At 73.8% G+C, this 57,671-nt stretch carries 44 protein-coding genes (2 of these 44 cut by a window edge); 20 read left to right on the top strand and 24 right to left on the bottom strand.

The genetic code is table 11. The features are described from left to right. The 10 genes from ACIP37_RS18075 to ACIP37_RS18030 all read right to left on the bottom strand — a co-directional run. Positions 1 to 384, bottom strand: the start of a protein-coding gene (locus ACIP37_RS18075; protein ID WP_363586025.1) for a thioesterase domain-containing protein. It extends 414 nt beyond the left edge of the window; the window shows 384 of its 798 coding nt (coding positions 1–384); it begins with the start codon at positions 382 to 384; its stop codon lies beyond the left edge, outside the window. Further along, positions 381 to 2,138 carry a non-ribosomal peptide synthetase gene (locus tag ACIP37_RS18070; protein ID WP_400807752.1) on the bottom strand — a complete coding sequence of 586 codons (1,758 nt, stop codon included), beginning with the start codon at positions 2,136 to 2,138 and terminating at the stop codon, positions 381 to 383. Before ACIP37_RS18070 ends, ACIP37_RS18075 begins: the two co-directional genes overlap by 4 nt. A gap of 9 nt (positions 2,139 to 2,147) precedes the next feature. Further along, positions 2,148 to 6,629, bottom strand: coding sequence for an amino acid adenylation domain-containing protein (locus ACIP37_RS18065; protein ID WP_400807750.1), 4,482 nt, complete (start codon positions 6,627 to 6,629; stop codon positions 2,148 to 2,150). A gap of 32 nt (positions 6,630 to 6,661) precedes the next feature. Continuing rightward, positions 6,662 to 11,395: an amino acid adenylation domain-containing protein gene (locus tag ACIP37_RS18060; protein WP_400807748.1), complete on the bottom strand. Its 4,734-nt coding sequence runs from the start codon at positions 11,393 to 11,395 to the stop codon at positions 6,662 to 6,664. Between the two features lie 213 nt (positions 11,396 to 11,608). Next, positions 11,609 to 12,880 (bottom strand): glutamate synthase-related protein, encoded by a 1,272-nt coding sequence (locus ACIP37_RS18055; protein ID WP_400807745.1) that lies wholly within the window; start codon positions 12,878 to 12,880, stop codon positions 11,609 to 11,611. Continuing rightward, a complete protein-coding gene (locus ACIP37_RS18050; protein ID WP_400807742.1) occupies positions 12,877 to 13,869 on the bottom strand; it encodes an asparagine synthetase A in 993 nt (330 codons plus the stop codon). Before ACIP37_RS18050 ends, ACIP37_RS18055 begins: the two co-directional genes overlap by 4 nt. A gap of 85 nt (positions 13,870 to 13,954) precedes the next feature. Further along, entirely contained in the window at positions 13,955 to 15,244 is a 1,290-nt protein-coding gene (locus tag ACIP37_RS18045) for a methylaspartate mutase (RefSeq protein ID WP_400807739.1), read from the bottom strand. Next, positions 15,241 to 15,642 carry a cobalamin B12-binding domain-containing protein gene (locus ACIP37_RS18040; RefSeq protein ID WP_400807736.1) on the bottom strand — a complete coding sequence of 134 codons (402 nt, stop codon included), beginning with the start codon at positions 15,640 to 15,642 and terminating at the stop codon, positions 15,241 to 15,243. The genes ACIP37_RS18045 and ACIP37_RS18040 overlap by 4 nt, the downstream gene beginning before the upstream one ends. Positions 15,643 to 15,888: 246 nt before the next feature. Further along, positions 15,889 to 17,184, bottom strand: coding sequence for a helix-turn-helix domain-containing protein (locus tag ACIP37_RS18035; protein WP_400807733.1), 1,296 nt, complete (start codon positions 17,182 to 17,184; stop codon positions 15,889 to 15,891). Positions 17,185 to 17,404: 220 nt separating this feature from the next. Further along, complete coding sequence (locus ACIP37_RS18030) at positions 17,405 to 17,779, bottom strand: MerR family transcriptional regulator (protein WP_363621023.1); 375 nt, start codon at positions 17,777 to 17,779, stop codon at positions 17,405 to 17,407. Positions 17,780 to 17,899: 120 nt separating this feature from the next. Between ACIP37_RS18030 and ACIP37_RS18025 the strand changes: the two genes are divergently transcribed. Next, positions 17,900 to 19,012, top strand: coding sequence for an alkene reductase (locus tag ACIP37_RS18025; RefSeq protein ID WP_400807730.1), 1,113 nt, complete (start codon positions 17,900 to 17,902; stop codon positions 19,010 to 19,012). A 47-nt stretch (positions 19,013 to 19,059) separates the two neighbouring features. Here ACIP37_RS18025 and ACIP37_RS18020 read toward each other — a convergent pair whose 3' ends face one another. The 3 genes from ACIP37_RS18020 to ACIP37_RS18010 form a co-directional block, all read right to left on the bottom strand. Next, positions 19,060 to 19,512 carry a MarR family transcriptional regulator gene (locus tag ACIP37_RS18020; RefSeq protein ID WP_363586013.1) on the bottom strand — a complete coding sequence of 151 codons (453 nt, stop codon included), beginning with the start codon at positions 19,510 to 19,512 and terminating at the stop codon, positions 19,060 to 19,062. Continuing rightward, positions 19,512 to 20,990 (bottom strand): MFS transporter, encoded by a 1,479-nt coding sequence (locus tag ACIP37_RS18015; protein WP_363629451.1) that lies wholly within the window; start codon positions 20,988 to 20,990, stop codon positions 19,512 to 19,514. Before ACIP37_RS18015 ends, ACIP37_RS18020 begins: the two co-directional genes overlap by 1 nt. 148 nt (positions 20,991 to 21,138) lie before the next feature. Continuing rightward, positions 21,139 to 21,804: a LuxR C-terminal-related transcriptional regulator gene (locus tag ACIP37_RS18010; protein WP_400807725.1), complete on the bottom strand. Its 666-nt coding sequence runs from the start codon at positions 21,802 to 21,804 to the stop codon at positions 21,139 to 21,141. A 174-nt stretch (positions 21,805 to 21,978) separates the two neighbouring features. Between ACIP37_RS18010 and ACIP37_RS18005 the strand changes: the two genes are divergently transcribed. Together ACIP37_RS18005 and ACIP37_RS18000 are read left to right on the top strand one after the other, a co-directional pair. Continuing rightward, positions 21,979 to 25,302 carry a cytochrome P450 gene (locus ACIP37_RS18005; protein WP_400807722.1) on the top strand — a complete coding sequence of 1,108 codons (3,324 nt, stop codon included), beginning with the start codon at positions 21,979 to 21,981 and terminating at the stop codon, positions 25,300 to 25,302. 204 nt (positions 25,303 to 25,506) lie between these two features. Then, on the top strand, positions 25,507 to 26,763 hold the full coding sequence (locus ACIP37_RS18000) for a hypothetical protein (protein WP_400807719.1): 1,257 nt from the start codon (positions 25,507 to 25,509) through the stop codon (positions 26,761 to 26,763). A gap of 53 nt (positions 26,764 to 26,816) precedes the next feature. On the opposite strand, the gene ACIP37_RS17995 is transcribed toward ACIP37_RS18000, so the two are convergent. Continuing rightward, complete coding sequence (locus tag ACIP37_RS17995) at positions 26,817 to 28,835, bottom strand: transglycosylase domain-containing protein (RefSeq protein ID WP_400807716.1); 2,019 nt, start codon at positions 28,833 to 28,835, stop codon at positions 26,817 to 26,819. A 302-nt stretch (positions 28,836 to 29,137) separates the two neighbouring features. Further along, the gene (locus ACIP37_RS17990; protein WP_400807713.1) at positions 29,138 to 31,318 is read right to left on the bottom strand and encodes a hypothetical protein; all 2,181 of its coding nucleotides are present in this window, start codon (positions 31,316 to 31,318) and stop codon (positions 29,138 to 29,140) included. A 200-nt stretch (positions 31,319 to 31,518) separates the two neighbouring features. On the opposite strand from ACIP37_RS17990, the gene ACIP37_RS17985 reads away from it, so the two are divergent. Then, positions 31,519 to 33,630: a phosphocholine-specific phospholipase C gene (locus ACIP37_RS17985; protein WP_363586006.1), complete on the top strand. Its 2,112-nt coding sequence runs from the start codon at positions 31,519 to 31,521 to the stop codon at positions 33,628 to 33,630. Positions 33,631 to 33,713: 83 nt separating this feature from the next. Here ACIP37_RS17985 and ACIP37_RS17980 read toward each other — a convergent pair whose 3' ends face one another. Beyond that, a complete protein-coding gene (locus ACIP37_RS17980) occupies positions 33,714 to 34,688 on the bottom strand; it encodes an NAD(P)-dependent oxidoreductase (protein ID WP_363586005.1) in 975 nt (324 codons plus the stop codon). 248 nt (positions 34,689 to 34,936) lie between these two features. Here ACIP37_RS17980 and ACIP37_RS17975 point away from each other — a divergent pair, with 248 nt between their 5' ends. Then, the gene (locus ACIP37_RS17975) at positions 34,937 to 35,950 is read left to right on the top strand and encodes a cytochrome c oxidase assembly protein (protein WP_363586004.1); all 1,014 of its coding nucleotides are present in this window, start codon (positions 34,937 to 34,939) and stop codon (positions 35,948 to 35,950) included. 67 nt (positions 35,951 to 36,017) lie between these two features. Continuing rightward, on the top strand, positions 36,018 to 36,650 hold the full coding sequence (locus ACIP37_RS17970) for a YdcF family protein (RefSeq protein ID WP_363586003.1): 633 nt from the start codon (positions 36,018 to 36,020) through the stop codon (positions 36,648 to 36,650). Between the two features lie 29 nt (positions 36,651 to 36,679). Here the strand turns inward: ACIP37_RS17970 and ACIP37_RS17965 are convergent, their stop codons facing one another. The 4 genes from ACIP37_RS17965 to ACIP37_RS17950 all read right to left on the bottom strand — a co-directional run bounded on the left by ACIP37_RS17965 (position 36,680) and on the right by ACIP37_RS17950 (position 41,478). Next, positions 36,680 to 37,966 (bottom strand): RICIN domain-containing protein, encoded by a 1,287-nt coding sequence (locus tag ACIP37_RS17965; RefSeq protein WP_363586002.1) that lies wholly within the window; start codon positions 37,964 to 37,966, stop codon positions 36,680 to 36,682. Positions 37,967 to 38,210: 244 nt separating this feature from the next. Next, a complete protein-coding gene (locus tag ACIP37_RS17960) occupies positions 38,211 to 40,433 on the bottom strand; it encodes an NADP-dependent isocitrate dehydrogenase (protein WP_363586001.1) in 2,223 nt (740 codons plus the stop codon). A gap of 165 nt (positions 40,434 to 40,598) precedes the next feature. After that, a complete protein-coding gene (locus ACIP37_RS17955; RefSeq protein WP_363586000.1) occupies positions 40,599 to 40,955 on the bottom strand; it encodes a DUF4180 domain-containing protein in 357 nt (118 codons plus the stop codon). Between the two features lie 94 nt (positions 40,956 to 41,049). Beyond that, positions 41,050 to 41,478 carry a helix-turn-helix domain-containing protein gene (locus tag ACIP37_RS17950; protein ID WP_400807707.1) on the bottom strand — a complete coding sequence of 143 codons (429 nt, stop codon included), beginning with the start codon at positions 41,476 to 41,478 and terminating at the stop codon, positions 41,050 to 41,052. Positions 41,479 to 41,714: 236 nt separating this feature from the next. Here ACIP37_RS17950 and ACIP37_RS17945 point away from each other — a divergent pair, with 236 nt between their 5' ends. From ACIP37_RS17945 to ACIP37_RS17935, 3 genes are all read left to right on the top strand, one after another. Further along, on the top strand, positions 41,715 to 42,020 hold the full coding sequence (locus ACIP37_RS17945; RefSeq protein ID WP_363585998.1) for an SAV_915 family protein: 306 nt from the start codon (positions 41,715 to 41,717) through the stop codon (positions 42,018 to 42,020). Next, entirely contained in the window at positions 42,017 to 42,343 is a 327-nt protein-coding gene (locus tag ACIP37_RS17940; protein ID WP_363585997.1) for a hypothetical protein, read from the top strand. The genes ACIP37_RS17945 and ACIP37_RS17940 overlap by 4 nt, the downstream gene beginning before the upstream one ends. Positions 42,344 to 42,480: 137 nt before the next feature. Further along, a complete protein-coding gene (locus tag ACIP37_RS17935; protein WP_363585996.1) occupies positions 42,481 to 43,404 on the top strand; it encodes a serine/threonine dehydratase in 924 nt (307 codons plus the stop codon). Positions 43,405 to 43,507: 103 nt separating this feature from the next. Here the strand turns inward: ACIP37_RS17935 and ACIP37_RS17930 are convergent, their stop codons facing one another. Beyond that, the gene (locus tag ACIP37_RS17930) at positions 43,508 to 45,133 is read right to left on the bottom strand and encodes an FAD-dependent oxidoreductase (RefSeq protein WP_400807703.1); all 1,626 of its coding nucleotides are present in this window, start codon (positions 45,131 to 45,133) and stop codon (positions 43,508 to 43,510) included. A 302-nt stretch (positions 45,134 to 45,435) separates the two neighbouring features. Here ACIP37_RS17930 and ACIP37_RS17925 point away from each other — a divergent pair, with 302 nt between their 5' ends. From ACIP37_RS17925 to ACIP37_RS17885, 9 genes are all read left to right on the top strand, one after another. Continuing rightward, positions 45,436 to 46,602, top strand: a complete 1,167-nt coding sequence (locus ACIP37_RS17925) for a SchA/CurD-like domain-containing protein (RefSeq protein WP_363585994.1) — start codon at positions 45,436 to 45,438, stop codon at positions 46,600 to 46,602. Between the two features lie 32 nt (positions 46,603 to 46,634). Further along, positions 46,635 to 47,060 carry a cupin domain-containing protein gene (locus ACIP37_RS17920; protein WP_350879141.1) on the top strand — a complete coding sequence of 142 codons (426 nt, stop codon included), beginning with the start codon at positions 46,635 to 46,637 and terminating at the stop codon, positions 47,058 to 47,060. Next, entirely contained in the window at positions 47,057 to 48,313 is a 1,257-nt protein-coding gene (locus tag ACIP37_RS17915) for a beta-ketoacyl-[acyl-carrier-protein] synthase family protein (RefSeq protein WP_363585993.1), read from the top strand. The genes ACIP37_RS17920 and ACIP37_RS17915 overlap by 4 nt, the downstream gene beginning before the upstream one ends. Positions 48,314 to 48,318: 5 nt before the next feature. Next, positions 48,319 to 49,560: a beta-ketoacyl synthase N-terminal-like domain-containing protein gene (locus tag ACIP37_RS17910; RefSeq protein WP_363585992.1), complete on the top strand. Its 1,242-nt coding sequence runs from the start codon at positions 48,319 to 48,321 to the stop codon at positions 49,558 to 49,560. Between the two features lie 34 nt (positions 49,561 to 49,594). After that, on the top strand, positions 49,595 to 49,858 hold the full coding sequence (locus ACIP37_RS17905; protein ID WP_363585991.1) for an acyl carrier protein: 264 nt from the start codon (positions 49,595 to 49,597) through the stop codon (positions 49,856 to 49,858). A gap of 1 nt (position 49,859) precedes the next feature. Further along, positions 49,860 to 50,315: an SRPBCC family protein gene (locus ACIP37_RS17900; RefSeq protein ID WP_363585990.1), complete on the top strand. Its 456-nt coding sequence runs from the start codon at positions 49,860 to 49,862 to the stop codon at positions 50,313 to 50,315. Between the two features lie 5 nt (positions 50,316 to 50,320). Continuing rightward, the gene (locus ACIP37_RS17895) at positions 50,321 to 50,641 is read left to right on the top strand and encodes a TcmI family type II polyketide cyclase (protein ID WP_063351612.1); all 321 of its coding nucleotides are present in this window, start codon (positions 50,321 to 50,323) and stop codon (positions 50,639 to 50,641) included. Between the two features lie 521 nt (positions 50,642 to 51,162). Continuing rightward, the gene (locus tag ACIP37_RS17890) at positions 51,163 to 51,729 is read left to right on the top strand and encodes a hypothetical protein (RefSeq protein ID WP_400844083.1); all 567 of its coding nucleotides are present in this window, start codon (positions 51,163 to 51,165) and stop codon (positions 51,727 to 51,729) included. A 168-nt stretch (positions 51,730 to 51,897) separates the two neighbouring features. Beyond that, complete coding sequence (locus tag ACIP37_RS17885) at positions 51,898 to 52,596, top strand: class F sortase (protein WP_363585988.1); 699 nt, start codon at positions 51,898 to 51,900, stop codon at positions 52,594 to 52,596. A 69-nt stretch (positions 52,597 to 52,665) separates the two neighbouring features. Here ACIP37_RS17885 and ACIP37_RS17880 read toward each other — a convergent pair whose 3' ends face one another. Beyond that, complete coding sequence (locus ACIP37_RS17880) at positions 52,666 to 53,697, bottom strand: methyltransferase (protein WP_363585987.1); 1,032 nt, start codon at positions 53,695 to 53,697, stop codon at positions 52,666 to 52,668. Positions 53,698 to 53,795: 98 nt separating this feature from the next. Next, the gene (locus ACIP37_RS17875) at positions 53,796 to 54,869 is read right to left on the bottom strand and encodes a right-handed parallel beta-helix repeat-containing protein (protein WP_363629470.1); all 1,074 of its coding nucleotides are present in this window, start codon (positions 54,867 to 54,869) and stop codon (positions 53,796 to 53,798) included. 349 nt (positions 54,870 to 55,218) lie between these two features. On the opposite strand from ACIP37_RS17875, the gene ACIP37_RS17870 reads away from it, so the two are divergent. After that, entirely contained in the window at positions 55,219 to 56,169 is a 951-nt protein-coding gene (locus ACIP37_RS17870; RefSeq protein ID WP_363585985.1) for a deoxyribonuclease IV, read from the top strand. Positions 56,170 to 56,251: 82 nt separating this feature from the next. Here ACIP37_RS17870 and ACIP37_RS17865 read toward each other — a convergent pair whose 3' ends face one another. Continuing rightward, positions 56,252 to 56,476 carry a hypothetical protein gene (locus ACIP37_RS17865; RefSeq protein ID WP_363585984.1) on the bottom strand — a complete coding sequence of 75 codons (225 nt, stop codon included), beginning with the start codon at positions 56,474 to 56,476 and terminating at the stop codon, positions 56,252 to 56,254. A gap of 401 nt (positions 56,477 to 56,877) precedes the next feature. On the opposite strand from ACIP37_RS17865, the gene ACIP37_RS17860 reads away from it, so the two are divergent. After that, positions 56,878 to 57,671, top strand: partial view of an amino acid permease gene (locus tag ACIP37_RS17860; protein ID WP_363586029.1) — the 5' portion only. The gene runs 589 nt beyond the window's last position; the window shows 794 of its 1,383 coding nt (coding positions 1–794); its start codon is at positions 56,878 to 56,880; its stop codon lies beyond the right edge, outside the window.

Below are 57,671 nucleotides of genomic sequence, written 5' to 3'. Positions count from 1 at the left end.
CGAGGCGGAGGCGGCGACCACCAGTTCGGGCCGCCGCTCGGCGGGCAGCGCCCGGGCGACCTCGTAGCCGAGCAGGGCGCCGAAGCTCTGCCCGTAGAAGCCGAACCGGCCCGTCAGGTGCGGGGTGAGGGCGTCCACGACGGCGTCGACCAGCAGGTCGAAGCTCGCGGGCATCGGGTGGCCGAGGCGACCGCCGCGGGCGGGCGGGCGCACCGCCCAGACCTCGGCGGTCGGGGCGAGGGCGCGGGCGAGCGGGGTGTAGGCGGTGGCGTCGCCCCCGGCGTGCGGGAAGCAGAACAGCCGGAACGGGCGGTGCGGTTGGGGCGCGGGGACGAGCAGCCAGTCCCCCTCGACGCGGGGGCGCACCCGCGTGGCGGTGGTCATGCGCCGCTGACCCGGGCGCGGGCGGTCAGGGCGGGCCGGGGGGCGGCGGTGCCGGCCTCGACGGCCTTCCCGACGGTGGCGGTGAAGGCGGCCAGGTCGGCCGAGTCCAGCAGGTGGCGCAGCTGGAGCTCGATGCCCAGCCGGCGGCGCAGCAGGTGGACGACGCGCAGCGCGGCGAGCGAGTGGCCGCCGAGCGAGAAGAAGTCGTCGGTGGGCGTGACGCCGGTCAGGCCGAGCACGGTGCGCCAGACCTCGGCGACCTGCTCCGCCAGCCCGCCGGGGCCCTCGGCGGGCGCCTCCTCGGCCGCGGGGGCGGGCTGCGCCGCGGGGGCGGGCAGGGCCGCGTGGTCGACCTTGCCGTTCGGGGTGAGCGGCATGGCGTCCAGCACTGTGATCGCCGAGGGCACCAGGTGCGCGGGCAGGGTGGCCCGCAGGCGCTCGGTCAGTTCGGCGGCGGTGGCGGCGCCGGTGACGTAGCCGACGAGCCGGCGGTCGCCGGGGGCGGGCTCGTGGACGGTGACGGCGGCGGCCTGGACGCCGTCCAGCCGGGCCAGCGCGTGCTCGACCTCGCCGAGCTCGATCCGGTAGCCGCGCAGCTTGACCTGGCGGTCGACCCGGCCGACGTACTCCAGCCGGCCGCCCTCGCCGCGCCGGGCCTGGTCGCCGGTGCGGTACATCCTCTCGCCGGGGGCGGTCGGGTCGGCGACGAAGCGTCCGGCGGTCAGCCCGGGGCGGCCCGGGTAGCCGTGGGCGAGCCCGGGCCCGGCGAGGTACAGCTCGCCGACGACGCCGGCGGCGACCGGGGCGAGCTTCTCGTCCAGCAGGTGGAGGCGCACGCCGGGCAGCGGCTCGCCCAGGTGCGGACCGGGGCCGCTGATCGGCGCGGTGACGGCGTCGACGGTGCACTCGGTGGGCCCGTACAGGTTGAGCGCGTCGATGCCGCCGTCGGCGAGCTCCCGCCAGGTGTGCTCGGGGACGGGCTCGCCGCCCATGAACAGCCGCGGCACCCGGGCGCCGGTGAGCGGCTCGCGCAGCAGCTCCCAGTGCGAGGGGGTCAGGTCGAGGTCGGTGACGGCGTGCTCGGCCAGCAGGGCGGCCACCCGGGCCGGGTCGGCGCGGTGCTCGTCGCCGATGACCAGGACGGTGTCGCCGCGGCAGATCCGGGCCCACTGCTGGACGGAGGCGTCGAAGGAGACGCTGGCGTTCCAGCCGACCACCCCGGGCTCGGCGCGGTAGGCGCCGGCGGCCTCCAGTGCCTCCACCAGGGCGGCGACGGCGCCGCGCGGCACCTCGACGCCCTTGGGGAGCCCGGTGGAGCCGGAGGTGTAGATGACGTAGGCGGGGTCGAGCGGGTCGGCCGCCTCCGGCAGATCAGGCCCGTCGGCGGCGGCGTCCGGGCGCAGGACCGGCACGCCCTGGGCCGCCGGGAGGCCGTCCGTACTGATCAGGGCCGCGAGCCGCGCGTCGGCGGCCATGAAGGCCAGCCGCTCGGCGGGGTAGGCCGGGTCGAGCGGGACGTAGGCGGCGCCGGCCCGCCAGACGGCGAGCAGGGCGACCGGCAGGTCGGCGGTGCGGGCGAGGTGGACGCCGACCCGGTCGCCGCGGCCGACGCCGTGGGCGCGCAGGGCGCGGGCCAGCGCGGCGGTGCGCAGGTCGAGTTCGGCGAAGTCCAGGCGGGCCGCTCCGGCGAGGACGGCGGTGCGCTCGGGGTGGGCGGCGACGGCATCGCGCAGGCGGTGCAGGAGGTCGGTCATGACGGTTCCTCAGGACTCTCGGACGGAGGCGGCCATGGCGTGCAGGGCTGCCGTGTAGGTGTCGATGAACTGCTCGGCGGTGGTGTCGGTGACCAGGGAGCGCTGGTGGTCCACGGCGAGCAGCACGCGCTGCGAAACCGGGTCCTGGATCAGCGAGGCGCCGAACGCGAAGCTGTTGGGCTCGTGGCGCAGGGTCGGCTCGCAGCCGATCCGGCCGTCCACGATGCGGGCGGAGCTGAGCCGGCCCAGGGCGTGGAAGCGCAGGTAGCCGAACTGGCTGTCCAGCGCGGTGTCGGTCATCAGCCGGGCGAGCCGGGCGAAGGGCACCCGGCGGTGCGGCATCATGTCCAGTTCCTCCCGGTGCACCTCGCGCACCAGGGCGAGCAGGTCGTCGGTGGGCTCGCAGCTCAGCGGGACGGTGTTGAGGAACAGCCCGTACACCTCGGTGCCGCCGAGCCGTTCCAGCCGGCCGTTCACGGCGAGGCCGGTGGTGACGCGCCGTCGCCCGGTGACGGCGGCGAGGGCGTGCAGGTGGGCCGCGAGCGCGACCGACTTGAGGGGCACGGCCAGGGCGTCGGCGACCTGCCGCAGCTGCTCGGGCGCCTCGGGCAGCACCCGCTCGACGGTGCGCGGCGCCTCGTGCACGTCCTCGCTGCCGGGGAAGGACTGGCCGCTGACGCCGGACAGCCGGTCGCGCCAGTACGCGAGCGAGCGCTCGTCCCCGGCGGCCTGCCGTTCGACGGCCACGAAGTCGCGGAAGGCGGTGCGCGGCGACGGGGTGGGGGCGCCGAGCGGGTCGGCGGCCAGGGCCGTGTGGCGCTCCAGGATCTCGGTGAACAGCGAGGTGAAGCTCCAGCCGTCGAGGATGGCGTGGTGCTCGGAGATGGTGAGCTGGAAGGCGTCCTCGGCCAGGCGCTGCACGGTGATCCGGAACAGCGGCGGGGCGGTGAGGTCGAAGGGCGTCCACCGGTGGGTGTCGAACACCTCGCGGACCGCCGTGTCCTGGTCGGGCTCGCCGCGCAGGTCGGTGAACTCGACGGGCGCGGGCAGCCGCCCGTACACGAGCTGGAGCGGTTCGCCGTAGCCGGACAGGTCGAGGCCGGTGCGCAGCACCGCGTGGCGCTCCATGGCCTCGGCGACCGAGCGGCGGAAGGCCTGTTCGTCGAGGTCGCCCGAGATCCGGTAGGAGTTGACGTTGTGGTAGCTGTCGGTGCCGCCGGCGATCTCCATGTGGAAGACCATGGAGAGCTGCATGGAGACCATCGGGTAGGCGTCGGCCAGGCCGGGCGGCAGGTCGTCGCGGTCCTCCGGGGTGATCAGGGAGAAGGGCTCGTGGTCGGCCGGGCCTTCGGCGACGGGCTCGGCCAGCGGCAGCAGGGCGGCGACCGTGGGGGCGTTGAAGACGTCCCGCAGGCTCACCCCCCAGCCGCGCTCGTGCAGCGCGCCGGCGAGCTGGACGGCCCGGATGGAGTCGCCGCCGAGGTGGAAGAAGTCGTCGTGGACGCCGATGCCGTCCACCCCGAGGACCTCCGTCCAGACGGCGGCGAAGGCCTCCTCCTCCGGGGTGCGCGGCTCGACGTGGCGGCCTCCGGTGGCCGTGCTGCGCTGGCCGGGGGCGGGCAGCGCGGCGCGGTCCACCTTGCCGTTGACGGTGAGCGGCAGCGACTCCAGGACGGTGAAGCTGGCCGGGACCATGTACGGGGGCAGCGAGCGGCCGAGGAAGGCGCGGACGTCGGCGGGCTCGCGCCCGGTGACGTACGCGGCGAGCCGGTCGTCGTGCACGGTGACGACGCAGGCGTCGACGTCCGGGTGGGCGGCGAGCGCGTTCTCGATCTCGCCGAGCTCGATCCGGAAGCCGCGCAGCTTGACCTGGAAGTCGGCGCGTCCGATGTACTCCAGGCCGCCGCCGGGCAGGCGCCGGGCGACGTCGCCGGTGCGGTAGAGCCGCGCCCCGGGCGGGCCGTAGGGGTCGGCGACGAAACGGCCCGCGGTGAGGCCGGGGCGGCCCCAGTAGCCGTGGGCGAGGCTGCCGCCGCCGATGTACAGCTCGCCGGCCGCGCCGGGTGGCACCGGACGCAGCCAGTCGTCCAGGACCTGGGCGGTGAGGTGCGGCATGGGCGCGCCGATCAGGCTGCGCTCGAAGCCGGCGCTGCCGGCCAGGTCGTGGGTGGTGACGTGGACGGTGGTCTCGGTGATGCCGTACAGGTTGCAGAGCCGGGCCGGGGGCGGCGGGTCGAGTTCGAACCAGCGCTGGACGACGCCCGGGTCCAGCGCCTCCCCGCCGAGCATGATCCACTTCAGCGCGGACAGGTCGCGCGGGCCGCGCCGCAGCACGGGCTCCAGCTGGCGCAGCGCCGAGGGGGTGAGGCAGAGGAAGGAGACCCGTTCCTGCTCCAGCAGTTCGGCGAACTCCTCCGGCGAGCGGCTGGTGACGTAGGGGACGACGACCAGGCGGGCACCGTGCAGCAGGGCGCCCCACATCTCCCAGACCGTCCAGTCGAAGGCGTAGCTGTGGAAGAGCGTCCAGGTCTCCTCCGGGCCGAAGCCGAAGTGCTCCGCGCCGTCCGCCATGAGCCGGCTGACGTGCTCGTGGGCGACGGCGACGCCCTTGGGGCGGCCGGTGGAGCCGGAGGTGAAGATGATGTAGGCGACGTCGCCGGGGCGCCCGGCGGCCGGCGGGCGGTGATCCGGCCGGGCGGCCAGGTCGGCCGCCTCGGCGGTCAGGTCGTAGGCCTGCCAGGGGCCTTCGGGGGCCCGGTCCGGGCGGTCGGTGACGACGAGGGTGACGTCGGCGTCGGCGAAGACGAGCGCGGCGCGGTCGGCGGGGGCGGCGAGGTCGACGGGCACGTACGCGGCGCCGGTCTTGAGCACGCCGAGGACGGTGACCAGGACGTCGGCCGTGCGGTCCAGCAGCATGCCGACGCGGTCGCCGGGGCCGGCCCCGCGGGCGCGCAGGGCGTGGGCCAGGCGGTTGGCCCGGCGGTCGAGTTCGGCGTAGCTCAGGGTGTGGCCGGAGTCGCTGACGGCGGGCCGGTCGGGGTGGGCGTCGGCGGCCTGCTCGAACAGCCGGTGCAGGCAGTGGCCGGGGGTGTCGGTGGCCCGGACGGCCTCGGCCCCGGCGGTGCGGCCGGTCAGCCGCAGCACGGTGGCGTCGGGGTCGTCCAGGGCCGCGGTGAGCAGGGCGCCGAAGTCGGCGGCCAGCCGGCGCACCGTCCCGGTGTCGAACAGCTCGCTGCGGTACTCGGCCTCGCCGCGCAGTTCGCCGCCGGGGTCGCCGGGGTCGCCGCCCGTCCCGCTGCCGGTCCCGCTGCTGTCGAAGACGGACCAGGTGAGGTCGAACTTGCTGGTGCCGTTGGAACGCACCCGGCTCTCGGCGGTGGCCCGGCCGAGCACGAGCGGGGTGCGGTCCTCGCCGTGGGCGCCGAACACCACCTGGACCAGCGGCGGGTGCTGCGCGGTGCGGGCGGTGCCGAGCTGGTCGACCAGCTGGTCGAAGGGCACGTCGAGGTAGCCGTAGGCCTCGAAGGCGACGTCCTGGACGTGCTCCAGCAGGGCGCGGAAGCTCAGCCCGGGCGCGAGCCGCAGGCGCAGCGGCAGCAGGTTGACGAAGTAGCCGAGCAGGTGCTCCAGTTCGGGCCGGTTGCGGGTGGTGACGGGGGTGCCGATCACCAGGTCGTCGGCGCCGGTCCAGCGGTTCAGCAGCAGGGCGAAGGCGGCCAGTTGGACGGTGAAGGGGGTGACGCCCTCCGCCTCGGCCAGGGCGCGCACCTTCGCCGCCGTGCCGGGGGCCAGCCCGAACTCCTCGGTCCGTCCCGCCGCGCCCCGCTCGGCGGGACGGGGCCGGTCGGTGGGCAGCTCCAGCAGGGCGGGTGCGCCGTGCAGCTGCTCCTTCCAGTAGGTCAGGTGCTCCTCGAAGGAGGTGTCGAGCTCCTCCACCGCGTAGTCGGCGTACTGCACGGTCAGTTCCGGCAGGTCGGCGGCCCGGCCCTGCACCGCGGCGCCGTACAGGTCGGCGAGTTCGCGCTCGAAGACCTCGGCGGACCAGCCGTCCCAGACGATGTGGTGGACGGTGAACAGCAGCGTGGTGCGCTCGTCCGCCAGGTGGAAGGCCTCGGCGCGCAGCAGCGGCCCGGCGGCCAGGTCGAAGGGTTCGGCGCAGCGGGCGGTGAGCAGTTCCTCCAGGCGTCCGGCCTGCTCGGGGCCGCCCTGCGGGCGCAGGTCGGTCACCGCGAGCGGTACGGCGAGGGTGTGGTGGACGTGCTGGCGCGGGCCGTCGGGGTGCAGCGCGAAGGTGGTGCGCAGCACCTCGTGCCGGGCCACCAGGGCGTCCAGCGCGCGCTGGAGCAGCGGGAGGTCGAGCGGGCCGGTGACGTCGACCGTCCAGGGCGTGCAGTAGGTGACCTGCCGCGGATCGAGGCGGTCGAGGAACCAGAGGCCGCGTTGCAGCCCCGAGGCGGGCGCGGTGCGCGCCGGGTGGTCGGACGGGCTCACGGCCTCGTTCCCTTCGTGTGCGGTGCGGCCCGTCATCGGGCGGCCAGCCGTTCGGCGATGGCGCTCACGGTCCTGGCCCGGAACACCAGTTGCGGGGGGACGCGGGTGCCGGTCTCCCGGGACAGCCGCATCGCGACCCGGACGGCGGCCAGCGAGTTGCCGCCGATCCGGAAGAAGTTGTCCTCCCGGCCGACCTCGGTGAGGTCGAGGACCTCGCACATGGCCTCGGCGACCAGCCGTTCGGCTTCGGTCAGCGGGTCGCGGGCGGCGGCCCGGCGCCCGGCGGGGGCGGGCAGTGCCTTCCGGTCGACCTTGCCGTTGTGGTTGAGCGGCAGGGCGTCCAGGACGTCCAGGGTGGCGGGCACCATGTGCTCGGGCAGCAGGCCGGCCAGGTGGTCGAGGAGCACCTCCGGGTCCGGCGCGTCCGCCCCGACGGTGACGTAGGCGGCCAGGCGGTGGTCGCCCGGGGCGGGTTCGTGGACGGTGACGGCGGCCTCCTGGACGGCGGGGTGCCGGGTGAGCGCGTCCTCGATCTCGCCGGGCTCGACCCGGAACCCGCGGATCTTGACCTGGTCGTCGATCCGGCCGGTGACCTCCAGCAGGCCCCCGGCGTTGACGTAGCCGAGGTCTCCGGTGCGGTAGAGGCGCTCGCCGGGGGCACCGAACGGGGAGGCGACGAAGCGTTCGGCGGTGAGGCCGGGCCGACCGAGGTAGCCGTAGGCGAGACCGCCGCCGGAGGCGTACAACTCGCCGATCACGCCGGGCTCGACGGGGCGCAGCTGCTCGTCCAGGACGAGGACGCCCTTGCCGTTCAGCGCGACGCCGATCGGGACGGAGCTGCCGGTGACGTCCTCCGGGCCGACCTGGTGGCAGGTGGTCAGGCCGAGGCTCTCGACCGGGCCGTAGCCGTTGGCGACCACCAGGCCCGGGTGGTTCTCCAGGGCCTTGGCCACGTGGGTGACGGAGGCCCGCTCGCCGGCCGTGATGGCCAGTTTGAGGCCGTCGTAGGTCTCCGGGAGCTCCTCCAGCAGGAAGTTGAACAGGCTGGCGGAGAGCTGGAGTTCGGTGACGCCGTGGCGGCGGGTCAGCTCGGCGATGGTCTGCGGGTCCGGGCGCTGGCCGGGCTGCAGGACGCAGGCGCCGCCGAAGCAGAGCGCGCCGTAGAGCTCCAGCGCGAAGGCGTCCCAGGAGACCGGCGAGCACTGCAGCCAGACCTCGTCCGGGCCGAAGCGGGCGTAGTCCTGGCCGAGGTAGGTGGTGGTGAGCGCGCGGTGCGGGACGGCCGCGCCCTTGGGGCGGCCGGTGGAGCCGGAGGTGAACATCACGCAGGCGAGATCGGCGCCGTCGACCGGCACGCCGAGGTCGTGCGCCGCGTACCGGGCCAGCTCGGCGGCCGCGGCGTCCAGGTCCACCTGGCGCCGGACGGCGAACGGCACGGTGGCGTGGCGGTGGGTGATCACCGTGGCGGCGCCGGTGTCGGCGACCGCGCCGGCCAGCCGCTCGGCCGGGAAGTCCGGGTCGAGCAGGGTGTAGGCGGCGCCGGTCTTGAGTGCGGCCAGCAGCGCGGTGACCATCTCCGGCCCGCGCTCGGCGAGTACGGCGACGGTGTCGCCGCGGCCGATGCCGAGGCCCACCAGGTGGCGGGCCAGCCGGTTCGCGGCGGCGTTCAACTCGCCGTACGGGACGGTCCGTTCACCGGAGATCAGGGCGGTGGCCTGCGGGGCCCGGGCGGCCTGCGCCTCGAACAGGGCGTGCCCCGGCACCTCCAGGGCGGCGGCCAGGGTGCCCAGCCACTGCTCGCACAGGCCGGCCATGGTGGAGGCCTCGAAGAGGTCGCTGTCGTACTCGAAGCGGCCGGTGAAGCCGGTGCCGCGGTCGTCCACCGAGACGGACAGGTCGAAGCGGGAGACGGGGTTGGAGTGCAGTTCGCGGGTGACCTCGCACCCGCCGACGGTCAGCGGGCGGGTGTCCAGCGGGTGCAGCTCCAGCAGCACCTGGCACAGCGGGTTGCGGTCCTCGGGGCGTTCCTCCAGCACCGCGTTCGCGATGTCGTCGAAGGGCACCTCCTGGTGCCGGTAGCCACCGATCGACACCTCGCGCACGTGCCGGACCAGCTCGCGGAAGGAGGCGCCCTCCTCGACCTTCAGGCGCAGCGGCAGCAGGTTGACGAAGTAGCCGATCAGGCCGTCGAGTTCGGCCCGGCCACGGACGTTCACCGGCGAGCCGAGCACCAGGTCGCGCTGCCCGGAGCGGCGGTGCAGGGTGAGCGCCAGCCCGGCGAGCAGCACCATGAACGGGGTGGCGTCCTCGCTGCGGGCGAGCGCCCGCACGGCCCCGGCCACCGGATCCGGCATCGCGAAGCGGTGGAACGCGCCGCGGAAGGCCTGCTCCTCGGGGCGGGGGTGGTCCGGCGCCAGCGCGTCGACGTCCGGAACGTCGGCCAACTGCTCGCGCCAGTAATCGAGTTGCCGCTCGGCGGTGTCGTCCTGGTACTGCCAGGCCGCGTAGTCGCCGTACTGGACGGCGAGTTCCGGCAGCTCAGCCGGGCGCCCCTCGGCCGCCGCGGCGTACAGCTCCTGGAGCTCGGCCTCCAGCACCGGCAGCGAGCCCTCGTCCCAGACGATGTGGTGGAGGAGCAGCAGCAGCGTGGTCGCCCCGGCGGCCCGGAAGACCCGCGCCCGCACCAGCGGCCCGACCGCTAGGTCGAAGGGCTCCAGCGCGGCCTCGGCCACCAGGTCGTCCACCTGGTCGGCGGTGGTCTCGGTGAGCGTGAACGGCAGCTCCACGGCCGGGTGGACGACCTGGCGCGGACCGTCCTCGGCGAGCTCGAAGGTCGTCCGCAGGCTCTCGTGCCGCGCCACCACCCCGGCCAGCGCCTGCCGCAGCAGCTCGGGGTCGACCGGCCCGGCGAACCGGAACACCCAGGGCACCACGTAGGTCGGCGCGTCCGGGTTCCACTGGTCGAGGAACCAGAGGCCGCGCTGGAACTTGGACAGCGGGGCCTCGGCGGCGCCCGAGCGGACCAGCGCCGGGCGCTCACCGCCGGAGGCGGCGGTCACCGCGGCGGCGAACTCCGCCAGCGTCGGCGCGTCGAAGATGGTGTACGGGGACACCATGCCGAAGACGTCGAAGACCCGGCCCACCACCCGCACGGCCGTCAGCGAATCGCCGCCCAGGTGGAAGAAGTTGTCGTCCGCCCCGACCTCGGGCACCCCGAGCACGTCCGCCCAGACCGCCGCGATCAGCTGCTCGGCGGGCGTGCGCGGCGGGCGGCCGGCGGGCTGGCCCTCGGGCGCGGCCTGCGGCTCGGGCAGGGCCTGGCGGTCCACCTTGCCGCCGCCGGTCAGCGGGAAGGCGTCCATCGCCGTGAGCGTCGCCGGGATCATGTGCTCGGGCAGCCGCTCGGCCAGCCAGTCCCGCGCCTCGGCGTACCGCGGCGCGGCGCCGGTCAGGTACCCGGCCAGTCGGCCCTCGCGCGCCACCACCACGCAGCCGGTGACGCCCGGGTACCCGGCCAGCACCTGCTCGATCTCGCCCGGCTCGACCCGGAAGCCGCGGACCTTCACCTGGTGGTCGCTGCGGCCGAGGAACTCCAGCGGGCCGTCCTCGGTCGTGCGGCGCACCACGTCGCCGGTGCGGTACATCCGCGCGCCGGGAGTACCGCTCGGCGCTGCGGCGGGGTCCGCGAGCGGGGCCGCGGGCGAGGCCACGAACGGGTCCGCGACGAAGCGGTCGGCGGTCAGGCCCGGGCGGCCGAGGTAGCCGGAGGCCAGCAGCGGCCCGCCGACGTACAGTTCGCCGGCCGTGCCGGGCGGCACCGGGCGCAGCCGCTCGTCGAGCACGTAGAGCCGCCGCCCGCCGAGCGCGGTCCCGATCGGCACGCCCGCCTCGGGCTGCTCGCCCGCGAGCCGGTGGGTGGTGGCGGTGACCACCGTCTCGGTCGGTCCGTACGCGTTCAGCAGCGGCACCCCGGTCGCGGCCCACCAGGCGGCGGCGGTGGCGGGCTCCAGCTTGTCGCTGCCCGAGATCATCAGCCGAAGGGTGCGCGGCACCCTGCCGCCCAGGGCCGCCACCACGTCCTGGAAGTAGCCGGCGGCCAGGTTGGCGACGGTGACGCCCTCGGCGTCCAGCAGGTCCAGCAGTTCGGCCGGGGAGAGGAGTCGGTGCTCCGGGAGGACCAGGCAGGCCCCGGCGGACAGCGCGCCGAGGACCTGCTCCACGGCCACGTCCACCGTCGGACGGGCGAACTGCAGCACCACGTCCCGCTCGGTCAGGCCGAAGGTCCGGACGGCGGCGGCCAGGTGGCCGGTCAGCGCGGCGAGCGGGACGTGCACGCCCTTCGGACGGCCGGTGGTGCCGGAGGTGTAGATGACGTAGCCGGCACCGCCATCGCCGGCACCGGCAACGGCGCCCGCGCCGTCGCTGAGCCCGGTGAACTCGGTGAGCTCCTCGCCGCCGAGGGCCAGGGAGGCCCCGGCGTCCTCGGTGATCCAGCGGTTGCGCTCCTCCGGGGCCTCCCGGTCCAGCGGCAGGTAGGTGGCCCCGGCCCGCAGGACCGCCAGCAGCGCGACCACGTGGTCCAGCCGGTCGCGGCCGGTGACGGCGACCGTCCCCCCGGGGGCGAGCCGGGCGGCGAGCGCGGCGGTCAGGCCGTCCAGCTCCCGGTAGCTGACGGTCCGGCCGCCGGTGCGGACGGCCGGCCGCTCCGGAAAGCGGCGGACGGCGGAGGCGAACGGCTCGAAAGCGGGCGGCTCGAAAGCGGACACCGTGATTTCAGGCGCCGTGATTTCGGGCGCAGCATTCTCAGTAGGGAAACCGCGAGAGGACATCATCCAGCCCCAGAAGTGAGATGAATCGGCGACGAGTTCGACGATAGGGGGAATTCGACGGCCCTATCGGCAGGAAATGAGGAAGGAAATCGGCAGTTTCCGGTGCCGCTTTCCGGACCTGCCGCAGGAATCGACCCGGGCAGGCCGGGGCTACCGGCCGGCGGTGGTTCCGTATTCCTCGGGGGACCAGACGTCCTCCCGGTCCAGGGCCTGCGGCGCGTACTTTCCGAGCGCACTGATCAGCAGTCGGAGTTCCAGCGCCAGACAGTCCACGAAACGGCGGAGCCCGGATTCCCGGTCCTCCGCCACGGCGATCAGCGCCGCCCGCCCGAGGCCCACCGCGCGGGCCCCCAGGGCCAGGCTCTTGACCGCTCTGGCGCCTTCCCAGATCCGCCCGGAGACCAGCAGCGAGGGCGGCGGCGCGACCGCCAGCCGACGCAGGCACTCCGCGAGCGGCAGTCCGACGTGCGGCAGGAACACCCCGGGCGCCCAGCCGGTTCCGCCTTCGGCGCCGTCCACCACGACGGCGTCCGCCCCGGCCTCGTGCGCCACCCGGGCGGCCTCGGCCACGTCCCGGCCGGGGTAGAGCTTCACCCAGATCCGCACCCGCGGGTAGTTGTTGCGCATCAGCCGGATCTGCTGGCGCAGGATCTCCGCGGTGAAGGTGCCCGGGGTGGCGGCGCGCAGCACCCGCCCGTCGCCGAACAACGGGTCCAGCCCGAAGCGGTCGCCCAGCGCGGCGGCGGCCTCGGCCTCCAGCACGGTCATTCCGCCCAGGCCCGGTTTGGCGCCCTGGCCGACCTTCAACTCGAAGGCCAGCCGTCCGGATTCCAGCAGGGGCAGGGCGGCCGGGTCGCTGTGGACGAGGTTCCACACCTCGGCGTCGGCGTCCTCGGTGCTCTGCTGGACGGCCACGCCGCCGAGGCCGTCCGGGAGTTCCTCGGTGTAGGCGCGCAGCCGGCCGAGCAGCGTGCGGTCGGCCGCCTCGCCGAGCCGGCCGTAGCCGTTCACCGGCACCACGTTCTCGCCGATCACCATCGGGATGCCGAGCGCCCCGGCCTGCCGGCTCAGCGCCAGCCCGAGGTCACCGCCGGCGGCCCGGGTGGAGCCGGTCGCGGAGACGTACACCGGCAGCGCGGAGGCGAACCCTCCGATGGTGGTGGCCAGTTCGACGTCCCGGTAGTCGGGCTCGCGGCCGAGGTCGATCAGCTTGGCCAGCCGCTGCGGCAGGAACAGCGGCGGGACGATCCGCAGCGCGTCCAGGGCGTCCGGCGGCGCCGCCCGGTCCGCCGCGCCCGGCCGGCCGGCGCCGAACAGCACGTGTCCGTACTCCTCGGCGGGCGGGAAGGCGGCGGCGGCCCCGGCGCGGGCCCGATGCCGGACCTCCTCCTCCGGGAATCCCGGCGCGCTGAGGTCGCTCACGGGGACACCACTCCGGCGATCTTCGGGAAGGCGCTGGCCTGCCAGACGGCGTCCAGCCCGGCGACGTACCGGGTGAGCCTCTCGACCCCGATGCCGAAGCCCGCGCTGGCCGGCACGCCCTCGCGCACCAGGTCCAGGTACCAGCGGTACTTCTGCGGGTTCTCGCCGGTCTCCCGCATCCGGGTGACGATCTCCGCGTAGTCGTTGGTGCGCTGGCTGCCGCTGCACAGTTCACCGTAGCCCTCGGGCGCCAGCAGGTCGAAGTTGCGCAGCAGGCCCGGGTCGTCGGGGTGCTCGCGGTCGTAGAAGCCGCGCGAGCCCTTCGGGTAGTCGGTGACGAAGAACGGCCGGTCCCGGCGGGCCGACAGCAACGCCTCGCCCTCCCAGTCGAGTTCGGCCTCGGGGCTCTGCGGGTGCCCGATGCCCTGGAGTTCGGCGACCGCCTCGGCGTGCCGGATGCGGCCGAAGGAGCCCTGCAGCAGTTCGGCGAAGGCCTGCGGGTCCCGGCCGAGTTCGGCGAACTCCTTGGGCAGCGCGCGGACGGTGCTGTCGACCATGTGCACCACCAGGTCCTCGGCCAGCTGGACGACGTCGTCCCGGCTCGCGCCGGCGACCTCCACGTCCAGCTGGTGGAACTCGGCGAGGTGGCGGCTCGTCCCGGCGGTCTCCAGCGGTTCCAGGCGGACGTTCGGGGCGATGCAGAAGATCTTGTCGAAGGCGAGCAGCGAGGCCTGCTTGTACAGGATCGCGCTGGTCATCAGCTTGTAGCGGTGGCCGTAGAAGTCGATGTCCACCTGCTTGGAGCCGCGCGCACCGGGATCGGTGACCGGGCCGATGATCGGCGGCAGCAGTTCGGTGAAGCCCCGGCCGCGCAGGAACTCGCGGGCCGAGGTGAGCAGGTGCTGCTGGATCCGGAGCGCGCTGCGGGTGGCCGGCGCGGTCAGGTGCCGGCCCGGGTCGGTCGGCGGCAGGGGCGTGGGGTCGGACATGGTCGGGTCCTCTTCTCTCGTTCTCTCGTGGAGCGTGGAGCGTGGTTTCTCACCCGGCGTCTCACCCGGCGTCTCACCCGGCTTCTCACCGTGCGGCGGGCAGGCCCCGGAGTGCGGGTGCGGGCGAGCGTTCGGCCCGCTCGTCGTAGCGCTGCTGGACCTGGGAGAGCGCGGCCAGCAGCCCGGCCGAGCCGAGGATCGGCGCGCGGCCGCCCTCGGCGAGCCCGGCGATCGGCATCGAGCCGACGGCGGACCACAGCAGCCGTCCGTCCGGGCCGAGCGAGCTGCGCGTCCGCCCGGCGTTGTCGGGGTGCAGGCAGTACGGCACGTCCAGGTAGCCGGCCGCGAACGCCCGCACCAGGGCCCGCCCGACGTCGGCGTCCAGGTCGAGCACTGCGCCGATCAGCGCCCTGGCCTCGGCCTCGATCCCGGTGTCCGGCGGGGCGGCGGGCCGGGGGCGGGCGCGTTCCGCCGTGGCGGCTGCGGCGGCGGTCTCCAGCGCCCGAACGTTCTCGGCGACGGTCGGGATGCGGTGCGCCTCGGCCGTGGTCTTGACGATCAGCCGGGCGGCGCCGCCGCGCACCGCGAGCCGCGCGGCGTCCTCCAGCAGCAGCCGGGCGCCGCCGGGCGAGCGCGGGTACACGCCCATGTACGCGTACACCACGAGGTGCCGGTCGACGTCCGCGAGCAGTTCGCCCGCGATCCGGCCGAGCGCGGCCAGCGCCTCCTCGTCCTGGTCGGCGTTGGCCTGCTGGGCGTAGCTGAGCGAGATGCTGCGCAGCCCGTGCTGGCGGAAGAACAGCGCCTCCAGGACGCTGATGGCGATCAGCAACGAGGGCGGGCAGAGCTGGCCCATCATGCAGCCGCCGAACGTCTCCAGGTGCGGATCCGCACCGAACTCCCGCATGGACGACAGCAGTTCGCAGCTACGCTGCCAGCGGGCCACCGCCTCGTGCAGCGGGGTGCGGCCGTACGGCAGGCAGTAGGAGACCGGTCCGCCCTCGGTGGCGTCCAGGCCGGCCGCCAGCAGCGCCCCGATGATGTGCTCCGGCGCGGCCGAGCCGTGCCGGACCTGCACCGGGAAGCCCGCGTCCGCCACGCCGGCCAGGACCGCCCGGGTGACCTCGACCGGGTGGGTGGCGATCGGGTAGCCGTTGAGGCCGGCCCCGGCGGCCAGTGCCCGCCGCGCGGCGTCAAGGTCGCCGGTGCGGGTGTAGCTGTCCAGGGTGATGGTGCCGACGGTGACGGCGGCCGCCACCCGGGTGGCGAGCAGGCCCTCCCGCATCCGGGCCGCCTGCGCCATCCCCATCCGGGGCTGGACCACCAGCGCGCCGGCCTCCGCGGCCTGCGCCACGAACGCGCCGAAGCTCGTCACAGCAGGACCCGGGAGCGCAGCCCGTCGACGAACTCGCGGAACCCGGCCACCGCGGAGCCCTCCTCGAAGACCCGGTCGAAACCGGCCGCGAGCAGTACGCGCTCGCGGTCGGGGTCGTCGGTTCCGGCGATGCCGAGCTTGCCGCCGATGACCGTCGGGGTGCGCCGCAGTTCCGGGCAGGCGCGCAGGGCCGGGATCACCCGCAGCCCTTCCTGGTGACCGTGCCCGTTGACGCTGCTGACCACGATCAGGTCCGGTTCGATCCGGCGGCATTCGGCGAGCAGCAAGGCGTCGGGGACGCACGCGCCCAGGTTCGTCACCCGGTGGCCCATTTCCTCCAGCAGCAGTTGCAGGAACACCAGGTTCCAGGTGTGCGAATCCGAGGCCGTCGTCGTCACGACGACGTCCAGTCTTCTCTCTCCGTCATTTCCGTGCTCCACAGCCCAGCCCTCGTCGGTAGCGATCGTCGATGGAATTCCGCCGACGCCCCAGCCGGCGGCCCGGGAATTCCGGCGCGTATTCCGCGGCGGTCCAGCCCCACGGAGAACGCTAGGAACGATCGGGCCCGGCGACCGGCAGCTCGTGCGGCAAGATGCGGGCAAGAAGCGGCAGTATCGACACCCGGCCGGCCTGCCGCCGCGCGGTCAGCCCGCGACGGCGAGCAGTTGGACGTCCGCGGCCGGCGCGAACCGGTGCCCGGGCTCCTCCCGGAGGAGGCGGCGGCACACGTTGAGCACCGTGAAGCGCACCCCGTCGCGGGCGGGCACGCTGCGGATCAGTCCGCGCGACAGCAGTTCGTGCACCGTCGCCAGGCAGGTCTGCGGCGCCCAGCCGCTGCGGACCACCGCGTCCTCCCCCGACCAGTCGCCGGGCTCGTCCACGAGCACGTCCAGCAGGGCCCGCTGGCGTTCCGTCAACCGCTGGATCGCCGGCTCCACCTCGTCCCGGACGTCACCGCGCATGCCGTACACCACCGGCGGCGCGGCCAGCGTGAACGGGCCGGCCGACAGCCGGGCCAGCAGCTGGGCGGTGGACTGCACCAGCGTCCACCCCGCCGCGCGCTCCAACGCTCCCGGCAGGCCGTCCAGGTGGCGGCAGAGCGCGGCCACGGCGGGGGCCTCGGAGCGCTCCAGGGTGTAGCCGGGGCGCAGCCGGCGCAGGTGCGAGAGCAGCAGCCGGACGGCGCCGATCTGCGCCAACGCCTCGGGTTCGGCGTCGAGTTCGGGGGCCGGTACGGGCAGCGGGGCGAGCGGGACGACCTGCCCGCCGGGCAGCGGCCAGGCCTCCCGGGCGGTGATCAGCACCCGCAGCCCGGGGCAGTGGTGGAACAGCCCGTCCAGCCGGTCGGCGTCCACCCCGCCGTCGGCGCCGTCCAGCACCAGCAGGGCGGGCCGGTCGCCGATGTCCCGGACGATGTCGTCCATCCGGCCGTGCCAGGGGGCCGAGTCGCCGGCGCAGTCCACCCAGCGCACCGACCAGCAGGCGGCCAGGTGCAGGCGGCGGGCCACCTCCAGGGCGAGCCGGGTCTTGCCGACCCCGCCGAGCCCCACCAGCGAGACCAGCCGGTCCCCGTGCACGGCGAAGGCGTCGGACAGCACCTCGGCCTCCATCTCCCGCCCGACGATGGCCCCGCGCGCCACCGGCGGGGCGACCGGCGCCACGGCCGCCGGCTCATCGGCGAGCGGGTGCCGACGGGCGGCCTCCTCGAAGTCCGCCCGGCTGCGGCCCTCCAGCCGCAGCGCGTCCGCCAGCAGCCGGACGGTCTCGTTCCGTGGCCGTCTCACTCGGCCGCTCTCCATGTCCCGGATGGCCCGCACGCTCAGGGTGGCGTGATCGGCCAGGCACTGCTGGGTCAGGCCGATCCGCTCGCGCCGCACCCTCAACTGCTCTCCGAAGCCCGCCGCCGTCCTCACCGCTTGCACCCACTGCCCGCCGTCCATGCCTCGTCTGCCCTTCGTGGTCCGGACTCCTGATGGGGGTCGGGACCAGTGGCGGCATCAGCGCTGGGTACCCGCGCGGTCCGTGGTCCGACCGCGTGGGACCCGGTGGTCAGGCTGTGGCCTCCGAACCGGTCCCCTCCGGTTCCAGATGCTCCAGGCTCGCCGTCTACGCCCGATCAACGGCCGATCACCGGCCCCACCCACGACCTTCACGCGGGCCTCACAGCCCGTCGGCGGACTGCTCCTCGAGTGCGGCGCGGGCTGTGTCCATCAGTTCGTCGAGCGCGTCACGGGTCCTGGCCATGTCCGCGATGTGCGCGTCGAGCTTCGCCCGCTCCTGCCCCATCCGCTCCAGCGCGGCCACCGAGTGCTCCTCGCTGGGCGCGTCCACGCACGGCAGCAGTTCGGCGATGGCGCGGCTGGACAGCCCCGCCGCGTAGAGGCGCTGGATGAACAGCACCCGCGCCACCGCGCCGTCGGTGTAGTGGCGCTGCCCGCTGGCGCTGCGGGTGCTGGCCAGCAGGCCCTGCCCCTCGTAGTAGCGCAGGGATCTGACGCTCACTCCGGCGCGTTCGGCGAGCTCTCCGATCCGCACGGGCACCTCCGGGTCGTGATCCCCGTCACAGGGCTTGCCTCTGACATCGATGTCAGGTTTTAGCGTAACGGAGGACGGGCCCGGGCACCGGGTCCGTGACTTCGAACGAAGGACTTCCGCATGACGACGTCCGCCACGTCCGCCACGTCGAGCGCCCTGCTCACCGGCTACCGGCTCGGCGAACTCACGCTGCCCAACCGGGTGGTGATGGCACCGATGACCCGGGGGCGCGCCACCGCCGACGGTCTGGCCACCGCCTCGATGGCCACCTACTACGCCCAGCGGGCCACCGCCGGGCTGATCGTGACCGGAGGCGTCCAGCCGAGCCTGATCGGCCAGTCGAACCCGGGCACACCCGGCCTGTACACCGACGAGCAGACGGCCTCGTGGCGCCAGGTGACCGCTGCCGTGCACGCCAACGGCGGCCGGATCTTCGCCCAACTGATGCACGGCGGCCGGGTCTCGCACCCGGACACCACGGGGCTGCGACCGGTCGGCCCCTCGGCCGTCCCCGCCACCGGCGACGTGTTCACCCCGACCGGTCCGCAGCCCGCTCCGGTCCCCCGGGCCCTGGAGACCGACGAGGTCCCCGAACACGCCCGCTCCTACGCCGAGGCCGCCCGCCGCGCCGTCGACGCGGGCTTCGACGGGGTGGAACTGCACGGCGCGAACGGCTACCTGATCTCGCAGTTCCTCTCCTCCAACGCCAACCGGCGCACCGACCGCTACGGCGGCCCGGTGCGCAACCGGATCCGCTTCGCCGTCGAAGCCGCCACCGCCACCGTCGAGGCCGTCGGCGCCGCCAGGACCGGGATCCGCCTCTCCCCCGGCGGCACCTTCTGGGGCGTGGCGGAGGAGGACGTCCTGGAGCTCTACACCGCCCTGCTCGGCGAACTCGCCGGCCTCGGACTCGCCTACGTCCACCTGGAGGCGACGACGGACGAGCCGTCCCTGCTCGCCCTGCGCCGCGCCTGGCCGGGCACGCTCATCATGAATCCGGTGCTTCCGCTGGGCCCGAAGCAGGTCGACCGCGAGGCGGCGGACCACTGGCTCGGCCTCGGCGCCGAGCTGATCAGCTTCGGCCGCGCCTACCTCGCCAATCCCGACCTCGTCGAACGGCTGCGCACCGGCGCCCCGATCGCCCCGGCCGACGAAGCCACCTACTACCAGGGCGGGGACCGGGGCTACCTGACCTACTCCGCCTACCAGCACACGGTCGACCAGCGGCCGTAGCCGCCACCCGCCCGAGGCCGCCGCGGCGGCGCCCCGCCCCGGGAGGTTCAGTCCAGGAGCTTCGCCAGGACGCGGTCGAGCGCCTGGATGTCCTCCGGGGGCAGGGCGAGCAGGTCGTCGGGCGGGGTGGTGAGGATCCTGACGGCGAGGGCGGCCTTCGCCTGGCCCTCCTCGGTCAGATGGACCAGCTTGGACCGGCGATCGGCGGGATTGGTGACGCGTTCGGCGAGGCCGCGCCGCACCAGGTCGTCGACGATGACGGTGGTGTAGGGCGGGTCGCTGCCCAGCCGCTCGGCCAGGTCCCGCAGGGTGATCGGGTCGGCGCCGAGGCGGCGCAGCGCCCTGACCCGGCTGAAGCTCATGCCGAGGGCTTCGGCGACGGTCTTGCGGCGGTCGTAGCGCTCCAGGACGAGCGCGTTCAGTCCCTGCCAGACCCTGGTCGCCGTCCTGGTGGCGGCCTCGTCCCCCTCGTGCTGCTCACCGGTGTGCGGGCGGTCCATCAGGTGTTCACCGTCTCCTTCGTCTCCCTCGTCCCCGGCGCCTCCGGCGTCTCCGGCGCCTCCTCGGCGGCGAGCCGCTCCGCCGTGCGCAGGGCCGTCTCCCGGGCCCAGCGGCCGGAAGTGAGCGTACCCGTGACCAGCACGGCGGCGCCGCAGCCGGCGATGATCCACCACGCCGTCCGCCCGGCGTCGGTGAAGGCCGCCGTGTGCGCGTACGCGCCGCCCGCCATCAGGGCGCCGACGACGGCCACGCCGAGGGACTGGCCGATCTGCCGGCTGGTGGAGGCCACCGCGGCCGCGACGCCGGCCTGCGAACGGGGCATGCCCGAAACGGCGGTGTTGGTGATGGGCGCGTTGACCAGACCGAAGCCGGTGCCGAAGAGCAGGTACGCGACGACCAGCACGGCCGTCGGAAGGTGGTCGGAGTAGGTGAGCGCCTGGAGCACGGCGCTCGCGCACAGGGCCGCCCCGGCGAGGAGCAGGGGGACGCGCGGCCCCCGGGAGGCGACCATGCGGCCGGACACCGGTGCGGTCAGCAGCGCCATCACCGCCATCGGCAGCATGAACAGTCCGGCGTGCAACGGGGTGAGCCCGCGCACGTTCTGCAGGTACAGGGAGCTGACGAACAGGAACCCGCCCAGGGAGGCGAAGGCGGCGACCGCGATCACGGTGGCGCCCGCGAACGGCGCGGAGCGGAAGAAGCGCAGCTCGATGAGCGGGTCGGTGCGCCTGGGCTCGTACCACAGCAGGCCCAGCAGCGCGCCCAGCGCCGCCGCCGCGCAGCCGACGACGAGCGGCGACGTCCAGCCGCGCTCCGGCGACTCGATGATCGCGTACGTGAGCGTGGTGAGCAGGACGATGACGAGCACCTGGCCGACCGGGTCCACCCGGCGGGGCCGCGGCGCCCGCGATTCCGGCACGTACCTGCGGGTCAGGAACAGCGCGGCCAGGCCGATCGGCACGTTGATCCAGAAGACGGCCCGCCAGCCGGCCGACTCGACCAGGGCGCCGCCGACGATCGGCCCGGCGGCCATGCTGATGCCCACGACGCCGCTCCACACGCCGATGGCGCGGGCGCGCTGCCGGGAGTCGGTGAAGGTGTTGCTGATGATCGACATGGCGACGGGGTTCAGCATCGATCCGCCGACCGCCTGGAGCATCCGTGCGACGACGAGCCAGCCGAGCCCGGGGGCCAGGCTGCACAGCAGCGAGGCCCCGGTGAAGACCACCAGCCCGATCTGGAAGACCCGGCGGCGGCCCACCCGGTCGGCGGTGGAGCCGGAGAGCATCAACAGGCTGGCCAGCACCAGCGTGTAGGCATCGACCGTCCATTGCAGCCCGGACACCGAGGTGTGCAGGTCGCGCTGGATGGCGGGCAGGGCGACGTTCAGGATCGTGTTGTCGAGGCTGACGATCAGCAGGCTCATGCAGCAGACGGCGAGCACGAGCCAGGGCCGTCGTTGGGCGGCGTCCGGCATGGTGGGGGCTCCACAAGTATTTGTATTGTTGAAATCATTGTGAGCATATAACTAAATCGCCGAACAGCCCAGCCCCGAACAGCCCCGGCCCGCGCAGCCCGGCCCCGCGCAGCCCGGCCCAGCCCGCGAGCCGCCCCCACCCGCCCCGTCACGGGCGGGGGGTCGGCTCCGGCGGCCAGGCGCCGGCGGCCAGGACGCCGGTGGCGTAGGCGCGGGCGACCAGCGCGGTGCGGTTGGGCAGCTGCCAGCGGCGGGTGAGCCGGGCGAGGTGGTAGTTGACGCCGTCCGGGGTGAGGCCGATCTCCCGGCCGATCTGGGCGGTGGTGGCGCCGCGGGCGGCGGCGGCGAGGATCCGGGCCTCGATCGGGCTCACCTCGGGGCGGGGGGCGGCCGGCGGGGCGGCCGGCCCGGTACGGACGGGCAGCGAGAGCAGCAGGTTCGGGGTCTCCTCCGGGGTGTCGCCGACCAGGGCGACGGTCATCTCGCCGCTCCGCTCGGTGCCGTCGGCGGCCGACCAGGAGACCGGCGCCGGGTACTGCGAGCGCCGGTGCAGGCGGACGGCCTCGGCGAGCGCCGGGATGGTGGCACTGTCCCGGAGGGTGAAGAACTCCAGGATCTTCCGGTTGCGCAACTGCCCGGGCAGCAGGCCGAATTCGGCGGCCATCGCCCGGTTGACGATCATGATCCGGCCGCTGAACTCGCACACCGCCAGCGCCACCGGCACGTGGTCGAGCAAGCGCAGCGTCCGGTTGCGCCAGATGACGGCGAGGTCCTGCCAGCTCTCCGCGGTCGACTCGCAGTCGGTCAGTCTCATGCCCGGCCCCTCCCGTGTACGGCTCCCGCGTGCTGCAGACCTGACGGCCCGTTGACAAGTCTTCCGCGACCGCCGCTACTGCACAAACATGTAGTCCTCGGGCCCGGGTTCCCGCCCCGCTCGGGCGAGAGTGGAGGACGACGAGGTTTCTCCTGCCACGGAAGGCGACAACCCATGACCGAGACGATGACCCCGGCGGCAGCCGAGGCTGCGAATCCGGCCGGGGCCGGGCTCCCGCCCGAGACCCTGGTGCCCCGGCAGAGCACCGCCGGGGTGCCGCTGGTCGACATCTCGTCGGCGCCGCCGATCGCCGCCCCCGTGCTGCGCACCATGGAGCTGGCCCGGCGGCACGCCCCGGCCTTCGTCCAGCGCCTGCACGGGCGGGACACCCTGATCGTCACCGGCCTGGACCTGGTCGAGGAACTGGCCGACGAGGAGCGGTTCACCAAGTCGATCGGACCGGCCCTGGAGAACGTCCGCGCGTTCACCGGGGACGGCCTGTTCACGGCGTACAACGCGGAGCCGAACTGGGCCAGGGCGCACGACATCCTGATGCCCGCCTTCGCGCTCGGCTCGATGCGCACCTACCACCCGGTGATGCTGCGGGTGGCCCGCCGCCTGATCGAGTCCTGGGACGGCCGGTCGGCCGCCGGACTGGTCGTGGACGTGCCCGGCGACATGACCCGGATGACCCTGGACACCATCGGGCTGGCCGGTTTCGGCTTCGACTTCGGCTCCTTCGACCGGGAGGAGCCGCACCCCTTCGTCGAGGCGATGGTCCGCTCCCTGGACTGGGCGATGAACAAGCTCCTGCGCGACCCGGAACTCGACCACAGCGAGCGCGACGAGGCCGCCCAGGGCGACGCCCGGTACCTGGCCTCGGTGGTGGACGAGGTGATCGCCGCCCGCGCCGGCAGCCCCGAGCAGGGCCCGGCCGAGGACCTGCTGGGCCTGATGCTCGACGCCGTGCACCCCGCCGACGGCGGCAGACTGGACGCCGAGAACATCCGCAACCAGGTGATCACCTTCCTGATCGCCGGCCACGAGACCACCTCGGGCGCGCTCTCCTTCGCCCTGTACTACCTCGTCAAGCACCCCGGCGTGCTCCGCGAGGTCCAGCGCGAGGTGGACGCGCTCTGGGGCGACCAGGCCGACCCGGAGCCCTCGTACGAGGACATCGGCCGGCTCCGGTACACCCGGCAGGTGCTCAACGAGGCGCTACGGCTGTGGCCGACGGCCCCCGCGTTCAGCCGGGAGCCCCGCGCGGACACCCTGCTCGGCGGCCGGATCCCGGTCCGCGCCGGGGAGCCGGTCCTGGTGGCCACGATGATGCTGCACCGCGACCCCGTCTGGGGCGACAACCCCGAGCTGTTCGACCCCTCCCGCTTCGACCCCGAGCCGGAGGCGGCCCGCTCACCGCACGCCTTCAAGCCCTTCGGCACCGGCGAACGCGCCTGCATCGGACGGCAGTTCGCGCTGCACGAGGCGACCATGCTGCTCGGCATGCTGGTCCACCGCTACCGGCTGATCGACCACGCCGACTACCGGCTGACCATCAAGCAGACGCTCACCATCAAGCCCGACGACTTCACCCTCGCCCTCGCCCCGCGCACGCCCACGCCCCCGGCGGTGGTCGACGCGCCGGTCCGCGTCGCCGACCTGCCCGGGCGGGTCCGCCAGGGCACCGGCCTGCTGCTCCTGCACGGCTCCAACTACGGCGCCTGCCGCGAGTTCACCCGGCAGCTGGCCGACGTGGCGGCCGCACTCGGCTGCGACACCGCCGTCGCCCCGCTGGACGCCTACGCGGACGGGCTGCCCACCGACCGGCCGGTGGTGATCACCGCCGCCTCGTACAACGGCCAGCCGACGGACGACGCGGCGGAGTTCGTCCGCCGGCTCCGGGCGGCGACCGAACAGGCCGAGGGCGCCGCCGAGTTCGCGAAGGACGTCCGGTACGCGGTGCTCGGCATCGGCGACCGGACGTACGCCGCCACGTACCAGCGCGTGCCGACGCTGATCGACGAGGGCCTCGCCGCCCTGGGCGGCACCCGGCTGCTCGCCCGGGGCGCGGCCGACGCCTCCGGCGATCTGGCCGGGAAGGTGGCGGAGTTCACCACGGCGCTGAGCCGGGCCCTGCTGGAACGGTACGGCGACGCCGCCGCACCCGTCGCCGCCGGCTCCGGCACCGCGCCCGCTCCCGCTCCCGCTCCCGCTCCCGCCGAGGCCGCCCCCCTGGAGACGTACACCGTGACGGAGCTGGCCGGCGGTCCGCTGGACGCCCTGGCCGCGAAGCGCCGCGTGATCGGGCTGACCGTCACGGCGGTCGGCAGCCTCACCGACCCCGCCTACCCCCGGGTCAAGCGCCTGGTCCGGCTGGCCTTGCCGGAGGGCGTCGACTACCGCACCGCGGACCACGTCTCGGTGCTTCCGGCCAACGACCCGGCCCTGGTCGAGCGCGCCGCCAAGGTGTTCGGCACCGACCCGGACACCCTGCTCGCCATCGTGGCGAACCGGCGCACCATCCTGGCCGTGGACCGGCCGCTGACGGTTCGCGAACTGCTCACCCACCACGTCGAGTTGCAGGACCGACCGAACGCCGCCCAGCGTGCGACGCTGGCCGACCTCAACCCCTGCCCGCCCGAGCGGGCCGCGCTGCGGGCGCTGCCCGAGGACGACCCCCGGACGCTGCTGGACCTGGTCGAGGACCACCCGGCCCTGCGGGAGGTCCTGACCTGGCCGGTGCTGCTGGAACTGCTGCCGCCGATCCGGCCCCGGATGTACTCCATCTCCACGTCGCCGACCAGCGCCCCGCGCCACGTGGACCTGATGGTCTCCGTGCTCGACGCCCCGGCCCGCTCCGGCCGGGGCTCCTTCCGGGGCGTCGGCTCCGGCTACCTCGACCGGGTGGCCGTCGGGGACACCGTACTGGCGCGCCTCCAGCCGTGCCGCGAGACGTTCCGGATCGGCCACCGCGCCCCGGTGATCATGATCGCGGCCGGCACCGGCCTGGCGCCGTTCCGCGGCGCGGTCGCCGACCGCCGCGCCCTGCTCGCCTCCGCCACCGGCGAGGCCACCGCCACTGACGAGGCCACCGCCGCCGAGGCCACCGACAGGGGCACCGAACTCGCCCCGGCCCTGCTCTACTTCGGCTGCGACGCGCCCGACGCCGACTACCTGCACCGCGACGAACTGCTCGCCGCCGAGCAGGCCGGCGCCGTCTCGATGCGCCCGGTCTTCAGCGAACAGCCCGTCGACGGCCGGCGCTTCGTCCAGGACCGCATCGCCGCCGAGGGCGCGGAGGTCTGGAACCTGCTCGCCGCCGGCGCCGAGGTCTACGTGTGCGGCGACGGCGCCCGGATGGCCCCGGGCGTCCGCGCCGCCTTCCGCGAGCTCTACCTGAGCCGGACCCCCGGCGCCGACGAGGGCCAGGCCCAGGCCTGGCTCCAGGGCCTGATCGACGAGCGCCGCTACGTCGAGGACGTCTACGCGGGCCGCTGAGCCCGCCCGACCGGGAGGCCGGCCGCACCCACCCGGGGCGCGGCCGGCCTCCCGTCGCACACATATCTCCCAACTCCCCTTCCATGCAAGCCTCGACACATTGTCGATCAAGGTGTTCTGATGTTCGCACCATACGTATGACTATCCGACCAACACCTGACGGTGGGTCGGAGAAGCGGAGGAACGGTGCGGCCTGCTCGTGGCGTGGCTGTCCTGCTGGCAACGGGGGTCGTCGTGGCCCTCGGCCTGGGCACGGGAGGCCCCGACTCGAAGGGCAGACCGGCCACCGCCGACGCCGCTCCGGAGAGCACACCCGACCCGAGCGGCACACCCTCCGACAGCCCCAGCAGCCCCGGTGCCACCCCGACCCCCAGCGCCACGCCGACCTGGGACGGCCAAGTCAAGGTGCTCGGCGACGGCTCCACCTCCGACACCGGCCCGCAGCCCAAACAACCGCGGCCCGAGAAGCTGAAGCCCGGCGAGAAGCCGCCGCAGTTCGTGGTGTTCTCCTGGGACGGGGCACTGGAGGGCGACGACGAACAGTTCTCGCGCTTCCGCAAGCTGGGTACGGAGAACAACGCCCAGATGACGTTCTTCCTGAGCGGCATCTACACCCTGCCCAAGTCCAAACGCACGCTCTACCACCCGCCGCAGCACGACGCCGGCGCCGCCGCCATCGACTTCGCCACCGACGCCCACATCAAGGACACCCTGGAACAACTGCGCCTGGCCTGGCAGGACGGGAACGAGATCGGCACCCACTTCAACGGGCACTTCTGCGGCTCCAAGGGCGGCGGCGACTGGAGCACCGAGGAGTGGAAGAGCGAGCTCGACCAGGCGCTCTCCTTCGTCACCAACTGGAAGACCAACACCGGCTTCAAGAACCTCCCGCCGCTGCCCTTCGACTACACCAAGGAGGCGGTCGGCGGCCGCGCCCCCTGCCTGGAGGGCCAGAAGAACCTGCTCGCGGCCGAGAAGGCGGCCGGCTTCCGGTACGACGCCAGTTCACCGGGCGAGTTCCAGGTCTGGCCCGGCAAGAAGGACGGCATCTGGAACTTCCCGCTCCAACTGCTGCCCTACCCGGGCAAATCGACCCAGGTCCTCTCGATGGACTTCAACTTCCTCGCCAACCAGTCCGGGGACACCACCAAGGGTGATCCGAAGAAGTACGACGCGTGGGAGAAGGAGACCCGGAACGGCTACCTCAACGGCTTCGAACGGGTCTACAACGGCAGCCGGGCGCCGCTCTTCATCGGGAACCACTTCGAGAGCTGGAACGGCGGCATCTACATGCAGGCCATCGAGGACGTGATGAAGAGCGTCTGCACCCGGGAGGGCGTCCGCTGCGTGTCCTTCCGCCAGGTCGCCGACTGGCTGGACGCCCAGGACCCCAAGGTCCTCGACCAGTTGCGCGCGCTGGACCCCGGGCAGCCGGCCGACTGGTCCCGTCTGGTCAAGTGACCCGGCCCGGGCGGCCGCGGGGCCGTGACACCGCGCCCCGCGGCCGCCCGGCCCTACCGGCCTCCCGGACCACCGGCCGCCTTCATGTACGAGGTCCAGATCTGGGTGGGCAGCGCGGAGTCCGGGGTGTCCGGGGCGGCGCCGCCCAGCCCCTCCAGCGAGAGCAGCTTCATGTCCTTCAGGTCCGCCCGGAAGACCGTGACGGCCGTGGACATCCGCGCGTCGTAGCCGACGAACCACCCCGCCGTACGGTCCGGGGTCGTCCCCGGCTTCCCCGCCAGGTCCGGCCCGGCCTCCGCCGCCGCCTTGGCGCTCCCGGTGCGGACCGCGCTCTTCAGTGCCGCGTCCACCTCCCCCGCGACCTGCGGGGTCAGCGCCTGTACGGCGGTCGGCAGGCGCAGCGCGAGCGGCTCGCCGTTCCGGGTGATCCTCAGGACGGAGTACGGGTCCGTGTGGCTGCCTCCCGCGGCGAAGGCGGCGTAGGCGTCGGCGGTCCTGATCGCGCTCGGCGTGGAGTTCCCGACACCGAAGGCCGGCACCAACTCCCCCATGCTGCCCGGGAGCAGGCCCAGGTCGGCGGCGGTCTTCTGCACCCGGTCCAGGCCGACGTCCATGGCGAGCTGCATCATCGGCCCGTTGACGGACTGCTCCACCGCGCTCCTCAGGGTGACCGTCCCCCAGCTCCGCTTGCCGTCGTTGGCGGTCTTCGCTATCCGCCCGTTGCGCCCCCAGTACGGCCCCTCCGGGGTCATCACGTTCACGCCGTCGTCGCCGTCGTAGGTGGTGGTGGGCGTCACCGGGGTGCGGCTGCCGCCCCGCTGGCGCTGGACGCCCTCGCTCAGGCCCGAGGCGTAGACCAGCGGGGTGAAGGCCGAACCGACCGGCACCGTGGAGGTGTTGGCGTTGTCGAAGCCCTGTTTCAGGTAGTCGGTTCCGCCGTAGAGCGCGACGATCCTCCCGTCCGGGGCCACCGAGGCGGCGCCGACCTTCAGTAACCGGTCGGCCTCGCGGCTGTCGGGGTCGATCCCCTTGGTGGCGTCCCGCACCGCGGCGGCCAGCGCGGTGACCTTCGGCTTCTCGAAGGTGGTGAAGATCTGGTGGCCGCCGAGGTCGAACTGGGCCTGCGTGATGTCGCTGTGGCCCTCCACGTAGGTCCTGGCCATGTCCACCAGGTACCCGACCTGGCCGCTCAGCCCCGCCGCCTTCGGCTGGGTTCTGGGTTCGGGGAACACCGTGTACCTGGCGCGCTCGGCGGCGGAGAGCTTGCCGACCTTCACCATCCGGTCCAGGATCCAGGACCACCGCTCCTCGGCCCGCCGGTGGTTGTTCGCGCTGATCCCCGGATCGAACTGCCCGGCCCCCTTCAACAGGGCGGCGAGGAAGGCCCCTTCGCTCGGGTTGAGCTGCGAGACGTCCTTGCCGTAGTACGCCGCCGCGGCCCGTTCGATGCCGTAGCTGCCGCGCCCGAACCAACTGGTGTTCAGATAGCCGGCCAGGATGTCCGGTTTGCTCATCCGCCGGTCCAGTTTGATCGCGATGACGATCTCACTGAGCTTGCGCGAGACGTCCTGACGCTGGTTCAGGTAGCTGTTCTTGACGTACTGCTGGGTGATGGTCGAGCCGCCCTGGGTCTCACCGCCCGTGGCCATCTGGTAGACCGCGCGGCCGATGCCCGTGAAGGAGATCCCCGGGTCCGAGTAGAAGGTCTCGTTCTCGGCGGCCAGTACGGCCCACTGCACCGACTCCGGCACCCGGTCGAGCGGCACCTCCTGCCGGTTGGTCTCACCGATCCGCGCCATCTCGGTGCCGTCCGCCCAGAAGTACACGTTGTTCTGCTGGGTGGCGAAGGCGTTCAGGTCCTCCGGGACCTGGGTGGTGACGTAGAACCAGGTCAGCCACCCCGTCAGCACCGCCGCCCCGGCCCCCGCCACCAGGAGCAGCTGCCGCCAGGACGGGAGCCAGCGGCGGACTCCGCGCCGCCCTCTGCGCGGGTAGTCGATCCACCGCCGCCCTTCGGGCTCCTCCCCTCCGGGCTTCTCCTTCTCGGCCCCGCCACCTTGGTGAGCACGCACAGTCCGGTCTCCGATTCGCTCGTGGGCACAGACCCCCGAACTCAGACGCGATGAGGGTCGGACCACGGCACAACGGAATTGATGTGATCACGGTCATACCGCGCGGACCGGCGGGGCGGCGCAGACCCGCCCGGCCTGGGGTTTCACAGCGCCGGCCGAGGAGGTGGACCACGGGAAACGACGACGCCGGGGTGCCTTGTGGCACCCCGGCGGGTGGTCGAGGGCGAGGAAAGCGAACGGGCTATGTCAGGTGGAGTGAGAAGGAAGCCCGTTCATGGCCTCGCCGGGGCCAACGGTAGCAGTCAGGCGGGGATCAGGTCGCGCAGGTTTTCCGGGGTGATGACGACGGAGTCCGGGTGCAGGCCGTCCGGGCGCTCCAGGCCGATGTACGTGACCGGGCCGGCCGGGAGCGCCGCGCCGTCCCACAGCGTGGTGGCGGTGGCGCGCTCGCCCATCAGCCCGGTCAGGTGGCGGACCGTCAGGTGGTCGCGCTCGACGATGCCGCGCAGCAGCGTGGCGACCGACACCCGGTTCCCCTCGACCCGGTTGGAGTTCGGGTTGCCCTTCAGGTACAGGTGCAGCCACTTGGCGTGCCAGCGGCCGTCGTCCCCGCGCAGGAAGGCCAGTGGCAGGGCGACCCGGCCCGGGCCGCGCAGGTCCGACTTCATGCGGACGGTGCGCGGTTCGAAGGGGCGGCCCTGCTGTTCGGCATCGCGCAGCATGAAGCCGAAGAAGGACTCCTCGACCTCCTCGAAGCCCTCGCCGGAGAAGATGTTGACCTGCGGGACGATGGAGCTGCCGCGTACGGCGCCCAGGCGCAGGTTGATGAACTCGGAGCCGCCGTCGGTGGCGTCGGTGACGTCGCCCGAGTGCTCGCCCTCGAGCTGGGTGAGCGAGGTGTAGGAGAGCCAGCCGAGCGTCTCGTAGGAGTCGTCGAGCAGCAGGGCGGACAGGTCGAAGTCGGTGCTGTGGCTGGTCTGCTTCCAGTAGACGAAGAAGCGCAGCAGTTCGCCGTCGACCGGGGTGAGGGAGCCGCGGGGCAGCACGCCGAGTCCGGCGGCGGTGGCCCTGCCGCTGAGCGGGAGTGCGACGTCGAGCACGTCGGGGTCGATCAGCAGGTGCCCGGGGTCGGGGAGGCGGCGGCTCGTCTCGGCGTCCAGGGCGGCGAGCAGGCGGTCGCGTTCGGGTGCCGGCAGGGGCGGGCGGGTGTCGCCGGTGACCCAGGCGCGGCCGAGGCGGTTGACGAAGAGGCGGCGCCCGTCCGCTTCCCCGGTGCGGTTGTGGAGGTGTTCGCGGACCGACAGCAGGACCCGACCGGAGACCTGCGGGGCGGCCTGCTCGACGGCGGCCACGACGGTGTCGCGCTCCTCCGGGGTGCGGCCCGTGCGCAGCAGCCGGTCCAGGGACCGGAACAGCATGCCCGGGGCGGCGGCCAGCAGCCGTACCGCGCCGGTGACGTCGTCGGCGCCGAGGAGTTCCTCGACGCGGCTGGTGAGGGAGCGGGCCGCCAACTCGCCGCGGGCGACGGCGAACACCTCGGCGGCGTGCGGCCAGCGCGGGTACTCGTGCGGGTGGAGGCGCTCACCGAGGCGCTTGAACGCCTCGCGGTGCGCGGTGACGTCGGCGAGCTTGGCGGGGCTGGCGGCGACGACCGCGTCGAGGCCGGCCAGCAGGGCGCGGCGGGCCGGCCGTGGCAGCGCCCGGAACCGGGTCGGTTCCGCCAGGGTCACGTCGCCGTCGGACAGTGCGCAGGCCAGCCGGAGCACGTCGGTGACGGTGTCCAGGAGGAGGTCGGCACCGGCCCGGAGGCGGGCGAGGTTGACGACGGCGCGGTTCTCCCGGACCGGGATCGCCTCGGGCTGCGGACCGGCGACGCAGTGCCCGGCGAGCACGCCGAGGTCGCGCAGGCCCTCCTCGCCCAGCGGGGTGGTGCTGCCGGCCAGGGCCAGGTAGAGGGCCGTCACCTCCTCGTCCAGGGCGCCGCCCAGGTGCAGGACCGTCATGCGGTCGCCCGCGGCGGCGATCAGCTCGTCGTGGGCGGCGAGCAGTTCGGCGTAGCTGTGCTGGTACCTGCCGTAGGCCGGGAGGGTCAGCAGGTCGACCACGCCGGTGCGCAGTTGGGCGAGCACGCCGTCCCGTGACGCGTCGTCGGCGAGCGCCCCGGCGATGCAGTGCGTCCAGAACTCGAAGGTGTCCGGCACGTTGAGCGGGAAGTCGATGAAGTAGGCGTTGTGCCCGACGTGGTCGCCCACCAGCTCCCGGACGGTGCCCAGGGTGCGGGCGGCGGTGTCGACGACCGTCGCCCCGGGCAGCCCCGACAGGTGCTCCAGCAGGCCCGCCGAGAGCTTGAAACCCACGGACATCAGTGCGGCGTCGAACTGCCGCGCCGCGACGGCGCCTTGCCCCGCCGGACCGCCCGGCCAGGAGGAGGCGGGGAGGTGGTGGGTGTGCCGGACGACGATGGGTTCGAGACGGTGGACCATGCGGTCATGCTCGCAGAACGGCGCGGGGCGACGCATGCGGGTTTCCGGGCCCGCCACCGGTAGGTCCCGGGAAGTTGGCTAGACAGGAATTGGCTGAAAACTCATGCGGCGTTCGCTGGAGGACCTCGTACGGCCCGGCTGCGGCACCTATGTTCGAACCTTCTTGGCACCCCCCTTACCCCGAGAAGGAAGGACACCACGTGGCCTCCATCGACCGGCGCCGATTCCTCCAGCTGAGCGGCGCGTCCGCAGCCGCCGCAGGCCTCGGCGCGTTCCCGCCCGCGGTCAGCAAGGCCCTGGCACTGCCCGCGATCGGCCGGACCCGCTCGATCGAGGACGTCGAACACGTCGTCGTCCTGATGCAGGAGAACCGTTCCTTCGACCACTACTTCGGCACCCTGCGCGGCGTGCGCGGGTTCGACGACCCGCGCCCCACGCTGCTGCCCGACGGCCGGCCGAACTGGCACCAGCCCGCCGCCGCCGTGAGGACCGACCGCTACCACGACCGCGGTCTGCCCGCCTCCGAGCAGGAGGTTCTGCCCTGGTACATCGACCCCAGGAACACCACCGAGTACCAGGCCGGCACCGACCACGGCTGGAGCAGCGGCCACCTCGCCTGGAACGAGGGGCGCCACGACCAGTGGGTGAACCAGAAGCAGGACGTCATGACGATGGGCCACCTCAAGCGCCAGGACCTGGCGTACCACTTCGCCCTGGCCGACGCCTTCACCCTCTGCGACTCGTACTTCTGCTCCGTCCACGCCGACACCGCGCCCAACCGCATCTACCTGTGGACCGGCACCAGCGACCCGCGCAACGTGTACGGCCGCAAGCCCAACGGCCCCGGCCTGGAGGAGCGCAACAACACCAACGGCTACACCTGGACCACCTACCCCGAGCGCCTGGAGAAGGCCGGCGTCAGCTGGAAGCTGTACCAGGGCGGCTCCGGCGAGCCGGGCACCCCCACGGACAACTACACCGACAACTCGCTGATGTTCTTCGAGCGGTACCAGGTCGCCGAGGGCGCGTCGGGCCCCCTGGTGGACAAGGGCGCCACCGACCACACGCTGAAGGAGTTCCGCGCCGACGTCCAGCAGGGCCGGCTGCCGCAGGTCTCCTGGATCGTCCCGCCGTACAAGTACAGCGAGCACCCGTCCGCGACGCCCACCGACGGCGCGTACTACATCAACCTCGTGCTGGACGCGCTCACCTCCAACCCCGAGGTCTGGGGCAGGACGGTCTTCCTCATCAACTACGACGAGAACGACGGCCTGTTCGACCACGTCGTCCCGCCGATGCCGCCGGTCGTCAGCGGCCCGGGCGGCCAGGGCATCGTCTCCGCCGACCTGAGGGCGAGTCTGCGCGACGAACTGCTCGACCTCGGCAAGCACCCGGGCGAGATGAGCCCGCTGGTCCCCGGCGCCGACCCGGGCGGCCTCCAGCCGATCGGCCTCGGCCCGCGCGTGCCGATGCTGGTCATCTCCCCGTGGTCGCGCGGCGGCTGGGTCTGCTCGGAGACCTTCGACCACACCTCCGTCCTGCGGTTCCTGGAGGCCCGGTTCGGCATCGAGGAGCCCAACATCAGCGCCTGGCGCCGGTCGGTCTGCGGCGACCTCACCTCGGCGCTCGACTTCTCCGGCACCGACCCGCGGCCGGTCTCGATCCCGGTGCCCGCGCCGATCGCCTCGCAGGGCAAGCCGTACCAGGTGCCGCTGCCCCAGCGGATGCCCACCCAGGAGCCCGGCGTCCGGCCGGCCCGCGCCCTCCCGTACGACCTGGTGGTCAACGAGGAGGAGACGGACACCCCCGGGCGGTTCCAGCTGGATCTGGAGAACCGGGGCGAAGCGGGCACCTGGCTCTACGTCTACGACCGGACCGCGCCGAAGGCCGCTCCCCGCCGCTACACCATCTCGGGCGGCGACACCCTCGGCGACTTCTGGCCGCACTCCGCCTCCGGCGACTACCACCTCGCCGCCCACGGCCCGAACGGGTCGGTGTACGAGTTCGAGGGCAGTGCCCGGACCGAGCTGGTCGCGCTGTTCGACCCGCAGAAGTCCAAGGTGCGCGTCAAGGTCACCAACAACGGGCCGGTCACCCGGACGGTGACCGTCGCCAACGCCTACGCCAAGGGCTCGCAGCAGAGCCGCAGCCTCCGGCGCGGCGCCTCGGCCCAGTTCACCTTCGACATACGCCCCGACAGCCGCTGGTACGACATCACGGTCGCCGCCACCGACGGCCCGACCTTCCGCCGCCGCTGGGCCGGCCACCTGGAGAACGGCCGCCCCGGCACCAGCGACCCCGGCCCCCGCTGACCGACGGCGCGGCCCTGACCGTCGGCACGGCGCCCGACCGACGGCGCAACGCCTGAACCGGCCCGCCGCACCGGCGTTTCGTCCTACGCCGGTGCGGCGAGCCCCAGCGCCTGGCGGTACCAGGGGGCGGCGGCGGGCAGCCGGGCGAGGGGGCCGGGGCCGGGCGGGCAGGCGGCGAGGCGCCAGACGTCGTCCCCCCGGTACCAGTGGTCGCGGGCGATCAGGGAGAACTGCCGCTCGGAGACGCGGCCCGGCGTGGCGGCGAGCAGACGCCGGCATTCGTCCCACGAGGCGTCCGGGCCGTCCGCGCCGGGCAGCGCGGGCAACAGGCCGAGGCCGGCCAGGGCGGCGAGCAGGTCGCCGGACCGGACCGGGTCGGGGTGGCTCGCGTGCTGGACGCCGGGCGGGACGGCGTGGTCGTCCAGGGCGAGCGCGGTGATCAGCCGGGCCAGGTCGGCGCGGTCCACCACGGAGAGCCTGGCGTTCCCGCCCGCCCAGGGCACCGGCACCCGGCGGACCAGTTCGGCCAGCGCGGGCACCACCCAGCGGTCGCCCGTCCCGGTCACCAGGCCGGGCCGCAGCACGACGGCACCGGCCGCCAGCGCGACGCGTTCGCCGAGCAGCCTGGTCCGGCTGGCCTCGGAGACCGGGGCGGCCGGCACCTCGTCGACCCCGATGCCGGAGTGCGGCCCCTCGCCGTACACCGCGGTCGTCGACAGGTGGACGATCCGGCGTACCCCGGCCCCGGTAGCGGCGGCCGTCACCGCCTCGGTGCCGCGCACGTTCACCGCCGCGCACTCCTCGGCGCCGCCGGAGACCCGGGAGGCCAGGTGGAGCAGGACGTCGGCACCCTCGCAGAGCGCGGCCAGCGCCGCCCCGTCGGCGAGGTCTCCCGGCACCCAGGCGGCCGGGCCGCGCCCGGCCGGCACTTCGCGGGCCAGCGCGCGCACCCGTGCGCCGCGGGCGGTCAGGGCGGCCAGCACCGCGGAGCCTATGAAGCCGGTCGCCCCGGTCAGCGCGACCGTGGTGCGCTCCGGGTGCCGCCGTCCCGCCGCCATGCCGCACCCCTCGCCGTCCCGCCGTCCCGGCGTGTCCCGTGTCGCCGTCCCGGCGTGTCGCCGTCGACCGGCCGGTCAGTCTATCCAGCCGCCACCCGCCCGGCGGCCACCCGTACGGAGGGGGCGGGGCACGGCCCGAGGTAAGGCCCACCTAGGCTGTAGGCCAAGCAAAACGGGCGAACCGGACCCCCTCCAGGGGCCACGAGGACGGAAAGCAGGGCCCCCCGATGGGCGACGGAATGTCAGGCATGCACCACCACGGCGGGATGACCCAGCTAGGCCCGTTCACCTTGTCCAACGTCTGGACCTGGTCCCCCGACTGGGTGTTCCTGCTGGGAGGCCTGGCCGCCCTGGCGCTGTACGCGGCGGGCGTGGTCCGGCTCCACCGGCGCGGCGACCGCTGGCCGATCGGCCGGATGGTCGGCTGGGCGGCCGGTGTCGGCAGCTTGATCCTGGTCACCTGCACCGGGCTGAACGACTACGGCATGGTGCTGTTCAGCGCGCACATGATCCAGCACATGGTGCTGTCCATGCTGACGCCGATCCTGCTGCTGCTGGGCGCCCCGATCACGCTGGCGCTGCGCGCGCTGCGGCCGACCGGCAAGGGCCGCCCGCGCGGGCCGCGCGAGCTGCTGGTGGCGCTGCTGCACAGCCGGTACGTCCGGGTGATCTCGCACCCGGCCTTCACCATCCCGATGTTCATCGCGAGCCTGTACGGGGTCTACTTCACCCCGTTGTTCGACTTCCTGATGCAGTACCGCGCCGGGCACATCTTCATGATGGTGCACTTCCTCCTCACCGGTCTGGCCTTCTTCTGGCCGATCATGGGCGTGGACCCGGGCCCGCACCGCCCCGGCCATGTGATGCGGATCATCGAGCTGTTCATGGGCATGCCGTTCCACGCCTTCTTCGGCGTGGCCGTGATGATGGCCAGCCACCCGCTGGTCACCACCTTCACCGTGGAGGGCGCGCCACCGGGCACCAACCTCCTGGAGGACCAGAAGCTGGCCGGCGGCATCACCTGGGCGTTCGGCGAGATCCCGACCGCGATCGTGCTGATCGCGCTGGTGTACCAGTGGATGCGTTCCGAACAGCGGCAGGCCCGCCGCTCCGACCGCGCCGAGGAGCGCAGCGGCGACGCCGAGCTGGAGGCGTACAACGCCTATCTGGCCTCACTGCACAAGCGCGGCCCGCGCCCGGCGGCCCCGGCCGCCCCCGCCGCCGCTGTCACCCCCGTCACCCCGGCGGCCGACGCCGGCTGAGCCCACTGCCGCCTGTACCACGGAACCCCCTGTGGAACGGGGGTTCCGCCGTATACGTTCGGACGGTATGCACGCTCTGCTGATCGTCGCCGTCCTGCTCGGCGGGTACGTCCTGCTCTGGCTGCTCGGCTTCCTCGGCTGCGCGCTGCGACAGGGGCGCCGCCCCGCCCCCGTCGGGGCGGACTACCTGGTCGTCCTCGGCGCCGCCCTGGACGGCTGCGAGCCCGCCCCGCCGCTGGCGGCCCGGCTGGACGCCGCGCTGGAACGTTTCGCCGCCGAGGAGGCCGCCGGGCACACGCCGCTGCTCCTGGTCACCGGCGGGAAGGGCCCGCACGAGGAGTGCACCGAGGCCGCCGCGATGGCCCGCTACCTGACCGCCCGGGGCGCCCCGGCCGACCGGATCCGGCGCGAGGAACGGGCCGTGAACACCGTCGAGAACCTGCGTTTCAGCGCGGCGCTGATGGCCGCCGAACGGCCCGGCTACCGGTGCACGGTCGTCACCAGCGGCTTCCACACCGCCCGCACCGCGCTCGCCGCCCGCCGGGCCGGCGCCCCCGGCCGGGTGGTCGCCGCGGACGGACTGCTCGCCCACGGCCCGTACGCACTGCTGCGGGAGGCGGTCGGCACGGCACTCGCCTACCCGCGCGCCAACGCCGCCGCCCTCCTGCTCCTCGCGGGCACCGGGGTCCTCCTCGGCTAGGCGGACCTATGCCCCGGGCCCGGCGGCTGCTACTGGAGCCTCCACTGCTGGTTCCAGCCGCTGTTGCAGGTCCAGACGCCCAGGGCCTTGGCGTCCTCGTCGTAGGTCAGGCAGTCCTGGTCGGTGATCCGGATCTGGTACTGGCCGTCGCCCTGCGCGACGAGCTGCCACTTCTGCTCGTCGGCGCCGGTCCACGGCTTGGCGTCGGCGACGTAGCCCTTGGTGTTCTCGGTCAGCACGAGGCCGGACACGGCGCTGGTGATCTTGTAGCGGCCGTTGCCCAGTGCGGTGAACTGCCAGCCGGTGTTCTTGGGGCCGCTGGTGCCGGCGAGGATCGAGGGGCCGGAGGCAGCCCCGGTGGCCACCGGGCCCCGGCCGGTCTTCACCTTGGGGTACAGCAGCCCGGTCACGGCGTCACCGCCGCCACCGCCGCCCTGGTGCGCGGGCACGCCGGGAGTGGCGGTGCCGCCGGTGCTGACGCCCGGCACCGTACCGGGATTGGCCGGGACACCCGGGGTGGCGGTACCACCGGTGCCGACGCCAGGCACCGTACCGGGCTTGGCCGGGACACCCGGGGTGGCGGTACCACCCGTGCCGACGCCCGGCACCGTGCCGGGGATGCCGGGGGTGACGGGGACGCCCGGGGTGCCGGGGGTCCCCGCGATGTCGGCCGGGATCTCGCGGGCCGGGAAGTGGATGATCCGCTTGCTGTCGTAGCACCGGATCAGCACGCAGGACCGGGAGGTGGTCACGGTCCGGTCCGAGTCGCTGCCGACGAAGGCCCAGTTCCCGTAGCCGCCGTCGCCCTTGTTGGTGAAGGTCGACTCGCCCGCGAAGACCCAGATCCGGAAGTCGTCGTAGCCGGTCGGGCCGCCCTCGCTGTCGTGGTGCTCCAGCTTGACGGTCTGGTCGATCAGCACCCCGCGCATGTCCGCCTCGTAGACGTTGCGGAACCAGAGGGTGTCGTACAGGTCGGTGCCGTCGTACTTGAACACCATCACGTTGAACCCCGGTGCGGCGGCGCTCAGTTGGCCGGCCATCCCCTGGGTGAACGCCGCGTTGTCGGCCTGCGCGGTGAGGGCCGCGCTGCGGAAGCCCCCGATCATGGCGCCGATGGAGCTGATCAGCGCGCTGTAGCAGTTGCCGTTGCCGATGTTGGCGGGCCCGCCGACGCCCGGCTCGATGCCCGGGCAGTCGGTCGCCGCCGAGGCCTGCTGCGGCACGGCCATCAGGCCGGTCGAGGCCAGGGCCGCCAACAGGGTGCCGGCGACGGCCCGTTGGGTGGCCCTGGTCGTCCGGCGGGAGGAAGCGCGCATGCTGAAGTGCCCCGATCATTCGGCGAGGTGGCGTCCGTCTGCGGATCCGCAGCGGAGAGCGGTCCTCCGGATGCTAGGGCCGCTCACCGGCACCACCCGCGATCTTGACGGCACCCTGACGAACCGTTGATGATCTTCCTCCGCGCTGGCCCCGCAGCGGCCGCGGAGGCCGCCCGGAAAGCCCGGAGGCTCCCGGGTCCGGTACCGGACCCGGGAGCCTCCCGGTGCTTCGACTCCCCTGGGATCAGGCGAGGTTGGCGAGCGCCTCGTTGAAGGTCTTGGACGGGCGCATCACCGCCGCGGCCTTGGCCGGGTCCGGCTGGTAGTAGCCGCCGAGGTCGACCGGCGAGCCCTGCACGGCGATCAGCTCGTCGACGATGGTCGTCTCCTGCTCGCCGAGCGCCTTGGCCAGGCCCTCGAACGCCTGGGCCAGCTCGGCGTCGGCGGTCTGCTGGGCCAGCTCCTGGGCCCAGTACAGGGCCAGGTAGAAGTGGCTGCCGCGGTTGTCGATGCCGCCGAGGCGGCGGCTCGGCGACTTGTCCTCGTTGAGGAAGGTGCCGGTGGCGCGGTCCAGGGTGTCGGCCAGCACCTGGGCGCGGGCGTTGCCGGTGCTGGTGGCCAGGTGCTCGAAGCTGGCGGCCAGGGCGAAGAACTCGCCGAGGCTGTCCCAGCGCAGGTAGTTCTCCTTGACCAGCTGCTGGACGTGCTTCGGGGCGGAGCCGCCGGCGCCGGTCTCGAACAGGCCGCCGCCCGCCATCAGCGGGACGACCGACAGCATCTTGGCGCTGGTGCCCAGCTCCAGGATCGGGAACAGGTCGGTCAGGTAGTCGCGCAGCACGTTGCCGGTCACCGAGATGGTGTTCTCGCCGCGGCGGATGCGCTCCAGCGAGAACGTGGTGGCCTCGACCGGGGACTTGATCTCGATCTGCAGGCCGGTGGTGTCGTGCTCCGGCAGGTACTTCTTGACCTTCTCGATCAGGACGGCGTCGTGGGCGCGGTTCTCGTCCAGCCAGAACACCGCCGGGTCGCCGGTGGCGCGGGCGCGGGTGACGGCCAGCTTGACCCAGTCCTGGATCGGCAGGTCCTTGGTCTGGCAGGCGCGGAAGATGTCGCCCGGCTGGACGGCCTGCTCCAGCACCACGTTGCCCTCGGCGTCGACGAGGCGGACGGTGCCGGCCGCGGCGATCTCGAAGGTCTTGTCGTGGCTGCCGTACTCCTCGGCCTTCTGGGCCATCAGACCGACGTTCGGCACGGAGCCGATGGTGGCCGGGTCCAGGGCGCCGTGGGCGCGGCAGTCGTCGATGACGGCCTGGTACACGCCGGAGTAGCTGCTGTCGGGCAGCACGGCGAGGGTGTCGGCCTCCTGGCCGTCCGGGCCCCACATGTGGCCGGAGGTGCGGATCATGGCCGGCATCGAGGCGTCGACGATGACGTCGCTCGGGACGTGCAGGTTGGTGATGCCCTTGTCCGAGTCGACCATCGCCAGGGCCGGGCCCTCGGCGAGCTCGGCCTCGAACGAGGCCTTGATCTCCGCGCCCAGGTGCGGCACGCCGTCCAGGCCGTTGAGGATGCCGCCGAGGCCGTTGTTCGGGTCCAGACCGGCGGCGACCAGCACCTCGCCGTACTTGGCGAAGGTCTTCGGGAAGAAGGCGCGGACCACGTGGCCGAAGATGATCGGGTCGGAGACCTTCATCATGGTGGCCTTGAGGTGGACCGAGAACAGCACGCCCTCGGCCTTGGCGCGCTCGACCTGGGCGGTCAGGAACTCGCGCAGGGCGGCGACGCGCATCACCGAGGCGTCGACGACCTCGCCGGCCAGCACCGGGACGCGCTCGCGCAGCACGGTGGCGCTGCCGTCCTCGGCGACCAGCTCGATGCGCAGCGCGCCGTCGGCGGCGATCACGGCGGACTTCTCGGTGGAGCGGAAGTCGTTCTGGCCCATGGTGGCGACGTTGGTCTCGGAGTCGGCCGACCAGGCGCCCATGCGGTGCGGGTGGGTCTTGGCGTAGTTCTTCACCGAGCCCGGGGCGCGGCGGTCCGAGTTGCCCTCGCGCAGGACGGGGTTGACGGCGCTGCCCTTGACCTTGTCGTAACGCGCGCGGACGTCCTTGTCCTCGTCGGTCTGCGGGTCGTCCGGGTAGTCCGGGAGCGCGTAGCCCTGCGCCTGCAGCTCGGCGACGGCGGCCTTCAGCTGCGGGATGGACGCCGAGATGTTCGGCAGCTTGATGATGTTGGCGCCCGGGGTCTTGGCGAGGTCGCCCAGCTCGGCGAGGGCGTCCTCGATCCGCTGGCCCTCGGCGAGACGCTCCGGGAAGCTCGCGATGATCCGCCCGGCCAGGGAGATGTCGCGGGTCTCCACGCGCACACCCGCCGTCGAGGCGTATGCCTGGACAACCGGCAGGAACGAGTAGGTCGCCAGGGCCGGAGCCTCGTCGGTGTGCGTATAGATGATGGTCGAGTCAGTCATCGGTACTCCGCTTCACGTCTCCAACGTCTTGACGTCAAGATATCTCGTCACGGCCCCCTAGCTCCACCTCCCCCCGCCCCGGAGCGCGCGCCGGGCGCCCCGGGGGCGCGCCGACGGTCAGCTCCACCGTGGTCCCGGGGCGGGTGCGGGGCAAGCGGAGAACGCTCAGACCTCGGTGAACCGGGCCGCCAGCTCCGTCTCGTCGGCGAGGAACCAGAGCTGCCGGCCGCGGTTGCTCTCCCGGACGAAGTCGCGCAGCGGGTCGCTCGCCGCGACGTGGTCGGCGATGTCGCCGAGGACCACGAGGCCGACGCGGTAGTTGACGAACTTCTGCACGATGCCGCCGGCGACCCGGGTGCGCAGCGTGAAGAAGTCCGGGTGCAGCCGGGCGACGGGGACGACCACCCAGGAGGCACCGCGGCCGAACGCGTCGCCGATCACGTCCATGGCGTCCTGCTCCTCGCGGATCGGCGCGCCCTCGGCGGGCAGCCGCAGGACCGTCGTGCCGTACTGCTCGGACATTGCCGTTCTCCCTGGTCGATGTGGATCCGATATGGACCCGATGCGGATCCCGATGCGGATTCGGTGTGACCGACGCCATCCGACGCGGCCGGCGTCAGTGCATGGACGAGGTCATCGTGTGGACGATGCCGAGCAGCGCGGCGGTGTCGGCCGGATCGCCGAGGACGACGAGCCGCAGGGTCTCCCGCTCCTCGTCGTGGACGGTCTCGACGTGCAGCGGCCGGCCGCCCTCGCGCGGGCCGGCGATCGCGGCCATAACGGCGGTGGACAGCCGGTCGGCGGCGGCCCGGTCGACGTTCTCGATCCGGACGACGGCGGACACCTCGGCCCGCCGCGCGCCGGCGCCGGGCGCGGGCGGGGCGGCCGGGGCGCCGGTGAAGGCCTCCAGGTCCGCACGGGCGATCCGGTACTGCTTGCCGATCCTGGCCGCGACGAGCCGGCCGTCGCGGATGTAACCGCGGACGGTGCGCACGTGCAGGCCGAGCAGTTCGGCCACCTGTTCCACCGAGTAGTACTGCGCCACCTGCGACCATCCTCTCGAACGCCCCCATCCGCAGGAAACATACCATCCGATAGGGATGTTTACGTAATGATAGGGAGTGGTTTAGTCCACTCGGGTGAACCGACCGTCAGGGGTGCGTCAACGCACCCACCCATTCGGTCAACGCCGCGTCAGGACCGGCGACGCCCGGCGGAACCCGGCCTAGCGTCGAAGCAGCAGTTCCGGCAGGCACCACCACCCCACCCGGGAGCACTCGCATGGCCCGCGTCGTCTGGCACGTTCCGGTCACCGTCTCCGGTACCGGCACCACCACCGCCCTCCGCCTCTTCCGCCTGCGCGACGGCCGCCGCTGCGCCGTCGGCTTCTCCAGCCCCGAGTCGCTCGCCGCCCTCTTCGGGCCGGACCAGGCCTTCACCGAACTCGGTGAACCCGCCCTTCGCGCGCTCACCGCCCCGCTCGGCATCGACACCCTCGTCCTCGACCCGCGCCTGGTCGCCCCGCCCGTCACCGCACCCGCCGCCCCGCTCGCCCCCGTCCCGACCGCACAGCTCCAGCACCGGTGACCGCCCTCCAGCTGGTCCCCGAGGACCCGGACCCCGAACCGGAACCACCTGAGCCGGCCCGGGCGCTGCACGCGCTCGCCCGGGTCAGCTACGGGCCGGTCCCGCTCGACTTCGACCGGCTGGCGGCCGAGCACCCGGCCGTCCAGGGCGGACTCTCCCTCGCCGGCGACGCCGACCTGGAGCTCCGCCTCGCCTGCACCGGCCCCGAGGAACTGCGGGCGGTCGCCACCGCCCTCCAGCGCGCCGGGGCCGCCAAGGTCAGGATCGACCTGGTGCTGCGCGCCCTCACCCCCAGACCCGTCACCCTCCGCCCGGTCCCCTAGGCCTCCTCCTCGCTCCCCGGTCGGACGGCGCCAGGGCCCCGCCCCGGTGCCGTCCGACCGTGATCATTTCCTCGTCCCGCGCCCGCGACGTACCGTCAAGCCCAGAGGCGACGCACCCGGCTTGAGGAGCAGGCACGATGGACCGATTGACGTACGACGAGGTCAAGGCCGCCGGCGAGCGGATCGCCGGGAGGGTGCGGCCGGTCGCGGTCGCCCCCGGGGACGACCGCGGGCGGACCTGGCTGGCGCTGGAGTTCCTTCAGCACACCGGCAGCTTCAAGGCGCGCGGTGCGCAGAACTTCCTGCTCGCGCACGCCGAGGCGGGCACCCTGCCGGAGGCCGGGGTCACCATCGCCTCGGGCGGCAACGCCGGGCTGGCCTGCGCCTGGGCCGCGCGCGAGCTCGGCGTGCGCGCCACGGTGTTCCTGCCCGAGACGGCCTCCCCGGTGAAGCTGGCGCGGCTGCGCTCGTACGGCGCCGACGTGCGGCTGGTCGGCCGGGAGTACGCGGAGGCGCTGGCGGCCTGCGAGGAGTTCGCGGCGGGCAGCGGGGCGCTGGCCTCGCACGCCTACGACCACCCGCTGATCGCCGCCGGCGCGGGCACCGTGCTGGAGGAGATCCGCGCCCGGGTCCCCGGGCTGGACACGGTGGTGGTGTCGGTCGGCGGCGGCGGACTGTTCGCCGGGGTGGCCGTCGCGGCCCGCGAGCACGGCGTCCGGGTGGTCGCGGTGGAGCCGGAGGGCAGCCGGGCCCTGCACGCCGCCCTCGCCGCCGGCCATCCCGTCGACGTCCCGGTGTCCTCCGTGGCCCAGGACGCCCTCGGCGCCCGCCGCGCCACCGCCCTCGCCGTCCACGCCGCCCGCCACGAGGGCGTCCGGTCCGTCCTGGTCGACGACGAGGCCATCGTGCGTGCCCGCCGCCGGCTCTGGGAGGACCGCCGCATCGCCGTCGAGTACGCGGCCTCCACCGCCCTGGCGGCCCTCGACCACGCGGAGGGCGAGCGGGTCGCCGTCCTCCTGTGCGGCGCCAACACCGACCCGTCCGACCTCGCCACCCCCTGACCGACGGCCGCCGGACGACGGCTCCGGCCGGATCCGTCGTCAAGCACGAAGACCTGCCCGCCGGTTGGGAAACCGGCGGGCAGGTCCCGTTGTCGGCCGGGCGCTACAGGCTCAGCACCGTCCGCAGGGCCCCGGCGACCTCCGCCTCCGGGTCGTCCCCCGCGCCCGTCGAGCGCCAGGCGACGAAGCCGTCCGGCCGGACCAGCACGGCGCCGGCCGGGCCGATCCCGTGCAGCTCCGCGAAGTCCGCGCCCGGCTCCGGCGCCAGGTCGTCCTCGGCGCCGCCGCCGATCCGGTAGGCGTCCAACGGGACGGCCAGCCGGTCGGCCGCCCGCCGCGCCCCGGCCTGCCAGGCCGCGCCCTCGGGGCCGGTGAGCAGCACCATCGCCTGCTCGTACAGGTCCAGCGTGGACAGGCGCACGCCCGCCCGCAGCAGCCACTGGTGCGGGGCCCGGCTGCCCGGCTCCCCGGCCGACTCGAACTTCTCGGGGACGACCGCGCCCGCCGGGTCCGTCCCGATCACCGCGCCCACCGGGTAGCGGTAGCCGAGCGCCACCCCGAGCACCCCGGTCTGCCGCCCGGCACCCGGCACCACCGCGTACCCGGGGTGGCTGTGCTCGGCCGAGCGGGCCGAGGCGCGCTCGCTGGTCACCTGCGCGACCGGGCGGCGCTCCTGCCCGTACGTCTCCAGCAGCTCCGGCCCGGCCCACCCGCAGAGCACCGCGGCGAGCTTCCAGGCCAGGTTGTGCGCGTCCTGGATGCCGGTGTTCGAGCCGAACGCGCCGGTCGGCGACATCTCGTGCGCGGAGTCCCCGGCGAGGAAGACCCGCCCGGCGCCGTACCGCTCGGCCACCCGCTCGGCGGCGTGCCAGGGCGCCCGGCCGGTCACCTCGACGTCGAGCTCCGGCAGGCCGACGGCGGTGCGGATGTGCCGCTCGCAGCGCTCGTCGGTGAACGCCTCCAGCGGCTCACCGTGCTCGGGGTGCCAGGGCGCGTGGAAGACCCACTCCTCCTGGTTGTCCACCGGCAGCAGCGCGCCGTCCGCCTCCGGGTTGGTCAGGTAGCAGGCGATGAAGTGCCGGTCCCCGACCACGTCGGCCAGCCGCTTGGCGCGGAAGGTGATGCTGACGTTGTGGAACAGCTCGCCCTGGCCGCTCTGGCCGATGCCCAGGCGCTCGCGGGCCGGGCTGCGCGGGCCGTCCGCGGCGATCAGGTAGTCCGAGCGCACCCGGCGCTCCTCGCCGGTCTCCCGGCTGCGCAGCACCGAGGTGACGCCCTCGGCGTCCTGCTCGAAGGAGACCAGCTCGGTGTTGAAGCGGACGTCGCCGCCGAGGTCGCGGGTGGCGCGCAGCAGCACCGGCTCCAGGTCGTTCTGGCTGCACAGGCACCACGAGCTGGGGCTGAACCGGGCGAGCCGCCCGCCGGGGTCGATCTCCCGGAACAGCCACTCCTGCTCGGTGCCGGTCAGCGAGGGCGCCTGGAGGATGCCGTGGTTCGGGGCGAGGACCGACGCCGCCTCGCGGATCGCCGGCTCGATCCCGGCCACCCGGTACAGCTCCATCGTGCGGACGTTGTTGCCTCGGCCACGCGGGTGATGCGAGGTGTCGGCGTGCTTCTCGACCAGCAGGTGCCTGACACCCAGTCGGCCGAGGAAGAGCGAGGCCGACAGCCCGACCAGCGACCCTCCCACGATCAGGACCGGCACCCGGTCGTCAACCTTCGGATTCATCAATTGCTCCACCCTGTCAGGGGATTCAGCGGACCGGCGCCTGGGGTCGGGGCCGCCGTCGAGGGGGCCGCACGGCCGGGGGCCCCGCTCTTCCATCCCCCGCCCGAGGGTGCTTGTGCCGCCTCTTCCCCCGGATGGCCCGCAAATATCGCGGCACCCCGGTACGCCGCTCACGATCGACTTCAGGCCTGGCGCCGACCGACCGGGCCGATCGCCGTCGCACCGCCCTCCCAAGCCGGGAGCACCCCCCGGACGCGGCCCACCGCGGCCCGCAACGTGCGGCCCAGAGCAGAAAGTGGATCATGACAACTCTGTCCGAACCGCAGCGGAAGCAGCAGGCCGACTCCGACACCCGGCTCCGGGTGGTACTGATGCTGGAGATCCAGGACGGCGCCCAGCAGCGCTTCCTCGACGTCTACGAGCAGCTGCGCCACCAGGTGGCCTCGGTGCCCGGCCATGTCAGCGACCAGCTGTGCCAGTCGATCAACGACCCCCGCCAGTGGCTGATCACCAGCGAGTGGGAGGACCAGGACACCTTCCTGGAGTGGGTGGACAGCCCCGCCCACCGCGAGATGGTCAAGCCGATGCACGGCTGCGTCAGCGACAACTTCCGCTCGCTGCGCTACGGCATCCTGCGCGAGACCTCGGCGGCCGGCTCCACCGGCACCCGGGCCCCCCTGGAGGTGCCGCCCGGCCTGCCGCGCACCGAGCCCGCCGGGCACGTCGGCCCGCCGAAGGCCGAGCCCGGCCCGGACGGCGTGGTCCGGCACGCGCTCACCTTCACGGTCAAGCCCGGCAGCGAGCACGAGGTGGCCCGGATCCTGTCCGGCTACGCCTCGCCCCGGGCCGAGGTGGACGAGCACACCCGGCTGCACCGCACCTCGCTGTTCATGCACGGCAACCGGGTGGTCCGGGCCGTCGAGGTGGTCGGCAACCTCGGCGACGCGCTGCGCCACGTGGCGATGCAGCCGGAGGTGCGGGCCGTCGAGGAGGCGATCAACCCGTACCTGGAGGAGGCCCGCCAGCTGGGCGACCCGCAGGCCGCGCGCGCCTTCTTCGCCCGGGCCGCGCTGCCGGCGAAGCACCAGGCGATCGCCAGCTCCCCGACCTCCGCCCGGCTGCACCGGCACGCCGTGCTGTACCCCGTCCGCCCGGGCGAGGGGCAGGCCGTCGCCGAGCTGCTCGCCGACTACGACAACCTCGCCACCGCCGACCCGACCGGCCCGGTCGCGGCCAGCACCGTGTTCCACCGGGCGGACGTGGTGGTGCGCCTGGTCGACCTGCGGGTGCCGGCCGAGGCCGACCCGGCGGCCGCCCTCGGCGTGGCGGGCGACCAGGAGGCCGCCGCACTCGGCCGACTGCTCGACCTCGGCCCGCAGGGCGACCTGCGCACCTCCACCGGACTCGCCGCCGCCCTGGCCGCCCGCGCCATGAGCCCGGTCACCGACCGCAGCTCGCAGGACAACTGAAGAACCAGCCGCATCTCTCGGAGGAAGACACCATGACCACGCAGTACCCACGGATCGTGCACGTCGACGAGGCACCGGAGAACCGTCGGCGCGGCGGCGACCTGCGCGCCATGCTCACCCCGACCACCTGCGGGGCGACCAGCGGGTTCATGGGGCTGGCGATCGTCCAGCCCGGCGAGCGGATCGGCGAGCACTACCACCCGTACTCCGAGGAGTTCGTGTTCGTGGTCAGCGGCGACCTGGAGGTGGACCTGGACGGCGAGAGCCGTCCGATCAGGCCCAACCAGGGCCTGATGATCCCGATCAACATGCGCCACCGCTTCCGCAACGTCGGCGACACCGAGGCCCGGATGGTGTTCCACCTCGGCCCGCTCGCCCCCCGCCCCGAACTCGGCCACGTGGACACCGAGGAGACCGGCGCCGCCGGGCCGCCGGAACACGCCAAGGTGGCCTCGTGACCCGGCGCGTCGCCGTCACCGGGATCGGCGTCGTCGCGCCCGGCGGGGTCGGGGTCCCGGCGTTCTGGGAGCTCCTCACCTCCGGCCGCACCGCCACCCGGGGCATCACGCTCTTCGACCCCACCGGGTTCCGCTCCCGGATCGCCGCCGAGGTCGACTTCGACCCGGCGGCCCACGGGCTGGGCCCGGCGGACGTCCAGCGGGCCGACCGCTACGTGCAGTTCGCGATGGTCGCGGCGGACGAGGCGATCGCCGACGCGGGCCTGGACCTGGCCGCCGAGGACCCGTGGCGGATCGCCGTCTCGCTCGGCACCGCCGTCGGCGGCACCACCCGGCTGGAGCACGACTACGCCCTGGTCAGCGCCGGCGGCGCCCGCTGGGACGTCGACCACCAGCGGGCCGATCCGCAGCTGCACCGGGCCTTCGCGCCCAGCACGCTGGCCTCCACGGTCGCCGAGCGCACCGGCGCGCACGGCCCGGTGCAGACCGTCTCCACCGGCTGCACCTCCGGCCTCGACGCGATCGGCTACGGCTTCCAGGCCGTCGAGGAGGGGCGCGCCGACATCTGCATCGCCGGCGCCTCCGACTCGCCGATCTCGCCGATCACCGTCGCCTGCTTCGACGCCATCAAGGCCACCAGCGAGCGCAACGACGACCCGGAGCACGCCTCCCGGCCCTTCGACGCCCACCGGGACGGCTTCGTCCTCGGCGAGGGCGGCGCCGTCCTGGTGCTGGAGGAACTGGAGCACGCCCGCCGCCGCGGCGCCCGGATCTACGGCGAGATCGGCGGCTTCGCCACCTTCGGCAACGCCTACCACATGACCGGCCTCACCCAGGAGGGGCTGGAGATGTCCCGGGCGATCGACGACGCGCTCGCCCACGCCCGGGTGGACCGCACCGACGTCGGCTACGTCAACGCGCACGGTTCGGGCACCAAGCAGAACGACCGGCACGAGACCGCCGCCGTCAAGCGCTCGCTCGGCGCCCACGCCTACCGGACGCCGATGAGCTCCATCAAGTCGATGGTCGGGCACTCGCTCGGCGCGATCGGCGCCATCGAGGTGGTCGCCTGCACCCTGGCGCTGGCCCACGGCGTGGTGCCGCCGACCGCCAACTACGAGACTCCGGACCCGGAGTGCGACCTCGACTACGTGCCGCGCACCGCGCGCGAGCTGCCGCTGAGCCACATCCTCTCGGTCGGCAGCGGATTCGGCGGATTCCAGTCCGCCGTCGTGCTCAACAGAACGGGGTGAGTGTCATGACGTCACGTCAGCAGGGCCGCCGGGCGGTGGTCACCGGCCTCGGCGTGGTGGCGCCGAACGGCGTTGGGGCCGACGCCTTCTGGAAGGCCACCAGGCAGGGCGTGAGCGTCCTCGACCGGATCACCCGCGAGGGCTGCGACGGGCTGCCGCTGCGCGTCGCCGGCCAGGTGCGGGACTTCGACCCGCGGGCCGCGATCGACAGCCGGTACCTGGTGCAGACCGACCGGTTCACGCACTACGCGATGGCCGCCGCCGACCTGGCGGTGGCGGACGCCGGATTCCACCCCGACCCCGAGCATCCCTTCGCGGTCGGGGTGGTGACCGCGGCCGGCTCCGGCGGCGGCGAGTTCGGCCAGCGCGAGCTCCAGCAGCTCTGGGGCAAGGGGCCGCAGTTCGTCGGCCCGTACCAGTCCATCGCCTGGTTCTACGCCGCCAGCACCGGCCAGATCTCGATCCGCGGCGGCTACAAGGGTCCGTGCGGGGTGGTCGCCAGCGACGAGGCCGGCGGCCTGGACGCGCTCGCGCACGCGGCCCGCACGATCGAGCGCGGCACCGACGCGGTGGTGGCCGGCGCCGCCGAGGCACCGTTGGCGCCGTACTCGATGGTCTGCCAGCTCGGCTACCCGGAGGTCAGCCTCGCCGGGCAGCCCGACCGGGCCTATCTGCCGTTCACCGCGCAGGCCTGCGGCTTCGCCCCCGCCGAGGGCGGCGCGATGCTGCTGCTGGAGGACGAGCAGGCGGCCCGGCTGCGCGGCGCCGCCGTCCGGGCCCACCTGGCCGGACACGGCTCCACCTTCACCGGGGCCTCCCGCTGGGAGGAGTCCCGCGAGGGGCTGGCCGCCGCGATCCGCATCGCCCTGGACGAGGCCAGGATCGCGCCCGAGGAGATCGACGTGGTCTTCGCGGACGCGCTCGGCGTTCCGGCCGCCGACCGGGCCGAGGCGCTCGCACTGGCCGACGCGCTCGGCCCGGCGGCCGAACGCGTCCCGGTCACCGCCCCCAAGTCCGGCACCGGACGGGCCTACTGCGGCGCGCCGATGCTGGACGTGGCGGCCGCCGTCCTGGCCATGGAGGACGGCGTGCTGCCGCCCACCCCGAACGTCACCGAGGTCAGCCACGACCTCGCCCTGGTGACCGGCCGCGCCCGTCCGGCCGAACTGCGCACCGCACTGGTGCTCAGCCGCGGGCTGATGGGTTCCAACTCCGCACTGGTGCTCCGGTGCGGAGACCGGCCCTGAATCCGCACCCGCAACTCCACCGAAGGGACATCCCGTGAGCAACACCCTCAGCTATCACGAGCTGGCCGCCCTGATCCAGGCCCGGGCCGGCGTCACCGTCGACCCGCTGCACCTGGAGCGCCCGGGCGCGCAGTTCGACGAGTTCGGCGTCGACTCGCTCGGCCTGCTCGGCGTCGTCGGCGAACTGGAGAACCGGCACGGCCTCAAGGTCACCTCGGGCGCCGAGTCCGCCAAGACCCCGGCCGAGTTCCTGCAGCTCGTCAACACCTCCTTCCTCTCCCCGAAAGCTGGTGCCTGAGATGCCCGGACACACCGACAACGAGATCGTCATCGCCGCCCCCCTCGACCTGGTCTGGGAGATCACCAACGACCTGGAGAACTGGCCGGACCTCTTCAGCGAGTACGCCTCGGTGGACGTGCTGGAGCGCGACGGCGACAGCGTCCGCTTCCGGCTCACCATGCACCCGGACGAGAACGGCCAGGTGTGGAGCTGGGTCTCCGAGCGCACCACCGACAAGTCCTCGCTCGCGGTGCGCGCCCGCCGCGTCGAGCCCGGCCCGTTCGAGTTCATGGACATCCGCTGGGAGTACGCCGAGGTCCCGGCCGGGACGAGGATGCGCTGGATCCAGGACTTCGCGATGAAGCCCACCGCCCCGGTCGACGACCACGGCATGGTCAACCACATCAACCGCAACTCCCGGATCCAACTGGAGCTGATCCGCGAGAAGGTCGAGAAGCGGGCGGCGGAGCGGTGACCGGAATGCACCGCGCCCTGATCGTCGCCCGGATGAAGCCCGAGGCCGCACCGGACATCGCCGAGGTGTTCGCCACGTCCGACCAGGGCGAACTGCCGCACCTGATCGGCGTCACCGGCCGCAGCCTGTTCCAGTTCGGCGACGTCTACCTGCACCTCATCGAGGCCGACCGCCCGCCGGGCCCGGCCGTCGCCAAGGTCATCGGCCACCCGGAGTTCCGGTCCGTCAGTGACCAGTTGACCGCCTTCGTCCAGGCCTACGACCCGGCCACCTGGCGCGAGCCGAAGGACGCCATGGCGCACGAGTTCTACCGCTGGGACCGCTGACCCCGTCCCACCCGTCCCGCTCGTCCTGGGCCCGCCCCCGGCCATCCGCCGGGGGCGGGCCCACGTGCGCGTCCGGCTCGACCGGACGTGGCGTCAGCGCCGTCCGAGCCGGCCCGACGCGGCGTCAGTGCCGCCCACGTCCGCCCGACGGCACGTCAGCACCATCCGAGCCCGCCCGACGCGGTGTCAGTGCCATCCCGGGCCTGCCCGACGTCGCGTCAGCACCATCCGGGCTTGTCCGACGCGGCGTCAGTGCCTTCTGGACGGGCCCGACACGCCGTCAGCACAGGACCGACTCGGCCCGGACCGCCGCGAATCCTTTTCACCCGTCTCACTGGGGCACCCGGGTGAACCGGGCCGGGACTCCACTCGAATCGAGCACAGTCCGTACCCAAGTCGCCACTCTCCGGTGGCGGCGGACGTCGCGGTGGTTGACGGTGAATCAGACGCAGTTCCCACGAATTCCCTTGTCCGGCGCCGTGCCGGCGATCGCGGGCCTGTGTATCGGAAGGATCAACCTCATGCGTTCTGCACGCACTCTGCTCGCCGGGGCGGCTGTCGCCGCCGTTCTCACCGTCGGCACCCCCATGGCCTTCGCCGACGGCTCCGCCGACCAGGCGAAGAGCCTCACCTCGCAGGACCAGTCCGACCGCGGCGACGAGCACGGCCGTGGCGACGACCGTGGCGACGAGCACGGCCGCGGCGAGGGTCGTGGCGACGAGCACGGCCGTGGCGAAGGCCGCGGCGACGAGCACGGCCGCGGCGAGGGTCGTGGCGACGAGCACGGCCGCGGCGAAGGCCGTGGCGACGAGCACGGCCGCGGCGAAGGCCGTGGCGACGAGCACGGCCGCGGCGGCGACAAGGGCGGCGAGGGCCGGGGCGGCGAGCACGGCCGCGGTGGCGAGCACGGCCGCAAGGGCCCGCACGGCGGCGTGCACGCCGGCGGTGGCGGCCTGGCCGTGGCCGAGACCGGCACCACGCTGTCCGGTGGCGGCCTCGCCTCCGGTGCCGTCCTGCTGATCGGCGGCCTCGGGGCCGGCGCGTACGCGCTGCGCCGCAACCGCCGCAACACCGGCGCCACCATCTGACGTCCGGCATCTGACGCCGCCCCCACGCGCCTCCCCACCAGGGCGGCGCGCACGGGGGCGGCGGGTCGTTTTGGACCTTCTGGACCTTTCGGACTTTTTCGGGCCGCCACCGGCCCGGCTGCGCATGGGAATGGAGAAAGAGGAGCGATGGGCGGTCCCGTCCCTGGAATGTCCCGACTGCTGCGCACCGGCATCGGTGCGGCGGCGGTCGGCCTGCTGCTGATGTACAACTCGGTCGACACCACGCCGAGAGCCAACTCGGCGTCCCGCATGACCCGTCCCCCGGCGATCGTCGCGCCGGCCACCCCCCGCCCGTCCGCACCGGCCACCACCCCCGCGGACGCCCCCGCGGAGGCCCCTGCGGAGGCCGCCGAGGACCCGGCCCCCGCGCCACCGTCGCTGGGCCGCGCCAATCCGACCCGGCTGCGGATCCCGCAGATCGGCGTCGACGCCCCGTTCACCGAGCTGACGCTCGATCCGGAGGGCCAGCTCACCGCGCCGCCGCCGGACGACGACAACCTGGTCGGCTGGTACCGGGACGGCGTCTCCCCGGGCGAGCTCGGTAGCTCGGTGGTCGCCGGGCACGTGGACACCACCACGGGCCCGGCGGTGTTCGTGATGCTGAGCCAGATGCAACCGGACCAGCAGATCGAGGTGGAGCGCGCGGACGGCACGGTCGCGGTGTTCTCGGTGGACTCGGTGGAGGCCTTCCCCAAGAACGCCTTCCCGGACGACAAGGTGTACGGCCAGACGCCCGACGCCCAGCTGCGGCTGATCACCTGCGGCGGTGCGTACGACAAGGGCCAGAAGGACTACTCGGACAACGTGGTGGTCTTCGCGCACCTGGACTCCTCGCACCCGGCCTGACCGGCAACGCGAACGACCGCCGCCCCCAACTCCCGGGGGGACGGCGGTCGTTCGCGTGGGGGCCGGTGCTCAGCCGCGCACGGTGGCCTCGAAGGCGTGCAGGTAGGGGTTGACCGGGTGGACGTCCGCGACGTCCAGTCCGGCGTCCTCCATCAGCCGCACCATGCTCTCCTTGGAGTGCTTGGCGCCGCCGACGTTGAGCAGCAGCATCAGGTCCATCGCGGTGGTGAAGCGCATCGACGGGCTGTCGTCGACCAGGTTCTCCACCACCACGACGCGGGCGCCGGGCCGGGCCGCGGCGACCACGTTGGCGAGGGTGCGGCGGGTGCTCTCGTCGTCCCACTCCAGGATGTTCTTGATGATGTAGAGGTCGGCGCGGACCGGGATCTCCACCCGGCAGTCACCGGGCACCAGTCGGGCGCGGGCCGAGAAGGCGCCGCCGTCCTGGAGCCGGGGTTCGGCGCCGGCGACCACCTTGGGCAGGTCGAGCAGGGTGCCGTGCAGCGCCGGGTGCTTCTCCAGCAGGCTGGCCAGCACGTGCCCCTGGCCGCCGCCGATGTCCGCCACCGAGTCGACGCCGGTGAGGTCCAGGTACTCGGCGAGGTCGTGGGCGGACTGCCGGCTGGAGGTGGTCATCGCCTTGTCGAAGACCTTCGCGGAGTCGCCCGCGTCGCTGTGCAGGTAGTCGAAGAACTCCTTGCCGAACAGTTCGGGGAAGACGTTGCGGCCGGAGCGGACCGCCTCGTCCAGCTTGGGCCAGGCCTCCCAGGTCCACGGCTCGGTGCACCAGAGGGAGATGTAGCGCAGCGAGTTGGGGGCGTCCTCGCGCAGCAGGCGGGACATCTCGGTGTGCTCGAAGCGGTCGTCGGAGGTCTCGGAGAAGATGCCGTAGCAGGTGAGCGCGCGCAGCAGGCGGCGCAGCGGCAGGGGCTCGGTGTCGAGGGCGGCGGCGAGATCGGTGAGGCTGGTCGGGGTGTCGCCGAGCACGTCGGCGACACCGAGCCGGGCGGCCGCGCGGACGGCGGCGGCGCAGGCGGCGCCGAAGACGAGCTCGCGCAGGCGCATCGCGGCCTGGGGAGTCGGGGGCGGTGCGATCGTCATGGGAGGTCTTCCTTGTCGACGGGGGCGGGGGTGCCGGGGGCGCGTGCCGGGGGCGGGTCGTACCGGATGCGGGTCGTACCGGGAGCGGGTGCCGCGGCTCAGCAGCGGCCGAACGGCTCGGACCGCGCGCAGGTGTTTCGGGCGAACGCGTTCTCGCCGGTGTCGCGGTCGGCGATGTCGGCCGGGCTGTTGCCGCTCAGGTGGTTGTCGGCGACGGTGTTGCGGGCGTTGGCGACGCCGACGACGCTCTTGAAGAGGACGATCCCGCCGGAGAAGTCCGAGCTGCCGACGTTGTCGTGGACCTCGTTGTCGGTGACCCGGGCGTCCTCGACCCCGGTGAGCACGATGCCCGCGCCCTGGATGGCGCCCAGCCGCGGGTTGGCCGGGCAGAACATGTTGTTGGCGACGACCTCGTTGCGGCGCACGTCGAGGTCCCCGGCCCGGGGCACGCCCTCGTCGCCGACCACGAAGACGCCGGCGCAGTTGCCGCGGAGCTCGTTGTCCTGGACGGCCAGCCCGCGCAGTCGGCGGACGGTGACGCCGACCCGGTTCTCGGTCAGCTCGTTGCCCTCCACGACGGTGCCCCCGGTGTCGGGCGCGCCGCCCTCGCGGTAGGCGTAGTTGGCGAGGAAGACACCGGACTGGCCGTTGTGGGTCGCGCGGTTGCCGACGATCCGGGCCCGGGTGGAGATCTCCTGGCTGATGCCCTGCTGGGCGTTGTCGTGGACGTAGGTGTCGCGCACGGTCAGGCCGGTGGTGCCGCTGGCGTCGATGCCGTTCTTGCGGAAGCCGGTGACGGCGAGGGTCTCGATGGTGACGTCCGGCAGCGGGGCCGCCTCGGTGCCGTCGACGCACAGGCCGTGTCCGGCGGTGGCGCAGGCGTTCTCGGTACCGTCCCCGGGGGTGATCACGCTGTCCGCGCCGGCGCCGCGCAGGGTGAGGCCCGGGGTGGTGATGCGGACGCTGCCGGGGTAGGTGCCGGCGAGCAGTTGGACGGTGTCGCCGGGGAGGGCGGCGTCGACGGCCTGCTGAATCGATTCGCCCGGCTGGACGACGTGCAGCCCGTCGGCGGCGTGCGCCGCGGGCACGGTGGCCAGGCCGGCGAGGACGGTGGTCAGGGCGGTGGCGGCGGCGGTGGCCGCGGCGAAGTGGTGGACCCGTCGCGTGGGCATGAGTGGTGACCTGTTCTTTCCGGCGCGCTCGCCGGTGTGCGGCCGGAGCCTGCCGGGCGGCGCGCTAGGTACGCGGTGTCTGTTGTTACACGGTGTGCGGGGGTGGTGACGGCCGGTGGGTGCGGCCGACTCGACGCTATGGGCCGCCGGGTGGGCCCGCCACCAGGGCTGGGCTGCGGGACTGACGGGGCGTCGGCCGGTGGTGGGACGGCCCGGCGTGGCGCGTACGGCGCGGCGCGCTCCGGGCCGCGCCGCACGGCACGCCCTCGGACCGCCCCCGGCACCGCCCCCGGCACCGCCGGCCGGGCCGCGTGCCACCGCCGGCCGGCGGCGTGACATCCTCGGGGCCATGACCACCGCACCCGCAGCGCCCCTCGGCACCCTCCGCAACCCGGTCGGCGCCCACGTTCCGGTGGCCGCCCGCGGGCTGGCCGGAACGGGGCTGGCGTACGCGCGCCGGGTCGGCGCCGAGACCGTGCAGGTGTTCGTGGCCAACCCGCGCGGCTGGGCCACCCCGCCGGGCAACCCCGCGCAGGACGAGGAGTTCCGGGCGGCCTGCGCCGAGCAGGCACTCCCCGCCTGGGTGCACGCCCCGTACCTGATCAATTTCGGCTCGGACAACCCGGCCACCCGCGAGCGCTCGGCCGACTCGCTGCGGCACTCGCTGCGCCGCGGCCACGCGATCGGCGCGCTGGGCGTCGTCCTGCACACCGGGTCGGCGGTCGGCACGGCGCCCGGCGGCGGCTCCCGGCGGGCCGAGGCGATGGCACAGGTCCGGGCCGACGTGCGGCCGCTGCTGGACGAACTGGACGCCCTCGGCGAGGACGCGCCCTGGCTGCTGCTGGAGCCGACGGCGGGCCAGGGCAGCTCGCTCTGCTCCCGGCTGGAGGAGCTCGCCGAGTACGTCGAGGCGCTGGACGGGCACCCGAAGGTCGGCGTCTGCCTGGACACCTGCCACGCCTTCGCCGCCGGGCACGACCTGGCCGTACCGGGCGGGGTGACGGCCGCGCTGGACGCCCTGGCGTCGGCGGCCGGGCCGGGCCGGCTGCGGCTGATCCACGCCAACGACTCCGAGGACGTCGTCGGCGCGCGCAAGGACCGGCACGCCAACATCGGCGCCGGGATGATCGGCGCGGAACCGTTCCGCGAGCTGTTCGAGCACCCGGAGACGGCCGGTGTCCCGCTGCTGGTGGAGACCCCGGACCGCAAGCACGGCGGGGACGGCACCGGGCACGCGATGGACATCGCCGTGCTGAAGGAACTGCGCGAGCGGGCCGCCGCCCCCGCCCGGCCGGCCTGACCTGCTCGGGCCGCCGCTCGGACAGCCGCTCGGACAGCCGTGAGCCCGGGGGCCCACAGCGGCCCCCGGGCTCACCGGTCGGTCAGCAGTCGCCGATGCAGTCGTCCTCGGTGTGCTCGTGGACGTTCAGCCAGTTGGCGTGCGGGCCGAACAGGCCGACACCAGCCGAACCCGACTCCAGGCTCTGCCCGGTCGACGAGTGCGACCCGTGCCAGGCCGCCATCGCCGGCGCCGGCGCCGCGAAGGCAGCGGCGCCCGCCACGGCCGCGATCACGGCGAGCTTGCGGATCTTCCCACGAAGCGACATCTGATGTCCTCTGGTTCGATTCTGGTCCTCGATCCGCCTCCCGGAACGGCCGGTGCGGCCACCGGACGGGGCGGACGGCGCCCCACCGGGGGAAGCGCCGGGCCAACGTTTGCACACGAACGCGCACGCGCCGCGGCGCGCCGCAAACCGGCTGAGGCATTCGGGTGACGACATCCCTCCCCCGGGTGAACGCCCTCGGACACCCGGCCGCACACCGAACGGCCGGTCCGGACCGGCGCAGGACGAGTGCCCGTCCGACCGGCGCGGGACCGCAAGTCTTGCGGTGACATGCCAGGCCGACTGAACAAATCCCATCGATTTGGTACAGAGCGCCACCCGGTTCGAGCATGAACGGTGGCTCCACCGAGCACGCGCAGGACCACGAAAGGCGCACCACCCTCATGCAGACCAGCCCGGCCGCACCCCGGCAGGCGACCCGACCGAGCCCGCCGGAGACCCCGGAAGCGGTCACCGCGACGCCCCGCAAGGGCGGCCGCTTCGGCCTGCCGACCGCCACCGCCCTGGTGATGGGCAACATCATCGGCGGCGGCATCTTCATGATCCCCGCCGCCGTGGCCCCCTACGGGACGGTCAGCCTGGTCTCCTTCGTCGTCCTGACCGTGGGCGCGATCGCACTCGCGCTCGTCTTCGGGCAGCTCGCGCGCCGCAACCCGCGCACCGGCGGGCCGTACGTCTACGCCCGGGAGGCCTTCGGGGACTTCGCCGGGTTCCTGTCGGCCTGGTCGTACTGGATCACCACCTGGGTCAGCAACGCCGCGCTCGCGGTCGCCGCCGTCGGCTACCTCGACGTGCTGCTGCCCGTCGGCCACTCCATCGGGCTCAGCATCGCCGCCGCGATGGCCTTCCAGTGGCTGCCCGCGCTGGCGAACCTGGCCGGCACCCGCTACGTCGGCGCCGTCCAACTCGTCTCCACCGTCCTCAAGTTCATCCCGCTGCTGCTGGTCGCGGTGGGCGGCCTGGGCTTCTTCGACGCGCGCAACCTGGGCCCCTTCGACGCCACCGGGCACGGCTGGGCCGGCGGGATGACGGCGGCCGCGGCCATCCTGCTCTTCAGCTACCTGGGCGTGGAGTCGGCCGCGATGAGCGCCGGCCAGGTCCGCGATCCGGAGCGCAACGTCGGGCGGGCCAGCGTGCTCGGCACGGCCGGTGCGGCGGTGGTCTACCTGCTGGGCAC

The organism is Kitasatospora sp. NPDC088861, from assembly GCF_044750105.1.
In the GTDB taxonomy this organism is placed as follows: domain Bacteria; phylum Actinomycetota; class Actinomycetes; order Streptomycetales; family Streptomycetaceae; genus Kitasatospora.
The sequence above is the reverse complement of the archived record's forward strand: the minus strand, read 5'-3'. Positions and strand labels throughout refer to the sequence as shown.

What these genes read in the sequence shown, in the direction of transcription:
- ACIP37_RS18070 (WP_400807752.1), bottom strand. Translation starts at nt 2,138, where the DNA reads ATGACCGACCTCCTGCACCGCCTGCGCGATGCCGTCGCCGCCCACCCC.
- ACIP37_RS18050 (WP_400807742.1), bottom strand. Translation starts at nt 13,869, where the DNA reads ATGTCCGACCCCACGCCCCTGCCGCCGACCGACCCGGGCCGGCACCTG.
- ACIP37_RS18035 (WP_400807733.1), bottom strand. Translation starts at nt 17,184, where the DNA reads ATGGACGGCGGGCAGTGGGTGCAAGCGGTGAGGACGGCGGCGGGCTTC.
- ACIP37_RS18025 (WP_400807730.1), top strand. Translation starts at nt 17,900, where the DNA reads ATGACGACGTCCGCCACGTCCGCCACGTCGAGCGCCCTGCTCACCGGC.
- ACIP37_RS18020 (WP_363586013.1), bottom strand. Translation starts at nt 19,512, where the DNA reads ATGGACCGCCCGCACACCGGTGAGCAGCACGAGGGGGACGAGGCCGCC.
- ACIP37_RS18015 (WP_363629451.1), bottom strand. Translation starts at nt 20,990, where the DNA reads ATGCCGGACGCCGCCCAACGACGGCCCTGGCTCGTGCTCGCCGTCTGC.
- ACIP37_RS18010 (WP_400807725.1), bottom strand. Translation starts at nt 21,804, where the DNA reads ATGAGACTGACCGACTGCGAGTCGACCGCGGAGAGCTGGCAGGACCTC.
- ACIP37_RS18005 (WP_400807722.1), top strand. Translation starts at nt 21,979, where the DNA reads ATGACCGAGACGATGACCCCGGCGGCAGCCGAGGCTGCGAATCCGGCC.
- ACIP37_RS17990 (WP_400807713.1), bottom strand. Translation starts at nt 31,318, where the DNA reads ATGGTCCACCGTCTCGAACCCATCGTCGTCCGGCACACCCACCACCTC.
- ACIP37_RS17980 (WP_363586005.1), bottom strand. Translation starts at nt 34,688, where the DNA reads ATGGCGGCGGGACGGCGGCACCCGGAGCGCACCACGGTCGCGCTGACC.
- ACIP37_RS17975 (WP_363586004.1), top strand. Translation starts at nt 34,937, where the DNA reads ATGCACCACCACGGCGGGATGACCCAGCTAGGCCCGTTCACCTTGTCC.
- ACIP37_RS17970 (WP_363586003.1), top strand. Translation starts at nt 36,018, where the DNA reads ATGCACGCTCTGCTGATCGTCGCCGTCCTGCTCGGCGGGTACGTCCTG.
- ACIP37_RS17965 (WP_363586002.1), bottom strand. Translation starts at nt 37,966, where the DNA reads ATGCGCGCTTCCTCCCGCCGGACGACCAGGGCCACCCAACGGGCCGTC.
- ACIP37_RS17960 (WP_363586001.1), bottom strand. Translation starts at nt 40,433, where the DNA reads ATGACTGACTCGACCATCATCTATACGCACACCGACGAGGCTCCGGCC.
- ACIP37_RS17955 (WP_363586000.1), bottom strand. Translation starts at nt 40,955, where the DNA reads ATGTCCGAGCAGTACGGCACGACGGTCCTGCGGCTGCCCGCCGAGGGC.
- ACIP37_RS17945 (WP_363585998.1), top strand. Translation starts at nt 41,715, where the DNA reads ATGGCCCGCGTCGTCTGGCACGTTCCGGTCACCGTCTCCGGTACCGGC.
- ACIP37_RS17935 (WP_363585996.1), top strand. Translation starts at nt 42,481, where the DNA reads ATGGACCGATTGACGTACGACGAGGTCAAGGCCGCCGGCGAGCGGATC.
- ACIP37_RS17930 (WP_400807703.1), bottom strand. Translation starts at nt 45,133, where the DNA reads ATGAATCCGAAGGTTGACGACCGGGTGCCGGTCCTGATCGTGGGAGGG.
- ACIP37_RS17925 (WP_363585994.1), top strand. Translation starts at nt 45,436, where the DNA reads ATGACAACTCTGTCCGAACCGCAGCGGAAGCAGCAGGCCGACTCCGAC.
- ACIP37_RS17920 (WP_350879141.1), top strand. Translation starts at nt 46,635, where the DNA reads ATGACCACGCAGTACCCACGGATCGTGCACGTCGACGAGGCACCGGAG.
- ACIP37_RS17910 (WP_363585992.1), top strand. Translation starts at nt 48,319, where the DNA reads ATGACGTCACGTCAGCAGGGCCGCCGGGCGGTGGTCACCGGCCTCGGC.
- ACIP37_RS17900 (WP_363585990.1), top strand. Translation starts at nt 49,860, where the DNA reads ATGCCCGGACACACCGACAACGAGATCGTCATCGCCGCCCCCCTCGAC.
- ACIP37_RS17895 (WP_063351612.1), top strand. Translation starts at nt 50,321, where the DNA reads ATGCACCGCGCCCTGATCGTCGCCCGGATGAAGCCCGAGGCCGCACCG.
- ACIP37_RS17890 (WP_400844083.1), top strand. Translation starts at nt 51,163, where the DNA reads ATGCGTTCTGCACGCACTCTGCTCGCCGGGGCGGCTGTCGCCGCCGTT.
- ACIP37_RS17885 (WP_363585988.1), top strand. Translation starts at nt 51,898, where the DNA reads ATGTCCCGACTGCTGCGCACCGGCATCGGTGCGGCGGCGGTCGGCCTG.
- ACIP37_RS17880 (WP_363585987.1), bottom strand. Translation starts at nt 53,697, where the DNA reads ATGACGATCGCACCGCCCCCGACTCCCCAGGCCGCGATGCGCCTGCGC.
- ACIP37_RS17875 (WP_363629470.1), bottom strand. Translation starts at nt 54,869, where the DNA reads ATGCCCACGCGACGGGTCCACCACTTCGCCGCGGCCACCGCCGCCGCC.
- ACIP37_RS17870 (WP_363585985.1), top strand. Translation starts at nt 55,219, where the DNA reads ATGACCACCGCACCCGCAGCGCCCCTCGGCACCCTCCGCAACCCGGTC.
- ACIP37_RS17865 (WP_363585984.1), bottom strand. Translation starts at nt 56,476, where the DNA reads ATGTCGCTTCGTGGGAAGATCCGCAAGCTCGCCGTGATCGCGGCCGTG.